The following is a 52,969-nucleotide window of genomic DNA, read 5'->3' on the forward strand; positions in this document are numbered from 1 at the left end:
GCATCTCGAGCGGCGCGCCGATCTGGAGCACCTGCGCCTCCGCGCGCCAGGCGAACCACATCGAGACGTCGCGCCAGGACCCGCTCAGATTGACGTGCAGCTCCGTATCCGAAGCCCGGACGGCATCGAGATCGGAAAGCCGGGCGATCGCCTCGATCGTCTCGATCGGGTTCGCAGGCACGGCGTAGGTATCGTGGAAGGGCAGTTCCATAGAGAGGCGGCTTTCAACGCTTGTGACGCTCGGTGCGTCTCGACACAAGATATAGGGGGCTGATTTGCCGCTGTCGCCAAGCGCGAAGGCGCATTCTGTGAACAAGTCGTATCCAGCCAAAGAATTTTCGCACATCGCGCCGGACTGAGTCCTGCGGGCAACAAAAGCCGCCGATCCGTGAATCCCGCTGCTACGCGATGTGGAAAACTCAGCGCGCCTTGAGCGCCTCGACCTCCTCGCGGAGCCGCTCCACCTCGTCCAGCGCCTTCACCGCCATCTCCTTGACCGCCTCGAACTCTTCGCGCGGAACGAGATCCTGATCGGCGAGGAAGCGTTGCAGAGAGCTGTGCAGGACGGTCTCGGCCTCGCGGCGGACGCCGTCGGCGGCACCGGCGGCCTCGGCGATGGCGCGGGCCAGGCCGTCGAAGAGCGGGTTCTTGGTCTGCATGAAGGGGTCTCCTTTGTCGGTCTTCATCTAGGGATCGTTTCCCTCTTCCGGCAGGACGCGTGACCGCATGACGCCGGCCACGGCAAGTCCCCGGCCCGTTCCCTCGGATTCGAGCCCCGCGGCCACGCCGGCGCGATCGGCCTCGGGGTGATCCTGGCTCATCTTCCAGACGCCCTCTATCGCGGTCACTTCGAGGCGGACACCCATGATCTCGGGCAGCAGGTCCTCGACATGATCGCGCGAGGCCTCCTTCAGGCGCCACGGATCGGGACGGTCCACCTCGTTTGCTTCGACCAGTTCGGTCAGGTGGCGCAGCAGCCAGCCCCGCTCGCCGATCAGACGCGGGAAGCCGCGCGCCTCCACCGCGACATAGTTCCATGTCGGCAGGACGCGGCCATCCTCCCGCGCGGGATACCAGCGCGGATGAACATAGGCGTGCGGGCCGCGGAAGATCGCGAGCGCCTCGGCGCCGTCGGCGAAGGCTCCGCGAATCGGATTGGCGCGGGCGAAGTGCCCCTCGATGACGATGCGGCCGCCATCCTCCTTCGGAATCAGCGGGATATGCGCCGCGAGCGGGCGCCCGTCCCGGCAGGCGACGAGCGTGGCGAAGCGGATCGACCGCGCCGCATCCAATAGGACGTCCCGCTGCGTCTCGACGTAGGGGCTGGGCGCGTGCATGGCCGCTCTTCCACCTTTCTTCCGGCGCGGGTTTGCGCCGCAGGCGACGCTCGGTAAAGCGGGCCTTCGTCCATTCTCCGAACCGGCATGCTCTATCCCGACATCGATCCCGTCCTGATCAGCCTCGGCCCGCTGCCGATCCGCTGGTATGCGCTGGCCTATCTGGCGGGCGTCGTGCTCGGGGCGGTCTATGTCGGGCGGTTGATCGCCCGGCCCGAGCTCTGGGCGCCGCCCGGATCATCCCGTCCCGGCCCGCTCGCGCCGCCGATCGACCGGCGCCAGCTCGACGACCTCGTCTCCTGGATCATTCTCGGCGTCATCCTGGGAGGGCGGATCGGCTTCGTCCTCTTCTACCGGCCGGAGCTTCTGGCCATCCCCTTCGGGGAGTGGTCTCGCCTCTTCGGCATCGTCCCGTTCCCGCCCGCCCTCGCGATCTGGGAAGGCGGCATGTCCTTCCACGGGGGCATGCTGGGCGTCGTTATCGTGCTCCTGCTCTTCGCGCGGCGCATCGGCGGGAACGTGTTCCGGATCGCCGACCTCCTCGCCTGCGCAACGCCGATCGGCCTGTTCTTCGGGAGGCTCGCCAATTTCATCAATGCCGAGCTCTACGGCCGCCCCACCGATGCGCCCTGGGGTATCGTCTTCCCCGAATATTATGACCAGCGGGCAGAACAATGGGTCTATGCCGCGGACGCCGTGCCGCGCCATCCGAGCCAGCTCTACGAGGCATTCCTCGAAGGCCTCGTCCTCTTCGTCGTCCTTCGCGTGCTCGTCACCCGCTATCGCGTCCTGCGGCATCCGGGGGCGGCGACCGGCGTGTTCCTCGCGGGCTACGGCCTGTCGCGCTTCCTCGTCGAATTCTTCCGACAGCCCGATGCCTATGCCGCGACGCTGGGCTTCCTGACGCGCGGCATGCTCCTGTCCCTGCCGATGATCCTGGCCGGCGCCTTCTTCGTCTGGCGCGCCCGCAGAACCCGAGGAGTGCCAGCATGAGCGCGCCCGAACCGGATGACGACGCCCCCACCCCGCTCGAGGAGCGGCTGATCGCCCTGATCCGCGAGCATGGCCCGATCCGCATCGGCGACTTCATGAGCGACGCGCTCAGCCATCCCCAGCACGGCTATTACGCGACGCAGGACCCCTTCGGGCCGCCCAAGAAAGGCCAGCACGGCGGCGACTTCACCACGGCGCCCGAAATCAGCCAGATCTTCGGCGAGCTGGTCGGCGCCTGGCTCATTCACGCCTGGAGCGAGATCGGCGAGCCTTCGGCCTTCAACCTGGTCGAGCTCGGCCCCGGCCGGGGCACGCTGATGGCCGACATCCTGCGCGTCGCGAAGATCCGGCCCAAATTCCTCGAGGCGGCCAGCCTCTTCATGGTCGAGAATTCCGGCCGCATGCGCTACCGCCAGCAGCGCACCCTCCACGATACGGGGATCGAGGCGGTCTGGGCCGATCATCTCAGCGACGTGCCGCCGGGCCCGACGCTCATCATCGGCAACGAGTTCTTCGACTGCCTGCCGATCCGCCAGTTCGTGCGCACCGCCGAGCGCTCCGAAACCCCGTGGCGGGAGCGGCTCGTGGGCGTCAGCGACGAGGGCGAGCGTCCCCGCCTCTGCTTCGTCCTCGGCGAGGAGGCGCTGCCCGGCCCCGACGGCGTCCCCCCCGGCGCGATGCCGGAGGCGGTGTTCGAGACCTGCGAGGCGGGCCTGTCCCTCATGGACGAGGTCGCCGAGCGCCTCTCCGCCTATAAGGGCCGCGCCCTGTTCATCGATTACGGGCATGGGCGCTCTGGCTTCGGCGACACCTTCCAGGCGGTGAAACGGCACAGGAGCTGGCCCGTCCTCGCCGCGCCGGGCCTCGCCGACGTCACGGCGCATGTCGATTTCGGCGCCCTCGCCCGTCGGGGCAGAGCGCAGGGCGCGCGGGTGGACGGCCCGGTCCTGCAGCGCGATTTCCTCCTCCGCCTCGGCCTCGAGCAGCGCCTCGCGGCGATCCTCGACGTCGTGAAGGACGACGACACGAAGGCTCTTCTGCGGTCGGGCGCGGAGCGGCTCGTGGACGCCGATCAGATGGGAGCGCTCTTCAAGGTGATGGCCGTCTCCTCGCCCGGCCTGTCCGAGCCGCCGGGTTTCTCGTGATCCCGCCGCACCGCAAGGCCGGGGCCCTCGCAGGCGTCCAGCACGGCTTTTTCGGACGCGGAGGCGGCGTGTCCCGCGGCCTCCATGAAAGCCTCAATTGCGGCGCGGGATCGGATGACGATCCGGCCGCCGTGGCCGAGAACCGCGACAGGGTGCGCCGCGCGCTCGGCGCGGATGCGCTGGTCACTGCCTATCAGACTCATTCGGCGAGAGCGCTTTTCGTGACCGAACCCTTCGCAGGCTCGCCGCCGCAGGCCGATGCGCTGGTCACTGACAGACCCGGCCTCGCCCTCGGCGCACTGGCCGCGGACTGCATGACCGTCCTTCTCTTCGAGCCCCAGGCACGCCTCGTCGGCGCCGTTCATGCGGGCTGGCGCGGCAGCCTTGCCGGGATTCTCGAGGCGGCGGTCGCCCTGATCGAGGAGAAGGGCGGCGATGCGGGCCGCCTTCTCTGCGCGATCGGCCCCTGCCTGCGCGCGGAGGCCTTCGAGGTCGGCGACGATCTCGTCTCCGAAGTAACCGGCGAATATCCGGGCGCCGTCCGGTTCTTCCGTCCCGCCCCTGCGGCGGGCAAGCACCTCTACGACCACGTCGCCTTCGGCCGCTGGCGGCTCGAGGCGGCGGGCGTCGATCCTGCCGGCATCGCGGATGTCGGCGGCTGCACGCTGACCCGCCCGGATCGCTGGTTCAGCTATCGCGCGAGCCGCAGGCAGGGCGCTTCGGATTACGGACGGAACATCTCAGCGATAGCGCTATCAGCCGCTTGACTCCTCGCGCCCCCGGACCGCAAAGCCTCGCGCGGGTGACGATGACGAGGCTTTCATGAAGCTGCTCTCCGGCAACGCCAACACGCCTCTCGCCGAGGATATCGCGCGGCAGCTCGATACGCCGCTGACCAGCGCCGTCACCCAGCGCTTCGCCGACTCCGAGGTCCATATCGAGGTCAAGGAGAACGTCCGCGGCGAGGACGTCTTCGTCATCCAGTCGACCTCCTGCCCGGCCAACGACAATCTGATGGAGCTCCTGATCATGGTCGACGCGCTCAGCCGCGCCTCGGCCAGCCGGATCACCGCCGTCATTCCCTATTTCGGCTATGCCCGGCAGGATCGCAAAGCCGGGCCCAGGACGCCGATCTCGGCCAAGCTCGTGGCCAATCTCATCACCACGGCCGGCGCCGACCGCGTCCTGACGATCGACCTTCATGCGGGGCAGATCCAGGGCTTCTTCGATATCCCGACCGACAATCTCTACGCCGTGAAGGTGATGGAGCGGCATATCCGCGAGACCTATCCCAAGGATGCCGAACTGTGCGTCGTCAGCCCGGATGTCGGCGGCGTCGTGCGGGCCCGCTCCCTGTCCAAGCGCTTGGGCGACGTGCCGCTCGCCATCGTCGACAAGCGGCGCGAGCGGGCGGGCGTGTCCGAGGTGATGAACATCATCGGCGACGTGCGCGGCAAGCACTGCATCCTGTTCGACGACATCGTCGATTCGGGCGGCACGCTGGTCAATGCGGCGGACGCGCTGATGGCCGAGGGCGCGGCCTCGGCGGCCGCCTATGTCACCCATGGCGTCCTGTCGGGGAAAGCGGTCGAGCGGATCGAGAACTCCGCCTCGCTCCAGCGCCTCGTCATCACCGATTCGATCGCCGATGACGGCCGCCGCACCGGCGCGACCAAGATCGAGGCGGTCAGCGTCGCGACCCTGCTGGCCGAGGCCATTCGCAGGATCGCCAATGAAGAGAGCGTCTCCAGCCTCTTCGACTGACCTTCGCGCTCAACGCGGCGGCATGGCCGCTGCGACGTCGAAGGCCTGAAGCCGCTTCAGCACGGGCCCGCGATAGTTGTCCGGCACGTTCTCGTCGCGGATGATCCAGCCATAGAGCTCCTGATCGGGCACTTCCAAGAGGCGCGCGAACTCTTCGGCTTCCGAATCGCTCATCTCGGCGAGGTTCGCCTGGGCGAACTTGCCGATCACGATGTCGGCTTCCTTGAAGCCGCGATGCATGGCGCGATAGAGGAGGCGTTTGCGGGCGGGGCTCAGGCCGGCGGATAGGGAATCTGTCATCGCCCTTAGCATATACAGTTTGCATCGAAGCGCGACTGTGACCCATCTGCGTGTTGAAGGCGCGGCAGCCCCCTGTCACATAGCGCCCCGAACACGCGGCTCTTCCGCCCTGCCCATCTGGAGTACCCGATGACCTACGTCGTCACCGACGCCTGCATCGCCTGCAAATACACCGACTGCGTCGAAGTGTGCCCGGTCGACTGCTTCTACGAAGGCGAGAACTTCCTCGCGATCAAACCCGAAGAATGCATCGACTGCGGCGTCTGCGAGCCCGAATGCCCGGTCGAGGCGATCAAGCCCGACACGGAGGACCCCGACGGCAAGTGGACCGAGCTCAACGCCAAATACGCCGAGGCCTGGCCGAATATCACGCGCGCCAAGCCCGCCCTGCCCGAGGCGGATGCCATGGCCGAGGTGGAGAACAAGCTGGAGACCCATTTCAGCGAAAAGCCAGGTGAAGGCGACTGAGCGGCTGTCGGACTCCAGCGCTTACCGCAATTCAATACCACGGCGGTCTGGCGTACTGGATTTTTATGACAGTTTGTGCTATCTCTTGTCAGAGGCTGATGGTTCAGCGGGAGGGAGGCCGCCTTCGCGGGCGGTCTTTTTCTTGCGTGCGAAAAGGACCGTTCGCTGCCCCGCCGGAATTGGGCTTCGGCGACACCAGAAAGGAGAGGTCGTGAGCAAGACGACTCCTACCGACAAGATCGAACAAAGCCAATCCTCCGCCAAGGCCAAGCCGGCAGACACCAAGGCTGCCCGCTCGCCGAGCAAGGCGCGAACTCCCGCCAAGAAGACCACCGCCACCCGGACCGCAGCCAAGAAGGCCGAGGCCACGAAATCGGCGACCAAGCCGAAACCGGCGGCCAAGAAGGCGACCTCCAAGACATCCACCGCCAAGAGTGAGAAGAAAGCGTCAGTGAGCACAACGAAAGCCGTCGCGAAGTCCAGCAAAGCCAAACCCGAAGCCGCGGGAGACGAGGAGAAGCCGAAGATCGCGCCGGCGCCGCTCCGCCCCGCGCTGCGCGTCGCGCGCCGGGCCGAGGCCAATCGCGACAAGAACCAGACCTTCAAGGTCAAGACGAAGATCGTCTATCCCGCCCACGGCGTCGGCTACATCACCGAAATCGAGAAGCAGGAGATCGCGGGCATGGCGATCGAGCTCTTCGTCATCGATTTCGAGCATGAGAAGATGAAGCTGCGCGTGCCGGTGAACAAGGCCGCCGCTTCGGGCATGCGCAACCTTTCGAGCCCCGAGCGGATCGACGAGATGATGGAGCTGATCGAGGGCAAGGCCCGCGTGAAGCGCACCATGTGGTCGCGCCGGGCGCAGGAATACGAAGCCAAGATCAATTCGGGCGACCTGCAGGCCGTGTCCGAAGTCGTGCGCGACCTGTTCCGCGCCGACGATCAGCCCGAGCAGTCCTATTCGGAGCGCCAGCTCTTCGAGCAGGCGCGTGAGCGCCTGGGCCGAGAAGTCGCCGCCGTGCGCCGCAAGTCGCTCGACAATGCGATCAAGGAGATCCACTCCCATCTCGACAAGAAGGAGAAGGCGGACGGCTGAGGCCGCTCTTCCTTCCCGGCTGCCCGGCAGCACCAATTTTGAAAAAAGCGGCGGCCTTGCCCGCCGCTTTTTTTCGTTCGGGCCCGCGGTGCACAGAAGCCTTGCAGCCTGTCACCGCCATGCATACTTTCCGTTTATCGATAAACAGCGGAGAGTATCCCTGATGATCAAGACCTCCACCGCCGCCGCCGGCCTCGCGCTTCTCGTCTTCGCCGCGCCGGCAGACGCCCAGCAGGCGGCCGAGGATGCCAATGCGAAGTTCGACCGCATCCTGGACGAGGCGACCACCGAGCTTTTCCAGATCGCGCCCATCTATGCGAGCATGCTGAGCGTCTCCGAAGAGGAGGCCGGCGGGCGCTACAAGGATCGGTTCGGCACGCCCGGCATCGAAGGCTATAACGAGATGGAGGCGCTGACCGACCGCATCGAGGCGCGGCTCGAGACGCTGAACGTGGACGAGCTGACGCCGGAGCGGCGGGAATGGCTGGCCATCCTCATGAGCGATCAGCAGGTCGCCGAGGAACTCGACACGATCGAGGACGAGACGGGATACTACCTCGCCGGGAGCTTTTCGAGCCCCTACGTCGTCACGCAGATCGGCGGCGCCCATGTCGACCTGCCCCAGTTCATGACGCAGCTTCACGGGCTCTCATCGCAGGACGATGCCGATGCCTATATCGCGCGCCTCGAGCAGTTCGACGAGCAGTTCGAGGGCGTGATCGAACTCCTCGAAGCCAATGCCGAAGCCGGCGCCGTGCCTCCCGCCTATGCGGTCGAAGGCGCGATCCGGAACGCCGAGCTGTTCATCGAGCCGTCGGCCGAAGAGAACGTCCTGTCCACCCATCTCGTCTCCAAGCTGGCTGATCTCGGCATCGAGGATGCGGAAGGCTACGAGCAGCGCGTGACGAGCGCGGTCGAGAACTCGGTCTATCCCGCCTATCGCGATCTCATCGCGTCGCTGGAGGCCCTGCGCGAGCAGGCGACGCCGGAAGCCGGCGTCTGGGACATCCCCGAGGGTGAGCAGCTCTACAACGTGCTGATCCGCAGCAATGGCGAGAGCAAGCTGTCGGGCGAGGAGGTGCACGAGCTCGGCCTGCGGGAGGTCGCGCGCATCCAGGGCGAGATGGAGGCGATCTTCGAGGATCTCGGCATGACCGAAGGGACGATCGGCGAACGCCTGATCGCGCTGACCGAGGACCCCGAGCAGATCTTCCCGAACACGCCCGAGGGCAAGGAAGAGCTTCTCGCCTATGTCCGCCGGCTGACGGCCGAGGCGGAAGAGGTGATGGGCGAATATTTCCTCGTCACGCCCGAAAGCAGCGTCGTGGTGCAGCCCGTTCCCGAATACGCCCAGGAAGGCGCGCCGGGCGGCTCCTACATGTCGCCGGCCGAGGACGGCTCGCGTCCCGGCATGTTCATGATCAATCTGCGCGACACGGCGGCGCAGCCGAAATGGTCGCTGCCCACCCTCACCTATCACGAGACGGTGCCCGGGCATCACTTCCAGCTCGCTCTCGCGACGGACGCCAAGGATACGCCGCTCCTCGTCCGGCAGATGGCCTCCTCCACCGGTTTCGCCGAGGGCTGGGGCCTCTACTCCGAAGCCTTCGCCAAGGAGATCGGCCTTTACGAGGATGATCAGCTGGGCGATCTCGGCCGTCTCCGCGACGAGCTCTTCCGCGCCGTCCGCCTGGTCGTCGACAGCGGCATGCACGCCAAGCAGTGGAGCCGCGACGAGGCGATCAAATACATGCGCGAGAATACGGGCATGGAACGGTCGGACGTGAAGACCGAGATCGAGCGCTATTCGGTCTGGCCGGGACAGGCGCTCGCCTACAAGACCGGCATGCTCAAGATCCAGGCGCTGCGGGAGCGGGCCGAGGAAGCGCTCGGGGAGGACTTCGATGTCGCGGTCTTCCACTACGAGGTCCTGCGCGACGGCGGCGCCCCGCTCGACGTGCTCGAAGAGCGTATCGAGCGCTGGATCGAGATGGGCGGACCTGCGCCCGAGCTCGGCTGACATCCCTTCTCCCCTTCCGGCCCGTGCCGGAAGGGGGCCCTCCTTGCGCCGAGGCCCGGACGGCATGAGAGGCCAAGCGGCATCCTGTCGCCCTTTCCCTCTTCGGCGATCGCTCCAGTTCCTCTCCCGAACGGATCCTGCACCTGAAGGGGGCAGGGTCTCCGACCGATCGAGGAGTGGGACATGGATCTTGGAATTTCGGGCCGCCGGGCGGTCATCACGGGCGGCGGCGGCGATATCGGCATGGCGGCGGCGAAAGCGCTTCTGGCCGATGGCGTCGCGGTCGTCCTCACCGATCTCAAGCAGGACGATCTCGACGAGGCGAAGGCGAAGCTCGGCGATGTCGAGACGGTCCAAGCCGACCTGTCGACCCAGGAGGGCGCCGACCGCCTCCGCGATGCGGTGAAGGGCGAGGTCGATATCCTCGTGCACGCGGCGGGCGTCACCGGCGCCAAGGGCGATCCTCTCGAAATGACGGAAGACGACTGGAACGAAGCCTTCCAGATCGACTTTATGGGCGGCGTGCGGGTCGCCAAGGCGTTCATTCCCCAGATGGCCGAGCGGGGCTGGGGGCGCGCGGTCTTCGTCACCTCCGAGAACGCGGCGCAATCCTATCCGGACGAAGCGGTCTACAACATGGCGAAGGTCGGCATCGCGTCCTTCGCCAAGGCCGTGAGCCAGCCCTATGCGAAGAAGGGCGTGCTCGTGAACTGCGTCGCGCCCGCCTTCGTCGAGACCAATATGACGGACGGCATGATGGAGAAGCGGGCCGACAAGCAGGGCGGCAGCTTCGAGGACGCCGTCTCCTCCTTCCTGAAGGAGGAGCGCCCCTATCTCGTTCTCGAGCGCCGCGGCCAGCCAGACGAGGTCGGACCCGTCATCGCCTTCCTCTGCTCGGAACGGGCGAGCTTCGTGACCGGATCGAACTATCGCGTCGACGGCGGCGCGGTGATCGGCCTCGACCTCTGATAGGCGCCCGCAGTGAAAGCTCATCGCGGCCGCTCCGCCACGGGCGGCCGCTCTTTATGGGAAACGCGACATGACGGATCAGCCTTGGTGGCAGGGCGCGGTGCTCTACCAGATCTATCCGCGGTCCTTCCGCGACACGTCCGGCAACGGCGTCGGCGATCTGCCCGGCATCGCCGAACGCCTCGATTACGTCGCGCGCCTCGGCGTGGACGGCATCTGGATGTCGCCCTTCTATCCCTCCCCCGGAAAGGATTTCGGCTACGACATCACCGAGCACTGCAAGATCGACCCTCTGTTCGGCACGATGGAGGACTTCCAGGCGCTGCTCGACAAGGCCCACTCGCTGGGCCTGAAGGTCGTGATCGACGCCGTCCTGAACCATACCTCGGACCAGCATCCGTGGTTTCTCGAGAGCCGGAGCAGCAGGACGAACGGCAAGGCCGACTGGTATCAGTGGGAGGACCCCCGGGACGATGGCGGCCCGCCCAATAACTGGATCTGCCGCTATGGCCAGTCGCAGTGGTCGTGGTGCCCTGAGCGCGAACAATATTACCGCCATCAATATCTGACCAGCCAGCCTGCACTCAACCTCGCCAATCAAGAGGTGGTCGAGGCGCGTCTCGGCTTCATGGAAAAATGGCTGAGCCGCGGCGTCGACGGGCTGCGCTTCGATGCGGTGCCGCAATATTTCGCGGATGCCGATCTCAGGGACAATCCGCCCGCCGACCCCGGTGATCCGCAGCTGACCCCGGTCGGCCCCTTCACCCCCTTCGCCTGGCAGTTGCACGAGAACGACTGCAATGACGAACGGATCGAGAGCTTCGTCGCATCGCTGCAGGATCAGGTGGAATGCGCGGGCTGCACCTTCACCTTCTCCGAAATCGACATCCGCTACGATGCCTATCGCAGCCTCGGCCGCTATACCGGCGGCCCCTATTTCAACGCCGCCTACACGCCCGATTTCATGTCCGCCGCGCTGACGCCGAGCTGTTTCGCCAAGGTCGCGGACAGCACCCGCGAACACAGCGATCTTCGCAATCTCGTCTGGACCGTCACGAACCATGATGCGAGCCGCATTGCGAGCCGCTGGACGCCCGAGGACGCGGACCCCGCGACGCAGGCGGCTGTCAGCCGGCTCGCGGCGGCGATCCTGATGTGCCTGCACGGCCAGATCTCCTTCTTCCAGGGAGAGGAGCTGGGACTGCCAGATGCCGTCTACGACTATGACGAGATCAAGGACCCGCAGGGCCTCCTCTTCTGGCCGAAGGGCCATGGCCGGGACCCGATCCGTCACCCCTTCCCCTGGGATGGCGGCCCGCAGGCGGGGTTCTCCGGCAATGAGAGCCCGTGGCTGCCGATGAAGGACACCCTGTGCTCACGGCACGCCGCCGGCCAGGAGGACGACCCGCAAAGCGTGCTCAACACGTGGCGGCGCCTGATCGGCCTGCGGCGCGGCACGCCGGCCCTGCGCAGCGGAGAGATGGAGATCCTCGAGGCGGACGACGAAAGCGGCATCCTGCACCTGCGCCGCTGGCTGGACGGACAGGAGATCGAGGCGCTGTTCTGCCTCGCCGCAGAGGCGCCCGAGGCGGATCTGCCCGAAGGCCGGATGCTCGATGCGTCTTCGGAGGGACCGCTCGAAGGCTGGGGCTGGCGCATAATCGCGAGCGCGGAGAGCTGAAAGGCGCGATCCTGGCCGCAAGCGGGGAACCGCCTCCCGCCTCGCCCCGTTTCCTTCTTCGACCAAGAATGGAGGATCTCATGACGGAACGCTCCGGTTCCGCCGTCTGGGAAGGCGGCATCAAGGACGGCAAGGGTCAGATCAGCACGCAAAGCGGCGCGCTGTCCGGCCAGCCCTACGGCTTCAACACCCGCTTCGAGGATGAACCCGGCACCAATCCCGAAGAACTCGTCGGCGCGGCCCACGCCGCCTGCTTCTCGATGGCCCTGTCGAAAGAGCTCGGAGAGGCCGGCGTCACCGACCCCAGGATCGAGACCAAGGCGACGGTGACGCTGGAGCAGCAGGGCGGCGGCTTCGCGGTGACGAAGTCGCATCTCGACCTGAAGCTGACCGCCAAGGGCGCCGAACGCTATGCGGTGGAAGCCGCGGCCCAGACGGCCAAGGCCAATTGCCCGATCTCGAAGCTCCTCGACGCCGAGGTGACGATGGAAGCCACCTACGACGTCTGAGCGCTCAGCTCGCGGATGGCGGGGTCAGTCGACCTCGCCATCCGCGGCATCCGGGTCCTCGGTCGGCTCATCGATGATGATGACCTTGCTCTTGAAGTAGCCCTGCCGCTTCAGCTCGAGGATCTTCTCCTCATACTCGTTCGCCATCCGCGCCAATTGGGGCGGCAGGCTGAGAACCTGCGCATTGTCGCGCGGGCTGAGGTCCGAGGTGATGTCGCCGCCGACCATGTCGCCGACCGTGTCCTCATATTGGGCGATCTGGACGCTCTCGCTGTCCTGCAGCAGTTCAGCGACGTCCTGATCGGCATATTCCATGAGGTGCGAGCGGAAATCCGACGGCCATTGCGGGAACAGGGCGGGCCGCGCCTCGGCATAGACCTCGGAGACCTTGATCTTGTTCCGGCCGCGCGCGACGCCGCGCAGGCTGTTGACGAATTCCCGCGCCTGACTTTCCAGCTCGTCGCCGACGCTGTCCGCCGTATAGGCGGCGCTGCGGATGGACGGGCTGCCGAGATCGCCGCGATAGAAGCCGTAAATGACCTTCGGATCGCTCCAGTGCCGGTAGACGATGTTTTCGCGGATATCGCGCAGGCTCAGCGCCATGCCGTCGATCTCGATGATCTTCGCGTCATGCAGCGTCTTCCTGTCCGGACCCAGCTTCATCCGGCTCGGGCGGGTGACGGGATAGGCCTTCGCGATCTCGTCGATGACGACGATGTTGTGCAGATTGAACCAATAGGCGAGCTGCTCGTTGCGCGGCAGGGTCGTCAGGTCGGCGGCGCTGCCGATCCGCTCGAGGCTCGCCCGGTATTCGCCGATCGCCGCGACCGTATCGTCGTCGAATTGCGAGAAGAAGATCTTGTTGCCTTCGAGCCGATAGGGCGAGGTGTGCCCCTTGGTGAAGCGCGAACCGACCCGCGCATCGGGCGTCGTGGCATAGCGGCGCAGGGACGGGCCCGCATTGAAGACCATGAGGTTCAATGCGTCGTCGATCAGCTCGTAATTGATTCTGGCCGTCCGACCCGAGGGCTGAGGCTCGAAATGCGCCGTGATCGCCGCGTCGGCTGTCGATGCGGCGGAAATCTCGGCCTTGGGCATGGTGACCCGCCCGGCCGCCAGGGCGCTTGGCATGGCAAGCCCGGTGGCCGCCGCGCCGATCAGCAGCAATGCACGTGTCTTCATCGAGAACTCTCCCTTTCTCAGCTTCCCGAAGACGGCCCGTAAAGGCCGCCGAAGAAGTCGCCCGGGTTCCATTGCGGCCGCTCGTCGGCATTCGCGATGGCCTTGGCGATCCGGTAGTTCAGCGCGGCGAATTTCGCGCCGGTGTCGTACTGGATCGGCAGGTCCGGCTGATCCGAAGGCTGGTGGTAATAGGTGGTCATGAATTCCTGGAACTTCTCTCCGCCGCCATTGGCGAAGCCGAGGAAGAGGAAGACCGACGGCACCCCCTGCTTGACGAAGCTGTAGTGATCGGAGCGCACGAAGAGCACCATTTCGGGCACGGGATCGGGTGTCAGCGCGACGTTCATGCTCTCGGCGGCGTCCTCGACGAGGTCCTGCATGGTCGAGTGCTGGGCGCCGAAGGCGATCACGTCGGTGAAGTCGTGCAGCAGGATGGGCATGTCGAGATTGACGTTCGCGACCATCTGTTCTGCGGGCACGGTCGGATTGCTGGCGAAGTAGTCAGAGCCCAGAAGCCCCTTCTCCTCGGCGGTCACCGCCACGAAGAGGATCGAACGGCGCGGGCGCGTGCCGTCGGCCTGGAAGCGGCGCGCCGCTTCCAGCATGGTCGCGATGCCCGACGCATTGTCCATGGCGCCGTTGTGGATCGTGTCCTCGCCCTCGCCATGCACGCCGACATGGTCGAGATGCGCGGACAGGACGACATATTCGTTCTTAAGGTCCGGGTCCGACCCCTCGATCATCGCGACGACGTTGGGCGAAGTGTAGTTCTCGAACGTGCCTTCGGCCGTCAGCGCCAGCTCGCCGGGCAAGGCCATGGCCTCGATCGCGCCGCTGGCGGTCGGCGTCGCCGCCGCTTCATAGGTCGTGCCGGCAGCCTCGAAGAGCTCGCGCGCCGCATCGCGGAAGAGATATCCCGTCACGACGCCCTCGCGGGCCGCGTTCCGGCCTGCATAGGTGTCGCTTTCGCTCTCGGCCCAGCGCGCGACGTTTTCGCGCCACTCAAGGGTGGGCTCCTGCGTGCCGAGGAACAGGACGGCGGCCGCGCCCTTGGCGGCGGCGGTCTCGATCTTGGTGCGCGCCGACTGGAAATGCGCGCGCTCTTCGGACGGCAGGCCTTCGGGAACGCCCTGCAACAGGAGCACGACCTTGCCGCGCACGTCGACGCCGTCATAGCTCTCGATATCGAAGGCGGGCGCGTCGATCCCGTAGCCCGCGAAGACGATGTCGCCGCGCGCCATCGCCTCTGCCGTCCGCGCGCTCGCATCGGGGGCCGATGGGGCATCGAGGAGGAAGTCGTCCAGGACCGCGAGCGTCCGCTCCGCCCCGCCGGGCGCGGAATAGACGGCGCTCTGCCCTTCGGTCACCCGCGTCGCCCGGCGCAGCGGCACCTGCTGCAGGAAGCCGTCCGTGCCGGCGGGCTGCAGGCCCATCTCCTCGAACTGCGCGACGACGTAGTCCACCGCCCGCTCATGCCCGGCCGTCCCGGCTTCGCGGCCCTGATAGGCGTCGCTGGCGAGCGTCGTCAGGTCCTGCTCGAAGCGCGCTGCGGCCGCGTCCTGTCCCTCGGGCCAGGGCTGGATGTCTATGGTGGCGCAGGCGCCTGCGACGAGAAGCGCGAGGATCGAAGCCGTGCGAGTGAGTCCGTTCATGAATCTGCCCTGATATCTCGAGGGCGACACTTGAACGATTATCGATAAATAGCAAGACCGGGCCGGATGCCGATCTTGCGAAGTCTCAGATCACAGGATCGACTTCACCGTGTTGTCGTCATTCATCAAAACGACGGTCGGGTGGTAGTTGCGCGCCTCGGATGCGTCGATCTGGCCGAAGCTCGCGATGATGACCTTGTCGCCCGCATGGGCGAGGCGCGCCGCCGCGCCGTTGAGGAGGAACTGCCCCGTCCCGCGCTCGCCCGGAATGGCATAGGTCGCAAGGCGGTTGCCATTGGTGATGTTCCACACATCGACATGCTCGAAGGGCAGGATGCCGGCGGCATCCAGCACGTCCTGGTCGATCGCGATCGAACCCTCATAGTGAAGATCCGTCATGGTGAGCGTCGCACCGTGAATCTTCGCTTTGAGCATGTTGAGCAGCATGGGGCGCCTCCTTGGCCTGCCTCCTACAGATAGGAATGCTGCGTCGCAACGCGAGAAGGGTTGATCGGAACGCCTGTCTGGCCACATACCCGGCTGCGAACGTTTCTCAGGTTATACGATGTCTTCAGCTTTCACGACCGAGACCGTCCTGTCGGTCGACCACTACACCGACCGCCTGTTCAAGTTCCGGATCACGCGTCCGCAGACCTTCCGTTTCCGCTCCGGCGAATTCGTGATGATCGGCATGGCGGGCGAGAAGAAGCCGCTGGTGCGCGCCTATTCGGTCGCCTCGCCGGCTTGGGACGAGGAACTCGAATTCTTCTCGATCAAGGTCGAGGACGGCCCCCTCACCTCGAAGCTCCAGAAGATCGTGCCCGGCGACGAGGTCGTTCTGGGCAAGAAGCCGACCGGCACGCTGGTGCTCGACGCGCTGACGCCCGCCAAGCGGCTCTACATGTTCTCGACCGGAACGGGCTTCGCTCCCTTTGCGAGCCTCGTGCGCGAACCCGAGACCTATGAGAAGTTCGACGAAGTCATCGTCACCCACACCTGCCGGCTCGGCGCGGAACTCGAATACAGCTCAGAGGTCGTCGGCGCCCTGCCCGACGATCCGCTCGTCGGCGAGGACGCGCCCCAGAAGCTGCGCTATGTCAGCTCCTGCACGCGCGAAGACCACCCGGTGCAGGGCCGGATCACGCAGCTGATCGAGAGCGGCGACCTATTCGAGCGGCTGGGCGCCCCCAAGCTCAACCCCGAGACCGACCGCGTCATGATCTGCGGCAGCCAGGCGATGATCGCCGATACCAAGGCGCTGGTCGAACAGCACGGCCTGACCGAGGGCTCGAACGCCAAGCCGGCCGAATTCGTGGTCGAGAAGGCCTTTGTCGGCTGAGGCGCGGCGGCCCCGGCGTCACTGATCCTTCAGGACGCCATTGGCCCGCCCGATCAGGCGGCCGCAGGGCGCATTCTCGCCTTCGCCGCCTTCGACGAAGGGCAGGAGGCCCAGGGGTCCGGCTATGGCCGCAAGGCCCGCTGTCAGGGCGGCCTGACCGATGACCTCCCCCTCCGGGATCTCGATCTCCGGCGCGCGCAGCGTGCCCGAGATCTTCACCGAACCGAATAGCTCGCCGAGGCTCGCATCCTTGGCTTCGGTGTCGACATCGATGGACAGCTCCTCGGTGGCGAGGTCGATGCTGCCGTTCAGGAGCAGCAGGCTGTCCTCCGTTTCCAAGACGCCCGGGCTGATGATCGCCGTTCCCTCCCGGATGTCGAGGCGCGTCACGAAGCAGTCGGCGCGCGTATAGGTGGTCTCCTCCCCATCGAAGAGCAGCATCAGCGCCTCGCCCAGATCGAGGCCCGCCCCCTCGATATAGAGCGCCGCGACCTGCGCCTCGGTCGACCAGAGGGAGAATTCTCCATTCGCGCCGGCGAAGGCCTGCTGGAAATCGTCGCCCGTCAGCTCGAGGTCGAATTCGCCCGAGAGCGGTCCCTTCGCTGCGAGTTTGGGAACGAGTTCCTCGAGCTGCGCAGCCCGGAGATCGCCGACCAGTTCGCTCCTCGCCGGATGGCCGCTTGCATCCACCGTCCCCTCGACGGTCAGCTCGCCCTGCGGCCCGTCGACGTGGAAGACGCCGATTCGCAGCACCCCGTCCTCCAGGGTGGCCTGAAGGCTCATGCGGTCGACGGGATAGGGCGCGTCCTCCACCGGCGAGGCTTCGATGTCGATGCGCGCATCGACCTTCTGGAGCCGGTCGAAATCGACGCGCGCGCGGGGCAGGAGCATGTCGTTCCCGCCATAGGCCCGGTTGGCCCGCCGCTGCGCGGGGCTGAGGGGCGCTGCGCCCTCGTTCCGGCTCGGCAGGCCGAAGACGACGCCGACATCGTCGAAATCGAGAGGCGCGAAGTCGAGGTCTGCGGTGATCTGCGGAACCTCTTCTTGGAGGTTCACGATGAAGAGGCCGGTCGCCGCGCTGTCGCCGATCTTGCCTTCGAGGTTCCGCAGGACCCATTCGTTTCGGCCGATCTCGAGGTCGCCCGCGATCTGTAGCGGAGGCAGGTTCGGCAGCGCGATCGACAGGGCCTGCGCCAGGGCATTGGGATTGCGCGCGCGGATCACGACGTCTCCGCGAATGGTCTGCGGATCCAGGATCGCGCCTGTGCCGTCGAAGATGATCGTGCCGCCGCCGGCCTCACCGGCAAACGCGATCGACCCGCCGGTCAGAGAGCCGCGCCCCCGTTGCAGAAGCACTTCCGCCGTTCCCGCCCTCCGCACGACGTCGAGGCGGACAGTCTCGGCGGCGACTGCCTCGATCCACTCGCCGACGCCGCCGCCTCCGTCTTCGCCGTCCTGGCTGTCCGCCTGCCCCGTCAGGTCGATGCGCACTGCCCCGTTCCGGCCGTCGACGAGCGCGAAGAGCGGAGTGCCGGGGAAGAGCCCGAGCCAGTTGAAGCGGCCGGAGACCGTTTCCAGCTCCGCCACGGGCGGCGCGCTCAGCCCGCGGCCCTCGACGACGGGGCGCGGCGTGTAGCGCATCCACGCCTCCTCCACGCTCGCATCTTCGCCGAACGCCATGCGCAGGAAATATTCGGCGACCGGCGTTCCGACCGAGGGCCGGGTCAGCGCGAACAGGCCTGCCGCGATCAGGACGAGGACTGCGGCGACACCGATGACGATCCATTTGCGCATGATCGGCGACTTAGCGCAGGCCGGCGCGCCATCGACACCTTAACTCAGCGCCTTGGCAATCCAGTAGGTCGCGCCCGCCGCGAGATAGGCCAGGGCGAAGAGATAGGCGACCATGAAGACCGTCCATTTGAGGGAGTTGGTCTCGCGCCGCGCCACCGCGATGGTGCTGACGCATTGGGGCGCGAAAACGAACCAGGCGATGAAGGCCAGCGCGGCCGGCAGGCTCCAGCTCGCCGCGAGCACGTCGGCGAGCTGGCCCGTATTCTCCTCGGCATTGCCCACCGCATAGACGGTGCCGAGGACGCCGACCGCCACTTCGCGCGCGGCGAGCCCCGGCACGAGGGCGATGACCATTTCAAGCGTGAAGCCGATCGGCGCGAAGATCGGCTCGAGCAGCGCGCCGATGCGCCCCGCGAAGCTCTCGCGCAGCGTGTCGCCCGGATAGCTGACCAGGAACCACAGCACGATCGAGACCGCGAAGATGATCGTGCCAGCGCGGCGCAGGAAGATCTTCACCCGTCCCCAGAGGCCCAGGAACAGGTCGCCCGCCTGCGGCAGCTTGTAGGTCGGCAGCTCCATCAGCAGGGTCTGCTGGCCGCCCTTGGTCGCGGTCTTTCGAAGGATGAAGGCGACGATCACGGCCGAGACGATACCGGCGAGATAGAGGCCGAAGAGGACGAGCCCCTGAAGGCCGAACGGCCCCACCTCGGTGGCCGGAATGAAAGCCGCGATCAGCACCGCATAGACCGGCAGGCGCGCCGAGCAGGTCATCAGCGGCGCGATCATGATCGTGGTCAGCCGGTCGCGTTCGGACTCCAGCGTCCGCGCGGCCATCATACCGGGAATCGCGCAGGCGAAGGAGGAGAGAAGCGGAATGAGCGCCCGGCCGTGAAGGCCGGCCCGCCGCATCAGCTCGTCCGACAGGAAGGCGGCCCTCGCCATATAGCCTGTCTGTTCGAGCAGCAGGATGAAGAAGAAGAGGATGACGATCTGCGGCAGGAAGACGACGACTGCGCCGACGCCTGCGATGATGCCGTCCACCACCAGGCTCTCGACCGGGCCGTCCGGCAGGACTGTCGCGGCCTGGCCGAGCGCTGCGACGCCCGCCTCGATGCCGTCCATGAAGGGCGTGGCCCAGGCGAAGACCGCCTGGAAGACGAAGAACAGGATGGCGAGAAGCAGCGCCACGCCGCCCACGGGGTGCAGCACGATCCGGTCGAGGCGGCGCGTGGCCGTGTTCAGCCCCGGCTCCTCGAGGATGACCTCGTCGGCGAGCTTCCGCGCATCCGCGGCAGTCCGTGCGGGGCCCGGCCGCGCCTCGCCCAGCCGCTCCAGCAGCGCCTGCCGCCCGCGGGCGCGGGTCGCCGTCACCGGCACCACCGGCACGCCCAGCGCCTCTTCGAGCGCCCGGTCGTCGAGCTTCACGCCGTCGCGCTCGGCGAGGTCGGCCATGTTCAGCGCGACGATGGCGGGCCGTCCCGTGCTCAGCGCCTCGATGGCGAAAGGCAGATGCCGCCGCAGCTGGCCGGCATCGATCACGATGACCAGCACGTCCGGGGCTTCGATCGCCGTCGAGCGGCCGTGGATCACGTCGGCGGTGACGGCCGCATCGACGCTGCGCGGCGTCAGGCCCGTCACGCCCGGCAGGTCGATCAGCGCGGCCGGCTCTCCGCCCGGCAGGGAAAAGCTGCCGCGCCGGAACTCGACCGTGACGCCGGGATAGTTGCCGATCTTGGCCCTGCCGCCGGTCAGGCCGTTGAACAGGGTCGTCTTGCCCGCATTGGGCGGCCCCAGCAGCGCGAATGACGTCGCCTTGGGGGGCACGGGGGCCGCCTCGGCTTCGGTGTTCATTCCGGCGTCGTTGGGGTCGAGAAGGGTCAAGAGATGCGTACCGCTTCGGCCTCATTCCGGCGCAGGGCGACCACCGCGCGGCCCAGACGGACCGACAGCGGCGTGCCGCCGAACAGGCCGCGCGCCAGCACCTCGACCTCGTCTCCGACGGAAAATCCGGCTTCCGCGAGGCCTTGCGAGAGATCGGCCTGGGCTTCGATGGCCGTGATCCGGCCGCTTTCGCCCGGCCGAAGCGTGCTCAATGTCCTCATGCTTCCTAAGACCACGATTGCGAAGCGTTTGCAATCAACTCTCTCGACGCGTCAGCGTGTAGAGCGTCTGGCCCAGCGCCGGCTCTGGCTCGCCGCGCAGCGCGAAGGCGTCCCCGAACAGCCGCTCGATAAAGGCGCGGGGGTGATAGGCGGTGTAGATCCGGCTGCCCCTCTTCACGCCGCCGCGGGTGACGAGCCGCCCTGCCTCGAAGCGTTCCCGCTCCGAAGGCAGGAGCTGTCCCTCTTCCGGCCTGCCATGCACCGTCGCGAGCAGCACCCCGCCCGGCCGGATGACCCGCGCCAGCTCCTTGGCCCAGGCCTCGTGCTGGGCCGCCGAGAGATGGGTGAAGACCGAGACGGTGTAGAGCGCGTCGAAGGCGCCGTCTTCCGCATCGAGCGGCGGCATGTCGCCGTTCAGGCTGAAGCGCCCGGGCAGGTTCCCGGCGCACCAGGCCACCGCCGCCCGGTTGTAGTCGAAGCCGGTCACGTCCCACTCCGGCGGGAGGTGGCGCAGGATGCGGCCCATGCCACAGCCCCATTCGGCGACCGCGTGCTCTCCTTTTCCCAGGACCGTCTCGATCCTTTCTGTCAGGCTCTGCGCATGGTCCTGGCCGGACCGCCAGTAGAGCGGCCAGGATGTGTGGGCATACATGTCGTGCATCCACCAGAGCGGCGGCAGCGCAAGCCCGTCATGCTTTGCGGCGAAGGCAGCGTTCTCCCCGGCCCGCCTGCGCCGCTCCCGCAGGAACGACATGCGCTCGAGGAGCGGCAGGAGGCCGAGGCGGCGCATGACCGCGAGGCGGCGCTGCCTGCGGGCGCGGCTTCGCACGGCCTGCGCGGGACGGATGGGTTCGGTCATCGGCGAGCGTTTAGGCAGCGCGGGGAAAGCGTTCAACGCGCTTGGCCTCGGCCCTCGCCCGTCTTAGGTGCGGAACAAGCAAATCAGTGAAAGACACGGCCATGAAAATCTTTCTCGACACGGCGGAGACGGGCGAGCTGAAGAGCGCGTTCGCGACGGGGTTGATCGACGGGGTGACGACGAACCCCTCGCTGATCGCCAAGTCGGGCCGCGACTTCAAGGAGGTGGTGGCGGAGATCTGCGAGATGACCGACGGTCCTGTCTCCGCGGAGGTCGCCTCGACCGAGGCGGAAGTGATGGTCAAGGAGGGGCGCATCCTCTCGGACATCGCCTCGAACGTGGTGGTCAAGCTGCCGCTCACCTTCGAGGGGCTCTCGGCCTGCCGCGAGCTGACCGAGGACGGCATCGACACCAATGTCACCCTCTGCTTCACCGCGGCGCAGGCCTGGCTCGCGGCCAAGGCGGGGGCGACCTACATCTCGCCCTTCATCGGCCGGCTCGACGATCTCGGCATGAACGGCATGGAGCTGATCGAGGAGATCCGCATCCTCTACGACCAGCACGGCTACGAGACGCAGGTCCTCGCCGCCTCGATCCGCGGCCCGGTCCACGTCAAGGAAGCCGCGCTCGCCGGCGCCGACGTCGCCACCATCCCGCCCAAGGTGTTCTCACAGCTGATCAAGCACCCCCTCACCGACAAGGGCCTCGACGACTTCGTCAAGGACTGGAAGGGGACGGGACAGAGCATCCTCTGACCCCGAAACGAAAAGCGGCGGGCCCGGCCCGCCGCTTTTCTCAGTTCATCTTCTTCTTGACCTCTTCGGGCGCGGGTTTTGGCTCGGGAATGCGGGCAATGCCCACCCCCTCCTCGTTCAGCGCCTTGGCTTCGGCCGCGCTCGCCACGCCGTAGATCGGGCGGTCCTCGGCCTCGCCGTAATGGATCTTGCGAGCCTCTTCGGGGAACCTGTCACCCACGCCCTCGAAGTTCTTCTCGACGTGGTCGCGGACCTTGCGCGCCGCCTCGTTCATCTGGGCGCGCAGCACGGCCAGCTTCTGCTCGGCTTCGGAGGCGCCGCGCCCGCTCTTGGCGACATAGGGCGCCATCAGCGCCTTGCGCACCTCGGCGGAGCCGCAGACGGGGCAGGACAGGAGTCCTTCCGCTGACTGATGCTCATAATCGGCGCTGCCCGAGAACCAGCCCTCGAACTCGTGCTCGTCCCCGCAGCGTAAAGCGTATTTGATCATAGGCTAATAGGTGCGCAGTTCCGGCCGTTTTTCAAGCTGAAGGCTCGGGATGCGCCCCCGGACATCCTCGACATGTCCAAGATCGAGATCGGCGAAGAGGAGCCCCGGCTCGTCGTCGCTCTTCTTCGCGACCACTTCGCCCCAGGGGTTCACGACCATGGAGCGGCCATAGGTGACGCGGCCATCCTCGTGCGGCCCGCCCTGCGCAGGCGCGAGAACGAAGCTGCCGGTCTCGATCGCCCGCGCGCGCAGGAGAACCTCCCAATGCGCCTCGCCCGTCGGGACGGTGAAGGCGGCAGGCACGCAGAGCACGTTCGCTCCCGCCTGCGCCAGCGTGCGGTAGAGGGCGGGGAAGCGCAGATCGTAGCAGATCGAGAGGCCGAGCACGGCCTCCCCTGCCCGGGCCGCGATGGCCGCGTCGCCGCCCGCATAGACCGAGGACTCCTTCCAGCTCTCCCCGGTGGGAAGATCCACGTCGAACAGGTGGACCTTGTCGTAATGCGCGATCCGCCCCTGCGGGCCGAACAGCCATGAGCGGTTCGCCGCGCGCCTGTGGGCGGGACGGCGGTCGAGCACGACCGGCATGGAGCCGATCAGCAGATGGATGCCGAGCTCCCGCGCCAGCGCCTCGAACCGGCCCGTCTCGACAGGCTCCCCGTCGGGCAGCGCATCGAACATGCGGCGCGGCTTGCGGTCGACCAGCGTCGTCATTTCGGGCGTGGCGACGAGACTGGCCCCTTGGCCGACCGCTTCGCGCACGGCGGCTTCCGCGTCGTCCGCGTTCCGCTGCGGGTCGAGGCCCGAGCGCATCTGGACGAGAGCGACCCTCATGCGGCGAGCATGGTGTCGAGCTTGCCCTCCCGATCGAGCGCGGCGAGCTCGTCCGAGCCGCCCACATGCTCGTCGCCGATGAAGATCTGGGGGAAGGTCCGCGCCCCGTTCGCGCGCTGGATCATCTCCTCCTTCTTCTCCTTGTCGAAGCCGGCTGCGATCTCTGTCACCTCCGCATTCTTCTGCTTGAGAAGCTTCAATGCGCGGGCGCAGTAGGGGCACATGGCCTTGGTATAGATCGTGACGGGCTTCATAGGGTCGGACTCCTTGGGGTTGCGCGGCATGTAGTCGCGATGACGGCGCAGGGCCACAGCCCCGCTTCTCATCCTTACCCGCGAATGACCCTGGCCAGGGTGAGCGCGCTGACCTCAGCCGCGCCGGCGCGGCGCAGGGCCCGCGCGCAGGCGACGAGCGTCGCGCCGCTGGTCAGCACGTCGTCGATCAGGACGAAGCGGCCGCCTTCGGCGCTTTCGCCGCGCCGCAGCGCGAAGGCGCCGGAGACGTTCCGCGCCCGCGCGGCCGGGCTCATGCCCTTCTGCTTCGGCGTCGGCCGCTTGCGGATCAGAAGGCGCGGCGCATGGGGGCTTCGCGTCAACCGCGCGACGCCGCCCGCCAGAACGGCAGCCTGGTTGAAGCGCCGCTCGCGAAGGCGGGTCGGATGAAGCGGGACCGGGACCAGCGTCGCTCCATCGCGCAGAAGCTCGTCGCCCGTCAGCGCCAGAAGGCGGCAGAGCGCGGGCACCGCATCATGGCGGTCGGCATATTTCAGCGACAGGACGACCGGTGCGCTCTCGTCGTCATAGCGAAGCGCCGAGCGCACCCTGTCGAGCCGCCCTCTCCCCGTCAGCGCCCCGGCGAATCTGTCAGGCGCGGCGCAGGCCGCGCAGAGCGGCGCGGCGGGATCGTTCAGAGAGAATGGCAAGCCGCAGGCTTCGCAAAGGGGCGCGGCGATCATCTGCGCCTGCGCCCAGGCGCGGCCCGAGAACGCGCCATGCCGCGTCACCGGGTCGTCCGTCATCGGGCAGCGCGGCGGGAAGACGAGATCGAGGGCCGCCGTTCCGAGGCGGCCGAGCCGCACCCTTTGCCTTGCGGCCGAAGCCGCGACATATCGAAGGGATGTTCCGTTCGAAGCTCTCATGACCCAAGCCAGCCGCCCACCCATCTTCTCTGCCCGCGCCCGCAAGGCGCGGCTAGACCGCGCAGCAGCCACTCTGCGCGCGCACGACTTCCTGCATGCCCGCGCCGCGGAGGAGGCCGTCGACCGGCTCGAAAGCGTGCTGCGCCGGTTCGAGAACGCGCTCTTCTTCGGTCCGGGCGCGCATCACGCCTCCGAGGCGCTGACGGAGCGGGCCGATGTCGGCGCGGTGATGCTGGCGGCCGAGTCCGCCTCCCTCCTCCGCGAACTCGGCGCGGGCGATGCGGTCGAGGCGCGGCCGGACGCGCTTCCCTTCGAAGACGGACGGTTCGACCTCGTCGTCTCCCTGCTCTCCCTTCATGCCGTCGACGACCTGCCCGCCGCTCTGCGCGAGGCGCGGCGCGTGCTGTCGCCCGATGGCCTCTTCCTCGGCATCTTTCCCGGAGAGCGGACCCTGCACGAGCTTCGCGCGGCCCTGCGCGAAGGGGAGGCCTCCGTGACCGGCAGCGTGTCTCCGCGCGTCATGCCCATGGTGGCCGTGCGCGACGGGGGCGGCCTCCTCCAATCCGCGGGCTTCGCCCTGCCGGTCGCCGACGTCGTCCGCGTCCCCGTGCGATATGGCGAACCGCTGCGCCTCCTCTCGGATCTTCGCGGCATGGGAGAGACCAGCGTCCTCGCACGCGGCGCCAAGGGCGCTCTGCGCCGGGACGTGCTCGCCGCCAGCCTCGAAGCCTACAGATCGCAATTCGGCGACGGCGGAAAGGTGCCCGCCACCTTCGATCTCGTCGCCCTGACAGGATGGGCCCCCCATGAGAGCCAGCCAAAGCCTCTCGCTCCCGGCAGCGCCAAGGCGTCGCTCGCGGATGCGGTGAAGACCTTCGGGGGCTGAAGGCATGCTTGCGGGCTAGAGCGCCTCGAGAAGTTCGGCGCCGCGTTCGCCTTCGATCTCGATCAGCCAGAGGTCGCGGTCGAAGTCCCGCTCCCTGTCGACGATTTCGTTCACCGTCTCTTCGCTGACGAAGCCGTCGCTGCGCTCGCGCCACTCGCCGTCATAGGACTGGACGAAGAGACGCGCCTCGCGCCCGCGCAGGACCTTCACATAGAGGACGCCGGCGTCCCCGTGCCCCTTGTGCATCACCGTGGCGAAGAGGCCTTCGGCCTGCGCCCTGCGTATGAGCGCGCTGACCGTGACATGGCTCTTGAGGCGCATCAGGCGCTGCGATGGGCGTCGAGGCTCGTCACCTTGCCGTTCTTCTCCGCCGGCGGCGCCTGGTCCAGCGGCAGGGTCAGCCGCGCCGTCGTGCCCGCCCCGACGGCCGAGGCGAGCTGAAGCTCGCCGCCATGCACCCGCGCGAGGGCCTGGCTCAGCGACAGGCCGATGCCCGTGCCGCGCGCGCCGCGCACGCCTTCGGTCCTCGCCTGCTTGAAGCGCCGCCCGACCAGAGCGAGATCGCCCGGCGACATGCCGACGCCCGTATCCTGCACGGTCAGGACCAGCATGCCGTCCTCGATCCCGACCCGGAGGGTGACGCCGCCCTGTTCGGTGAATTTCAGCGCGTTGGACAGAAGGTTCAGGACGATCTGCCGGATGACCTTCGGATCGAGCATCAGGCGGGGCAGCTCGGTCTCGACCTCGACCTTCACATAGAGGCCGGCCTCCTCCGCCTGCAGACGGACGATATCGGCGCAGACGCGGACAAGGTCCTCGACCCGCACCGCCTCGCGCTCCAGCGCGACTTCGTTCGCCTCGGCCTTGGACAGGTCGAGGAGATCGGTGACGAGGGACAGGAGGTGCTGGCCGCTGTCATGGATCAGGCGGGCATAGTCGCGGTATTTATCGTGCCCGACGGGCCCGAAGCTCTCGCGCTGCAGCGCGTCGGCGAAGCCGATCACGGCGCTCAGCGGCGTGCGGATCTCGTGGCTGACATTGACGAGATGCTCGGTGCGCTTGTTCGCGAACCATGCGGCATCCGCGCTCTCGGCCTGGATCGCGCGCTCGCGCCCGGCCCGCTCCTCGCAGTCGCGGATGACGCTGCGAAGGCCGCGAGCCGTGCGGGCGAGGCTGATCTCGACCCGGCGCGGGCCGGAAGGATGGTCGATGCGGCACTCGAAGCGGGCCCGGTCCTCCTTCGCCGCCCCGGCGAGGCCGGAGAGGACCAGAGCATGGTCCTCGGCCCGCACCACGTCGGTCAGCCGCCCGCCCACGAGACTGGCCGCCGGCCGGCCGAGCACGCCCTCGGCAGAGGCCGAGACGCGCTTGAACCGCCCGTCCGGCCCGTGGAGCGCGATGACGTCGTCGCCACGCCCTGCCCACAGGTCGTCGCGTTTTTCCAGATAGGTTCTCAGCGGGTTCCGCATCACGCGTTAACACTAATGGATGGCGCGTTAACGAGTCCTGAACAGCCCGCTGGCACGACCGCTCGGCCGGGGGGCCGGGTTCGGGAGGATTCGAACATGGTTAAAATTTTGATCATGAAGGCTGGACGGGGTTTTCAACGAGTCCAGCGTGTTAGGGTCGATTCGGGGAAGCGTCCGATGGCGGGATGCATCCAATCGGGAAACTTCGGAGGAATCATGGGTTTGAGAGCCCTTACCGGATTCGGCGCTCTCGCGTCGATCATCGCTGTCGCAGCCTGCGCCACACCGACGGAGGCGCCGATCGAGACGCCCCGGATGGCCAGCCCGACACCGGCCATGACGCTGCTCGAGGAAACCGCCGCGCGCTATGTCGTGCTGCGCAGCGATATCGAGCACATCCAGACCAATCGCGCCGAAAACGCGAGCGGCATGCGCGATGCGCATCTGCGTCTGGCGTCGTTCGATCCCAACCAGATGGCCGGCTCATGGGTCGCCTACGCCGCGCTCGTCGCGGCGGACACGCCCGCTTTCGCCGACGCGATCGCGGCAGCGACGGACACGCAGCAGGAGCGTGAGGCCTTCTTGCGGACCCTGCGCGATAATCCCGCATCGGTGCGGAACCTTCCCGGCGCGAACGACGCCATGCGCTCGATCCGCGAAGTCGCCGCGCGCGATGCGACCCGCATCCACGCCCTCGGCGAACGCTTCATCGACGACGCCTATGCCATGCAGAAGGTCGGCTGGGCGACCCAGAAAATTCCGCAGAACGGCTCCATGCGCGTTCGGAGCGCCGTCGACTATGCCAGCTCGCGCGTGGTCCCGCCCTATCGCATCTCCTCCCACCAGTTCACGACGGGCGGCACGATCCGTCCGAACCTGATGGCGGCGAATGCCTGGACGCCGGCCTGGTCGACCGACACGGTTCCGGCCAAGGCCGCTCCGCGCAGCGGCACGATGATGACGCGGGCCCTCGTCCTGGCCGCCCGCTATGCGACGGGCGACCTCCAGCCGACCCACCTCGCCAATTACGCCAAGTCCAAGACCTCCAAGCGCTGCTTCGTGAACGCCAAGCTGAACCTCGACCAGTGCATCGCGGCGACGCGGACGCCCTATGAAGAGGCGTTCTGCCTCGGCGAACATGGCCTGAACGACGTGTCCTACTGCGTCGGCTGGGTCGCCAGCGCCGGACGCATCAAGGACTGACGACGCGACAATCCCGCGTTCTGCCGGTAGCCGCGCGGACCCCGCGCGGCTATCTGCCGTTCATGGCACCTGGCACACCTTCCTTCGACGACATCTCAGCGGATTTCGCCTTCATCGACGATTGGGACGAAAAGTACCGCTACATCATCGATCTGGGCAAACGGCTCGAACCGCTGCCTGAGACCGCCTATTCCGAAGAGCACAAGGTCCGCGGCTGCGCGAGCCAGGTCTGGCTGGTGCTCGACTGGCAGGACGACCGCCTGATGATCCGCGGCGACAGCGACGCGGCCATCGTGAAGGGGCTCGTGGCCCTGATGATCGCGCTCTTCGGCGGCCATACGGGCGAGGAGATCCGCGGCCTCGACGCCGAAGCCAAGCTCGCCGAACTCGACCTTCAAGAGCATATCACGCCGCAGCGCTCGAACGGCGTCGCCAGCATGATCCGGAGGATCAAGGCCGAAGCGGCCTAGTCTCCTTTTCCGCTGCCGCGAAGGAATTCTCCCACGGCGCCGGCGAATTGCGGTGCGCTCGCGACCGTGCCATGGCCTGCCTCCGCGAACTCCGCGTAGCGCGCATCGATGCCGGCCGCCTTGAGATCGGCAGCGAGGGCGCGCGCGTTCCGGACATCGAGGATTTCGTCGCGGCCGGCCCCGAGAACCAGAACGGGCGCCTCCACGCCCCGCAGGCTCTCGACGACGTCGAAAGCCTCTATTTCGTCCTCCAGCCGGACGAGGGAGAGCCGACGGGCCGGCCCCGGCACCAGATAGGCGAGCGCCGAGCGGGCGTTCCGCGCTGTCGTCTCCAGCACCACGCCCGCCGGCGCGACCTCCATGCGGGCGGCGATCTCGGAACAGGCGAAGCCTCCGAGAGAATGGCCCCACAGGACCACAGGCCGCGCCTCTTCTGACAGCGGCTCCGCCAGGGCCTGCGTAGCGGCCGTCATCGCCGCGAGACTGCGCGGCCCCTCGCTCTTCCCGTAGCCGGGATAGTCGAAGAGCATCATGTCGCCGAAGCGCAGCAGCTTGAGCGCGGCGAGCAGCCCCTGTGTGCGGACCTCGAAGCCGCTCCCGCCGCAATAGACGAAGAGCGGGCGGTCATCGCGCCTTTTCGTTTCGATATGGACGACGCCGATCCCGCCGAATGGCGAGGGAAGCGTGCCGGCCTCTATCCGGAGCGGCGGCTCTCCGCTGTCGCCGTTCTCGCCGGCGCCTTCATAGTCGATGACGACCTTTTGCGGGCTCGCGCTGATCGTGATTTTGCCGCCGCCCTGCTCGAGGAAGTCGCCGAACAGGAAGCCGGCCTCTCCGCCCGTCTCCTCGGCTACGGCGGCCCAGCTCGTCTCCCGGCGCTCCCCGTTGATGACGAAGATCTGCTGCTTGTCGGGATCGAGGACCGGATCGATCAGGATATCGCGCTCGCCGACGGTCACGCAGGCAGCAAGGCAGAGAAGGACCGCGAAGTGTGCCTTCGACAGCAGATCAGTCGCCGGAATGCGCCGCGAGCAGTTCCCGCTCGGCATCCTCGTCCCGGTAGAAGGTGTAGCTGAGCGTGATCTCCCGCACGTCATCGAGCCGATCCTCCAGCGTCAGTTCGGGATCGATGAAATAGGTCACCGGCATGGACATGGTCTCGCCGGGCTGCAGCACCTGCTCGGTGAAGCAGAAGCATTCGACCTTCATGAAGTAGAGACCGGCCTTGGCGGGCTGGACGTTGAAGGTCGCCGTTCCGACGATCGGCCGGTCCGAGGTGTTGGTCGCCTCGTAATAGGCCAGCGCCGTCTCACCGATATGGATGGTCTGGCTGACCTGCTCTGGCTTGAACGACCAGGGCAGATCGGCGGCCACGGTTCCGTCGAAGCGGACCGTCACCTTGCGGTCCAGCACGGTGCCGGGCGCGATCTCGGCCCGCTGCGTGGTCCCGCCCCACCCGGTCACGCGGCAGAAGGTGTTGTAGAGCGAGGGCGCCGCCGCAACGAGGCCGAGCATCCCGGCCAGGACGACGCAGATGATGACGACGATGCGGGTATTGGCGTTCATCCTGCCCCCTGCACGCTGTCGGCGAGGCGGAAGAAGGTCGTCAGGAAGACGAGGATGATGAAGGCCACGACGCCGAGCGCGATTGCGATATTGCGCCGCCCCCTCGCCCGTACTTCCTCTTCGCTCAGCCCGTGGGTTTCGCCGGTCGGCTTCCCCTCCTCCGCGGTGAAGAGGGCGCTCGGACGCCTGTCGGAATCAGCCATGCAAACCTGCCCAGTGTTCGATCAACAGGGCCGCGAACAGCCCAAACAGATATAGGATGGAAAAGCCGAACAGGGACCCCGGCGCACTGTCGCGCCCGCCTTTGCGGACGTGCCAGGCGCGGCGCAGGAATTCGGCGCCGCCGAGAACCGCGGTCGCCGCGTAGAGCCAGCTCGCCGCCTGCGTCAGCGCCGGCAGCACCGCCAGCGGCGCGAGCAGGAGCGAATACCACCAGATCAGCTTGCGCGTATGCTCCGCCCCGCGGACATTCGGCATCATGGGAATGCCGGCGGCCTCGTAATCGGCGGATTTCAGAAGGCTCAGCGCCCAGAAATGCGGCGGCGTCCAGAAGAAGATGACAGCCACCAGGAGCCATGCGGCCAGAGGCGCCTCGCCCGTGACCGCCGCCCAGCCGACGGCGGGCGGCAGGGCCCCGGCAAGGCCGCCGATCACGATGTTCTGCGGCGTCGAGCGCTTCAGGCCCATCGAATAGACGACGACGTAGAAGAAGATGGTGAAGGCGAGAAGCGCCGCTGCGAGATAGCCCACGCCGGATAGGGCGAGAAGCCAGACCGAAAGAAGGGAGAGAAGCCCTCCAAACGCCGCAGCCTCGGCCCGCGGCACCCGACCGGAGGGGATGGGCCGTCCCTTGGTGCGCTCCATCACGGCATCGATATCGGCATCCCACCACATGTTCAGCGCGCCCGACGCGCCCGCGCCCACCGCGATGGCGAGAAGGGAGAGCAGCGCGAGCGGCCAGTTTCCGACCGGTCCCGGCGCCGCCACCATGCCCACGAGGGCCGTGAAGATGACGAGGCTCATCACCCGCGGCTTGAGCAATTGCAGGTAGTCGCCCGGCGTGGCGAGCGACACGACCGGAGCGGCCGGTCCTGCCGGGCTGTAGCTGCGGGGCTCTGACGCGGTCATGGGATGCTCGTCTCCGGCACTTGGGTCGATACAGCAAGGGGCGCCGAAGCGCCCCTCGCCTTTTGCAGATTGTCCGAGCCGTCAGCGGATGCGCGGCAGCTCGTTGAACTGGTGGTAGGGCGGCGGGCTCGAGAGGGTCCACTCCAGCGTGGTCGCCCCTTCGCCCCACGGATTGGCCTGGGCGCCTTTCTTGCGGCGGAAGAGCACCGCTTCGACGATGGTGGCGAACCAGATCAGGACGGCGACGGCCGTGATGTAATAGCCCCAGGTCGAGACCTCGTGCCAGAACTGGTACCCTTCCGGGTAGTCGACATAGCGCCGCGGCATGCCCTGCAGGCCGAGGAAGTGCTGCGGGAAGAAGATCAGGTTCACCCCGACGAACATCACCCAGAAATGCAGCTGGCCCAGCTTCTCGTTGTAGGAGTGGCCGAACATCTTCTCGTACCAGTAATACCAGCCCGCGAAGATGGCGAAGACCGCGCCGAGGCTGAGCACGTAGTGGAAGTGCGCGACCACGTAATAGGTGTCGTGCATGTAGTGGTCGATGCCGGCATTGGCGAGCAGCACGCCCGTCACGCCGCCGACGGTGAACAGGAAGACGAAGCCGATGGCGAAGAGCATCGGCGTCTTGAAGTCGATCGACCCGCCCCACATCGTCGCGATCCAGGAGAAGATCTTGATGCCGGTCGGCACCGCGATGACCATGGTCGCGGCCACGAAATAGGCCTTCATGTCGACCGAGAGGCCCACCGTATACATGTGGTGCGCCCACACGATGAAGCCGATGAAGCCGATCGCCACCATGGCATAGGCCATGCCGAGATAGCCGAAAATGGGCTTCTTCGAGAAGGTCGAGATGATGTGGCTGATGATGCCGAAGGCCGGCAGGATCAGGATGTAGACCTCGGGGTGGCCGAAGAACCAGAACAGGTGCTGGTAGAGGACCGGGTCACCGCCGCGGGCCGCGTCGAAGAAGGCCGTGCCGAACATGCGGTCGGTCAGGAGCATGGTGATCGCGCCCGCCAGGACCGGCAGGGAGAGAACCAGCAGGAAGGCCGTCACCAGCACCGCCCAGGCGAAGAGCGGCATCTTGTGCAGCGTCATGCCCGGCGCGCGCATGTTGAAGATGGTGGTGATGAAGTTGATCGCGCCGAGGATCGAGCTGACGCCGGCGAGGTGCAGCGAGACGATCAGGAGATCCATCGCGGGACCGCGCATGCTGGTCGACAGCGGGGGATAGAGAACCCAGCCGCCGCTGAAGCCGAGCTCGGAGCCATAGCCGGGCGCGAAGAAGGACAGCATCAGGAGCGTGGCCGAGGCACCGTAGAGCCAGAACGAGATGTTGTTCATTCTGGGGAATGCCATGTCGGGCGCGCCGATCATGATGGGCACGAAGAAGTTGCCGAACCCGCCGATCAGCGCCGGCATGACCATGAAGAAGATCATGATCAGGCCGTGATAGGTGATCAGCACGTTGTAGAAGTTCTTGGCCGATTCGATCCGGGCTTCCGGCACCCGCTCGACCCGGCAGCTGTCCTCGAACACCTCCACGGTGTTCCCCGGGCAGGCCCCGTCGATCTTGGCGACCTCTTCATATTGCGAGGTGAACTCCGTCAGGACCGTGATCCCCGGCTCCTTCAGCTCCTCGCGCATCAGGCCGGACATGCCGCCGCCGATGACCCCCGCCAGGATGGCGAAGATCAGGTATAGGATGCCGATGTCCTTGTGGTTCGTGGAGAAGAACCACCGGACGAAGAAGGACGGCTTGTGATCGTGAGCGGCGTCGTGATCGTGCTGGCTGCCGCCGACGGCGACGCGCTCCGCAGAATAGGCAGTATCGGACATCGTGTTCGGTCCTTTAGTTCAGGTCGGTCGCCGCGGCGGGCGCGGCTGCCAGTTGATCCTGGCCGGAGAAGAGAGGCTCGAGGCCGTTGAATTCGCGCTGCTCGTCCACCCACGCCTCGAATTCGGGGCGGGAGACGACGCTGACCTCGATGGGCATGAACGCGTGGTCCTTGCCGCAGAGCTCGGAGCACTGGCCGTAATAGCTGCCCTCTTCCTCGGTGTAGAACCAGGTTTCGTTGAGGCGGCCCGGGATCGAGTCGATCTTCACGCCGAAGGCCGGCATCGCCCAGGAATGGATGACGTCGCGGCCGGTCGTGATCACCCGCACGGTCTCGCCCGCGGGAACGACGACTTCATTGGTCGCAGCGAGGCGGTAGAGCTCCGAAGGCACGGTGTCCGGCGGCGCCATCAGGGCGTCGAATTCGAAATCGCCGAAATCGGGATAGGAATAGGCCCAGCCCCACTGATAGCCGGTCGCCTTGATCGTCATGGTCGGCGCCGGGACGATGCGGGAGCGGTCCTCGCCGAACAGGCCGAGAATGGGCTTGCGCCCGACGCGGCTGCGTCCGCCGATGACCTCGACCTGATAGTCGGCCGGCAGCGCCTCTGCGAGGCGGATCGTCAGCTCGGGCTCGCCGAAGCCCTCGATCTCGTAATCGTCCGATTCGAGCAGGACCCGGTCGCCGGTGCGGGTGTCGATGCGCGTCACCTCGATATGGCGGTTCTCGTCCACCATCCGCGATTCGGGGAAGTCGTTCTCGAACAGGAAGGTGTCGCCGCCGGGCTCGTACAGGACGCGCTGGCCGTCGGGCATGGTGTCCTCGAGATAGAGGAGATCGAAGGACGGGATGGCGATGATGAGCAGGATGAAGACCGGCACCAGGGTCCACACCACCTCGACCAGCGTGTTGTGGGAGAAGCGGCGCGGCACCGGGTTCGCGTATTTGTTGTAGCGCACCACGATCCAGATGATCAGCCCCAGCACGAAGAAGCTGATCAGGAGCTTCATCGGCAGGAGGATGTATTCGTAGAAGTGGTGGATCTCCTCGGCCACCGGGGTCACGGCGCGCCGCAGGCCGGTGCCCGTCGGATCGGGCATGTCCGCCTCGGTGACGACGATTTCCGACTCGGCGGCGGCTTCGGTGACGTCCTGCGCCACTTCGGCGCCGGCCTGCGCCAGAGCGTCTGCGGGCAGGAGAAGGACCACCAGCACGGCGGCGGCCAGACTGAGAAACGGTAGGAGGAATCGAGCGGTCATGGCCCTGCTTATAGGTTCGTGAGGCATGCGTTGTCGCCGCTTATGCGCCGGAAAAATGGTCGCATCAACCGGCCCCGCGCGCTGGAGTGCCCCCTGTCCGGCTCTGAGCGGCGGCAGACCTTGTGCGCGGGGAGCGCCAGGCGCTAGGATACACGCAGAGGGAGAACGGAGGCGCCGATGCTGATCGTTCTCATGACCGGGCTTTTCCTGCTGGCTCAGACATCCACCGAGCCGGGGGTCATCGTCATCGACAACAGCGATGACGGCCGCCGCTGCTATCTCTCGGCCAGGGACGGATCGACCACGGATTTCGCGCTGAAGACATGCAGCGCCGCGATCGCGCAGCCGTCCCAGAGCGCGCGGCGCCGCGCGATCTCCTATGTGAACCGCGGCGTGATTCATTATAACGCAGGCGAGTATCAGCGGGCCTTCGACGATTTCTCGGCGGCGATCGAGAAGGAGGGGTTCGAGCGGTCGAAGGTCTATCTGAACCGGGCCGCGGCGCTGGAGGCCCTGTCGCGGGGCGATCCGACGCTCGATGCCATGGCGCGCCTCGACTATAACCGGGCGCTGGAGCTTCGCCCCACCAGCGAGGTCGCGAAATGGCGGCTCGAGGAACTCTCCAAGCCCTATATCGACCGGACGCCGCTCGATCCGAAGGTGATTTCCTGAGCGGCGGCGCGGCAGCACCTGTTCGCGGCCCGTAGAACCGCCTACCTAGGCGGCATGTCCTCTCTCTTCTTCGATCGCACCGATCTCGACGCGCGCCGCACCCAGTCCCTCGTGGACGATGCCCTGTCCGGGGCCGATGACGGCGAGCTCTATCTCGAGCACAGCCAGTCAGAGGCCTTCGTCTTCGATGACGGGCGCCTCAAGACCGCCAGCTACGATGTCAGCCAGGGCTTCGGCCTGCGCGCGGTGCTCGGCGAGACGACCGCCTATGCCCATGCCTCGGATTTGTCAGAGACGGCGCTCAAGCGCGCCGCGGCTTCGGTCCAGGCGGTGAAGACCGGCCAGGGCGGCACGCTGTCGGACGGCCCCGCCCGCACCAATCGCAGCCTCTATACGGCGGACAACCCGCTCGACGCGGTGGAATTCGGCGCCAAGACCAAGCTCCTCGCCGAAATCGACGCCTATGCGCGCAGCCTCGATCCGCGGGTGCGTCAGGTCTCCGCCTCGCTGTCGGGCGAGCATGTCACCGTCGAGATCCTGCGCCCCGGCGGCCTCATCGTGCGCGATGTCCGCCCGCTCGTCCGGCTGAACGTCTCCGTCACCGCCGGCGAAGGCGACCGCCTCGAATCGGGCAGCTCCGGCGCCGGCGGCCGGGAAAGCTATGCCCGGCTGATCGACCCCGCCTTCTGGCAGGCGCAGGTCGACGAAGCGCTGCGCATGGCGCTCGTTAATCTCGAAGCCGTGCCCGCCCCTGCCGGGGAGATGGAGGTCGTGCTCGGTTCCGGCTGGACCGGTGTCCTCCTGCACGAAGCGGTCGGCCACGGCCTCGAGGGCGATTTCAACCGTAAGAAGACATCTGCCTTCGCCGGGCTTCTTGGCGAGAAGGTCGCCGCCGACGGCGTCACCGTGGTCGATGACGGCACGCTGGAGGGCCGCCGCGGGTCGCTGACGGTGGACGACGAAGGCACTCCGACCTCCCGCACGACGCTGATCGAGGATGGCAGGCTCGTCGGCTTCATGCAGGACAGGCTCAATGCCCGCCTCATGGGTGTCGCCCCCACCGGCAATGGCCGGCGCGAAAGCTATGCCCACGCCCCCCTGCCCCGCATGACCAACACCTTCATGACCGGCGGCGAGCACAGCCGCGACGAGCTGATCGAAAGCGTGAAGGACGGCATTTTCGCGGTCAATTTCTCCGGCGGGCAGGTCGACATCACGTCGGGCAAGTTCGTCTTCAACTGCACCGAGGCCTACCGCGTGCAGAACGGCAAGCTCGGCGCGCCGCTCAAGAACGTGGCGCTCGTCGGCGACGGGCCCACCGTGATGAAGCGGGTGTCGATGATCGGAAACGACTTCTCGCTCGATCCGGGCATCGGCGTCTGCGGCAAGGCGGGACAGGGCGTGCCGGTCGGCGTCGGCCAGCCGAGCCTCAAGATCGACCGCCTGACGGTGGGCGGCGCAGGGGCGTGATCCGCTTTGGCGGTGCGCATCCTCTATGACGGGGCGTGCCCGTTCTGCAGCGCCTATGTCCGCTATTCCCGGCTGAAGGCGCGCATCGGCGAGATCGACCTCGTCGATGCGCGGCAGGCGCCGGACCTCGTCTCGGCCTATGCAGCGGACGGCTACGCTATCGACGACAGCTTCATCGTCGATGACGGGCGGCGCGTTCTGGTTCATGGCGCGGCCATGGCCTTCATCCACGGACAGCTCGCGCCGCGCTGGACGGGGCTGCCCCTTCTCGCCGATCCGCGCCTGCTGGACGCGGTCTATCCGGCGCTTCGCTCGATGCGGAACGGCGCGCTGCGCCTATTCGGCGTGCCGCTCATCACGGCGGCGCAGGAGAGCCTGCAGGCGGGGGCGGAGACGGAGGAACCGGCCATAGAGCCGGTCGAGAAGCGAACGCGTCGGCGCGAAGCGACCTAGGAGAGCCGCCCAGCCGAGGCCCGGAACCTGTCCATAGGCTTCGGTGAAGGCCCGCGCGCCCTGCACCACCTCCCCGTTCGGCAGCCGCGCATGGAAGCGGGCGAGGAGCGTCTGCCGGTCGATGGGGCAGCTGACAGGCGCCCCTGGATCCGCCACGTCCTCGAATGAGAGGCGGCCGCGCCGGTCGAGGCGGCGCATCAGCGCGATCTCCCGCGTGCAGAGCGGGCAGGCTCCATCGTAGAAGATCGTCACGCGGCTCATGCGGGAAGAGTGGCGGACGGGCCGCACCGGTTCAAGGCGATGTCATGCCGCGGGGCCAGCTGTTCACGCCGCAGCGCCGCCGCGCCGGTGCCGCATCACCTCGTCATAGGCGGCATTGATCCGCTGGGCAGTCTTGCGGGCGGCATAGACGACCTCCTCGTCGAGGTTCAGCGCCGCGAGGCGGTCGGGATGGCAGGCCTTGAGCCTGTTCATCCAGGCCCGGCGGATTTCGTCGTCGGGCGCCGTGCGCTCGATCCGCAGAAGCGCGTAGGGATCGCGCGCTTCTGAGGGCGCTTCCTGGATCAGCTGCGCCGATTCGATCGCCGTCTTGGCGACCGACATGACCTCGCCCTCGGCCGTCTCCAGAGGAACGAAGGCGCGTGCGTCATTGAGCAGGTCCACGAGCCGCTCCTCGGGCGCGACGAAGACTTCGCCCTCGACCTCGCGCCCGCCGTTCAGGCATAAGCGCACCATGAGCCGCTTCTTGGAATGCCGGATCGTGGTCTTCTCGAACATGGGCTTTCTCCTCTTGAGGGAAACCGCTGCAAGCTTCCTGCCAAAGGCGTGCAGAGCGTGATCGTTACCCGCTTCGCGCCTTCGCCGACAGGCCGCCTGCATCTCGGCCACGCCTATTCGGCGATCCTGAACCACGACCTCGCCAAGGCCCATCATGGCCGCTTCCTGCTGCGCATCGAGGATATCGATACCGGCCGCTGCCGCCCCGAATACGAGGACGCCATCCTCGAGGACCTCGCCTGGCTGGGGCTGTCATGGGAAGAGCCCGTCCTGCGCCAGTCCGAGCGCCTGCCCGCCTATCGGCAGGCGATCGACGACCTCGTGGCGCGCGGCCTCGTCTATCGCTGCTTCCTGACGCGAAAGGAGGTCGCCGAGAGCCTCTCGGCGCCTCATGGCGCGCCGGAAGGAGTCTTCTCCGGCGCCCCTCTTCCCGCCGCGGAGGAAGCCGCGCGGCTTAAACGCGGAGACGCCTATGCCTGGCGGCTGTCGCAGGACGCGGCCGCCGAGGCGCTGGGGGAAGAATATTCCAGCCTCGCTTTTCCATTGTGGGAGGGCGAGGGAATCGTTTCCATGCCCGCCGACCCGCAGCGGCACGGCGACGTCGTGCTCGCGCGGAAGGACACCGGCACGAGCTATCATCTCTGCGCGACGCTGGACGACGCCGATCAGGGCGTCACCCATATCGTCAGGGGCGAGGACCTGGCCTTCGCGGCAGGTCTCCATCGCCTCCTGCTGGCGCTTTTCGGCCGCCCCTGCCCCGTCTACCGGCACCACCGGCTGGTCACCGACGAGGCCGGGCGGCGCTTCGCCAAGCGGGACCGCAGCGTCACCCTGCGCGCGCTGCGGGAAAGCGGCGTCACGCCGGATCGGATCCGGGCGCGCTTAGGCCTCGAAGAGACGCCGGCACCGCCGCCGGGGGACGGGCCGCCCGCGGGCGGATGACGCCGCCATTGCGCCGCAGGCTGTCGAGCTGCTTCAGCCGCTCCTCCACCCGGTCGAGCCGTTCGTCGAGCACCGCGTCATCGCGCGCATCCTCCACCAGGGCGCAGGCATGGGCGACGGTGGTCCGCTCCCGGCCGAATGCCTCGGCGATGTCCGCATAGCTCAGGGAATAGACGACATGGGCGAGATACATCGCCACCTGACGGGCGAAGGCGACCTCCGCCCGCGCCCGGCTGCGCCCCATCAACTCGCTCTCGGCGATCCTGAATTCAGCACCCACCAGACGGCGCGCCGTGAAGGCGTGCCAGTCCTGCGCATCCGTGATTATTTCGTGCTCTTGCCCCGTACCCAACATTCTTAATCCCTGTTGCCCTAGCGTTAAGCCGGACGCCCTTCCGGCTGTTCCACTGTAATGGACACAACCACGGCGGGGATAGGTTTTCGGGGCTTTTCTTGCTCTGTACTTTACTCAAATACGCGGAGAGGCGTTTACGTTATCGCAATACAGAAATTCACGATCACCGCGCAAAGAACACGGCGAGAAGCGCCACGGCGAGAACGACGGCTGTCGTCAGCGCGGTGTAGCCGACGGGCCAGGTCCGGGCGAGACCGCCCTCAGGGCCGTGCGTCGCATAGAGCGAACGCACCGTGCCGCCGGCCAGCCTTCTGAGGCCGCCCCAGATCCGCCGCCAGCCCGCCGCTGTTCCCCGGACCGCCGCCATCAGGCCGATCCGCCCCGGCACCCGCCAGAACCAGTCCACGTCGAGATTGGTCGAGCGGATTTCCGCGGGATAAAGGCGGAACTTCACGAGGAGCGCGAAAGCCAGGATCGCGAAGAGCAGGAGCTGCATCTGCGTGACCACGTGGTCGAGCGTATAGGCATGGTATTCCGCCTCGAAGGGGAGGAGCGCGAAGAGATATTGCGGCTGGATGCCGATCCCGACGCAGAGGAAGGCGGCGATGCCCATCGCGATCATCATCGGCGCCGGCGCCTCTTTCGGCCGGGCGCGGCCGGTGACCGACGGCGCGAAATTGTCATGCGCGAAGAAGGCGAAATAGGGAATCTTGATCCCCGAATGCTCCAGCACACCGGCGCTGGCGAAGAGGAGGACCAGATAGGCGAAGAGAAGATGCGCCTCGGCCGCCGCCAGCGTGATCATCGACTTGGCGACGAAGCCCGAGAAGAGCGGGAAGGCCGAGATCGACATGGCGCCGACGATGCAGAACACGGTCGTCCACGGCATCGACTTGTGCAGGCCGCCGAGTTCGGTCGCCTTGGTCGTGCCGACGCGGACCATCACCGCGCCCATGCTCATGAACAAAAGCGCCTTGTAGATGATGTGCACGAAGGCGTGGGCGGCCGCGCCGTTGAGGGCGAGCGGCGTGCCGATGCCGATGGCGCAGACCATGAAGCCGAGCTGGTTGTTCAGCGAATAGGCGAGCACGCGGCGCAGGTCGTTCTCGATCAGGGCGAAGAAGACCGGGAAGGCCGTCATCGCCGCGCCGATCGGGATCAGGATGTCGGTTCCGGCGAAGCCGCGCGCCAGCGTGTAGACGGCGAGCTTGGTCGTGAAGGCCGACAGCATGACAGCGCCCACGGCGCTCGCCTTGGGATAGCTGTCCTGAAGCCAGGTGTGCAGGAAGGGAAAGGCCGCCTTGATCCCGAAGCTGACGAGGATCAGCCAGGCCGCGGCATTGGCCGAGCCGTCCGCCTGGGTGAGCGAGAAGGCCTCGAAGGCGATGCCGTTGCCCTGGCCGATATGGACCGCGATCCCCGCGAGCAGCAGGAGGCCGGAGCTGACCTGGATGACGAGATAGCGCATCCCCGCCTTGAACGCCGCATGGCCGCCGCCAGCCCAGACGATGAAGACCGAGCTGAGCGCCGCGAGCTCCCAGTAGACGAAGAGCGTGAGGAGGTCGCCCGCCAGCGCGCCCCCGATGGCCGCGCCCGCATAGATGAGGCCCATCGAGGCCTCGATTCTGGTCGCATGCTGCCAGCCATAGATGACGTTCAGCATCGCGGCGATGTGGAAGATGATCGCGAAGATGACCGAGAGCCGGTCGATCCTGATGCCCGTGAACTCGAAGCCCATGGCCGAGCTCTGCGCGAAATGGAGCGCCTCGCCGACCGGCGCGTTGCCATAGGACAGGAGGTGGATGAAGCCGATGGCGACCCCGGCCACGCCGAGCAGGTTGCGGCCCATGCGCGGCGCGAGGGCGGCGAGAATGCCGGCCACGATGAGGACGAGGCCGGGGCTGAAGGCGGCGGGCAGAAGCTGGGTCACGCCTCGTCCTCCGTGTCCATGTCGGTCACGACCACTTCGTCCTCGGCGACCGGATTGCGCGGCAGCTCCGCCTCGGCGCCGTCGTAATAGCCTTCGGGCCGCATCAGGATGCGCCGCAGATGCTGGCCGGCCAGCACGATGAAGGCGAAGGAGACGAAGCCCACCACGGCATAGAAGGCGGGAAACTTATCGATCTCGAAATGCGGATGCATCATGTGCTCGGCGGCGAGCCAGAACCCCGCCGCGGCGAAGGCGACGCAACCGGCGATCAGCACGATCCAGATGAGCTTGATCGTGCCGGGCCGCTCGAAAACGGACCGTTCGTCGTCGCGGATATGCGGGTGCTCGCTCATGACGCCCCCAGAAGCGGCCGCAGGAATTCCACGAGCGGCCCCATGAAGAAGAAGAGAAGGATCGTGCCGATCGCGGTGATCCAGGCCGGGATGACGCAGAAGAGCGGCGCTTCGCGCACGGCCACGCTGCCCGCCCCCCGGCCCGCGGGCCCCTCGTCCATGAAGGCGCGGACCGCCGGCGCCAGCAGGTAGACGATGTTCATCAGGCTCGACAGGATCAGCACGCCGAGGATCCAGGCGCTCGCGCCTTCGAGCGCGCCGAGCATCAAGAAGAGCTTAGGCCAGGACCCCGCCATGGGCGGCAGGCCGATGATCGAGCAGGCGCCGATGACATAGGCCGTCCAGGTCCAGGGCATCGCCCTGCCCGTCCCGCGCATCTCGGAGATGAGGGAGTGATGGGCGGCGGTGTAGATCGCGCCCGCGCACATGAAGAGCGTCATCTTGCCCAGCGCATGGGCTGCGATCTGGGTCGCGCCGCCAAGAATGCCGAGATCGTTGGCGAGCATGGCGCCCAGCGTGACATAGGAGAGCTGGCTGACCGTCGAATAGGCGAGCCGCGCCTTGAGATTGTCCTGCGTCATCGCGATGGCCGAGGCGATCAGGATCGATGCGGCGGCGATGAAGACGAAGATGTCCGAGGCGCCCGTCTGGGTCAGATAGTCCGTGCCGAAGACGTAGAGCACGACTTTCAGGATCCCGAACACGCCCGCCTTCACGACGGCCACGGCATGCAGGAAGGCCGAGACCGGCGTCGGCGCGACCATGGCGTTGGGCAGCCATGGGTGGAACGGCATGAGCGCCGCCTTGCCGATGCCGAAGGCGAAGAGGCCGAGCAGGATCACCACGAGGCCGCCGCGAAGATCGGGCGCGCCCAACAGGATGCCGCCCAGCGCGAACTCGGTCGTGCCCGTCAGGACATAGGTCCAGATGATCGCGGGCAGCAGGAAGCCGATCGAGGTGCCGATCAGGATGCCCAGATAGATGCGCGACCCCGCCCGCGCCTTGGCATCGCGCTTATGCGCGACCAGCGGGAAGGTCGAGAGCGTCAGCACCTCGTAGAAGACGAAGAAGGTCAGGAGGTTCGCCGCGAAGGCGATGCCCAGCGCCGCCGAGATCGCCACGGCGAAGGCCATGTAGAAGCGGGTCTGCCCCTTCTCGGCGTTCCCGCGCATATAGCCGATCGAATAGAGCGAGTTCACGATCCACAGGCCCGACGCGATCAGGCCGAAGAGCGCGCCCAGCGGCTCGACCTCGAAGGACAGCGTCAGCCCCGGCAGCATGGTCAGGAGCGTGAAGCCCGGCCGCGCCCCGCCCGAAACCGCCGTGAAGACCGTCAGGACGCAGAGGAAGGTGAGGACCGCCGTCGTCAGCGTGACGGCTTCGCGCGCATTGGGCGCCCTGTCCGCCAGCATGATGCCGAACATGCCGAGGATCGGCAGGACGAGGCTGGCGAGAAGCGCGAGTTCGGGAGTGACGGGCAGCATCAGAACGCCCCTCCGCCGAAGCTGAGCGCGAGAAGGGATTCGGCGGCCCGCGTGGCGACGGAGACGACGGCCTCGCCGTCGAGCCCGACATATACATTGGCGGCGGTGACGAGTCCCATCGGGACCAGCATGGTCATGGGCACGCGCAGCGGCGGCACGTCCGGTTCGGGATCGGCGAGGAACATCTCATAGGCGACGCGCCCGATATAGGCGACCGCGAGAAGCGAGGACGCCACGATCAGGAGCACGATCAGGAGCGAGGGAACGACCAGCGTGGCATCGAACGCCGCCCGGATCAGCACGAATTTCGACACGAAGCCCGCCGTCAACGGCACGCCGACGAGGCTGAGCCCGGCGATGAGGAAGCAGGCCGCCGTGAAGGGCATGCGCCTGCCCATCCCGCGGTAATCGGCCAGCCGGTGGCTGCCCACGGCATAGAAGACCGCGCCGACGGCCATGAAGAGCGCCGCCTTCATCAGGGCGTGGTTGAAGACATGGGTGAGCGCGGCGGCGACGCCGGCCTCGGTCGCGAAGCTGATGCCGAGCAGCATGTAGCCGATCTGCGCGACCGAGCTGAAGGCGAGCATCTGCTTCACGTCGTCCCGGAAGACCGCCACGAAGCTCGCGAAGAACATGCCGGCGAGGCCGAGGATCAGGAAGAAGGCGAAGGCCACTTCGGTGAACGGCGTCGAGAAGCCGAACACGGTGAACATGAAGCGCAGCATGGCATAGACCGCCACCTTGGTCGCCGTCGATGCGAGGAACGCCGTCACCGCCGAAGGCGCGAAGGTATAGGCATCGGGCAGCCAGCGATGCAGCGGGAACATTGCGAGCTTCAGCCCGAGGCCCGTCACGATGAAGGCGAAGGCGGCGCGCACCACCTTGTTGTCCTGCCCGGCCAGCCGCTCGTGCAGGTCGAGCATGTTGAGCGTGCCGGTCATCTGGTAGAGGAGGCCGAGCCCGATGACGAAGAATGTCGCGCCGATCGTGCCGAGCACGAGATAGGTGAAGGCCGCGGTCAGCGCCCGCCTGTCCTGCTTCGCGCCCATGGCGACGAGCGCATAGGTGGACAGGGAGCTGATCTCGAGGAAGACGAAGACGTTGAAGGCGTCGCCCGTCGCCACGACGCCCAGAAGGCCGGTCATGCAGATCAGGAAGGCGCCGTAGAAGGCGGAGCTCTGCGCATTGCCGATCTCGTATTCGACCGAGCTGCGCGCATAGGGAAAGACCAGCGCCGCCATGCCCGAGACGAGCGCCATCACGATCGCCCCGGCAAGGTCGATCCGGTAGACGATCCCGAGAGGCGCCGCCCAGCCGCCGAGATAATAGGTCAACGTGCCTTCTTGCAGCACGACGCCCAGAAGCGCGGCCGACAGCGCGAAGCAGATCCAGGTGATCAGGGTCGAGAACAGCCAGGGCGCGCGTCCCTTGGGCAGCAGCACGCAGACCGGAGCGGCGACCAGCGGAACGACGACCGGCAGGACGGGAAGATGATCGAGCAGGCTCACGAGGCTGGCGCGCCTTCGGGTTGCGCGTCGCCGAAGCTCGCCGCGTTGTCCATCGCTTCCAGAGCGTCCTCCTCGACCGTGCCGTAGGCCTCTTTGATTCGCACCGCGATGGCGAGGCCGACAGCCGTCGTCGCGACGCCGACGACGATGGCCGTCAGGATCAGGACATGCGGGAGCGGGTTCGAATAGAGAACGTCGCCCGCGCCGCGCATGATCTCCACGGCCTCGACCCCCGGGGGGTCGCCGACCGGCACGGCCCGGGTGGCCTCGATCAGCAGCTCCGCATGTTCGGGATCGACGCCGACTTCGGCGCCGCCGAGCTGGTCGCCGCCGCCCGGCAGGTCGGCATGTCCGACTTCCGCGCCCGGCAGGATCTCCGCGCCGTGCCCGGCCGCGTCATGGTCCGGGGCGGCGTGGCCGGCCGCTGCGTGCGCGCCCTCGCCATGCGGGGCGCCGTGGCCCTCCTCCTCGGCATGGCCGCCGATCAGGATCGGCGCGGTGCCGCCCGCCACCTTTCCGATGGTGATGTAGAAGATGAAGACGGAGGTCTGGAAGATGTTCAGACCGATCACGGTCTTCACGAGGTTCCCCCGAGAGAACACCGTGTACAGGCCCGTCATCATCAGCACGATGACGATCCAGTAATTGTAGCGGGCGATAACGAAGTCGAGAACGTCTACCATGCGTCGTCCGAAGGCTCGGCCTCCCTGCCTGCGAAGACGTAGAAGATCTGCAGCATGGTGCTCGCCACTGCGAGGCCGACACCGAACTCCACGACCAGGATGCCGATATGCTGGCCCGCATTGTGGTGGCTGTCCGGGTCGATCACGTCGTAATCGAGGAAATTGGCGCCCAGAAGGAGCGTCAGGACGCCGGTGCCTGCATAGATGAGGACGCCGAGCGCCATGCCCGCCGTCAGGATGCGCGGCGGGATCGCCTTCTTCGTCGCCTGAAGTCCGAAGCCGAGCGCGTGCAGGACGAAGGCGACCGCCATGATCACGCCGGCCTGAAAGCCGCCGCCGGGGCCGTAATCGCCGTGGAACTGCACATAGAGCGCGAACAGGACGATCGGCGCGAACAGCACCTTGATCGTGACGCGCAGGATGACGTGCCCCATGCCCATGCTGCCCCTACCCTTCTAGCGCGGTCCGTCGGAGAGGACGGTTTCGTCCCCGTCGCCGCGCTCTTCGCGCTCGATCGCCTCGGGCGGCTGCGGATCGTTCACCTTGCGCCCGCCCCGGATCGAGCCCGCTCCGAGAAGCAGCATGCAGGCGAGGCCGGCGGTGAAGACGACGAGGGTCTCGCCCAGCGTGTCATATCCGCGATAGCTGGCGAGAACGGCGGTGACGATGTTCGGAACGTCGATGTCTTCGGGGCTGCGCTCGATATAGGCCTGGCCGACATATGCATTGGCCGGCGCGTTCGGATCCCCGAAGGCGGGCATGTCGATCGTCGCATAGACGAGCGCGGCGCCGACGATGCCGACGATGAAGAGCGGCAGGAACTTGCGCTGGCGCGTCACGGGCGTCTCCCGCCGCGAGGTGAGCGCCATGCCGGACAGGACGAGCACGGTTGAAACCCCCGCCCCCACGGCCGCCTCGGTGAAGGCGACGTCCACCGCATCGAGGCTGACGAAGAAGGCCGCCGACAGGAGAGAGTAGATGCCGGACAGCATGGCGACGCCGAACAGGCGCCGCATGCGGACCATGGCGAGCCCGCAGATGACGAGAAGCGTCAGCAGCGAGAGGTCCAGAAGGACGGTGGAGCTGAGCTGCTCCTCGAATGGCAGGATGACCGGCTCAGCCACGGCGCGCTCCTTCGGGCAGCGTCACCCGGGGCGGCCGCCCCGCATCATAGGGGTAAGGCTGCGGCCCTTCCCCCTCCTTGGCATAGGTGAGGCTGCGCCCGGTGAGCGGGTTGAGCCCGCCGACAAAGGCGGCATGCGCGGCCGCATGGGTGCTGACCGGCGAGGTCATCAGAAGGAAGAAGAAGATGAAGAGGAGCTTCACGACGGTCGAAAGGTCGTCCGCCTGCAGCGCCATGGCGAGCAGGATGAGGTCCGCACCCATCGTATCGGTGACGCCCGCCGCGTGCAGGCGCGTATAGAAGTCCGGGAAGCGCAGCACGCCGAGCGCGCCCGCGAAGACGAGAATCCCGCCGGCCACGAACAGCGCCCAGGAGAGGATGTCGAGCGAGAGCTCAATCATGCCGCGTGTCCTCCGCTCGCGTCTCCGGCACATCGCCCGTCATCACCGGCGCGAGCGCCTCGTAACGGAAGAATTTCAGGATCGCGATGGTCGCGACGAAATTCAGGAGCGCATAGAGCAGCGCGATGTCGAGGAAATCCGGCCGCCCCGTCAGGAAGCCGGTCAGCCCCAGAAGCAGGACCGTCTTGGTGCCGAAGCTGTTGACCGCGAGCACGCGGTCGTAAAGCGTCGGCCCGAGAATGGCCCGCGCCAGGACGAGAGCCATCGCCACGATGACGGCCACGGTCGCGACAGCGAACATCAAGACGCCTCCGCCCCCCGGTCTGAGGCGGCGTCGAGCCGCCCTCTCAGCCGGTCGAAGCGCCGGACCTTCGCGCCCATGGCGGCGATCCCCTCTTCATCGGCGAGGCTTTCGGTCAATGCGTGGATGACGAGGCGGTCCTTGCCGACATCCACCGTCACCGTGCCGGGGGTCAGCGTGACGGAATTGCCGAAGATCGTCCGTCCAAGGTCGGTGCGCTGCCCCGCCGGAACCGCGATCATCTTGGGCGAGAGCGCGAGGCGCGGCCGCAGCACTTCCTTCGTGACCAGAACATTCGCCTTGCCGATCTCGAGCGTCAGCCAGACGAGATAGCCGAGCACGCCGGGAAAGATCTGGGTGGGCACCCCCTCGCGGTCGAGAAGGCCCATGTGATGCGTCAGCCAGACGGTCAGCGCGACGCTCGCCGCGCCGAAGGCCAGAAGCGTCGCCTCGTCGAAATACCATGACAGCAGCAGCCACAGCCCGGCGAGCCCCAGGATCAGGGCGAGATGGCGACCTGCAAGCGTGGCGAGATAGCGAAGCATCGGTCCTGTATCGTTGGCGGACGGCCTGTCCTCGGCGGTGGGTGCGGCAAAAGCGTCAGCATGCGCCTCGGCGCCCGCAAAATCGCAGCTTTCGCCCGTAAAGCAACCACCGCCCCGCGAGATCGCCCGCGAATGGTTGCAAAATCTATCGAAATCAGCGGCTTGCGCGTTCTACAGCGCCTCAGATCGCGCCCAGATAGCCTTCGCTCTCGCCCTGAGGCGCCTTGCGCACTTCTGCACGGGGCCGCGCCGGCGCGGCCGCCTCCGGCCTCCAGTCCCAATAGCGCAGGATGGTGCGGGAATAGTCGCGGGCGATGCTGTCGAAGACTTCCAAGAGCTCCTCCTGGCGCGCCTCGCCGAAATGCGGCCCTTCGGCCTCCCGGCTCGTCATCAGCGCGGCATCGCGCTGGATGGCGGAGAAGGCGCTGCGGGACACGCCCGCGCTCTTGGACAGGATCGCGAAGGGTTCGCCGCCGGGATCGAGAAGAGCGCGGGTCGCCGTGTCCGTGCCCACGCCCGCAAGGAGGCCGACCGCTTCGCAGAGCTCCCCGGTCGGTCGCGCCCGCGCCGCCGTGAGGGTGCGCTCCACGACCTCGACCGTCACGGTCTCGCCGTTCTTGCCGCGCGGACGGTGCCTGCGGTCGATCAGCTTGAGCATGCTCTTGACCAGGGGGTCGGGGGCGGGATCGGTGAAGACGTTGACGAAGAGCGATTGCAGCGAATCCTGAAGGACCGACCTGTCCAGCGAAAAGCGGGAGAGGACGCGGCGCCTGGTCGACGCGTCGCACCACCAGAACATGGTGAAGCCCTGGGCGGGCTGGAGTTCGGGCCGCTTCAGGAGCGGATCGCGCAAGGCCACGTCATGCTGCGTGCGCTGCACCAGATGGTCGAGGCGCAGAGGCGAGAGCACCAGGTTCTCGCGCTCGAGGATCCTCAGGGCGACCGAGGATTCGTCCCGCTCCAGGAGCACGTCCGCCACGGCGCCGGTGATGTCGTCGCGCTCCGCGATCAGCGCGCGATGCTCCGCGCTGATGCCCGCCGCCTCGGCCAGAAGCATCTCGGGAAGGTTCGGCACCTCCCGCAGGAGAGGGGCCGCGACGGGGGCCTCGTCCAGGAGGAGGCGCCGGAGGAGGCTCGGCGGCACTGTCGGCAGGCCGGCCAGCCGCCGGGCGACGTCGATCCGTGCTGGCACCTCGGTCCCGGCCAGGAGCGCGCCGAGGATGTCGGCCGTGAAGGCACGTTCGTTCAGCGTCTGCCGGCCCGTCGGCAGCGCAAGGACATCGGCCAGCTTGCCGAGAAGCTCCCGGCGCGTGGTCGATCCGGCGCTATCTGTTCCGCGAGGCTCTATCGCCGCGCTCGCCACGGTCTGGCTCATTCTTTCGCTCCTTGCGGCGCCGGGCCATCCTTTCACGCTCCGCTTAACGCCCTGTTTCGCTATGGCCGGATCCCGCATGGCGCGGTAAGGGATGAAGAACGCTCGCCTTATCCGGGATGACCTCCATGAGCCGCCGCTATCTCCTGCTCCCTCTGGGACTGCTGCTCGCCGCCTGCGTGACGAGCGAGGCCGCCTCCGGGCCCTTCTTCGGCGCAGGCATCAGCGATGGGTGCCGCACGGCGGAAGCGCGCAATGCCAGCTTCTCGACCGAAACCTTCCGCGACGAGACCCTCTTCGAGACCGAGGCGAGCTATAGGGCCGGCTGGCGCTCGGGCTATGCGCAATGCCAGCCGGGGCAGGACGCGACCGCCCGGCCCGAGGACCTCGGCGAGCAGGAACTCCAGTTCTAGAAAAGCGCTGAAGCCATTGCAGTGCAGCATGCCATTCCTGCCTGCGGCGACTTGCCTCTCCTCCCTCTTGAGTTAGCCTCTTCCTGAGCAGCAGGTGGAGGCTGCTTTGAGGTGGGAGGCGAATATGACGAGACTGGTCTTCAGCACGCCCTTCGCGTTGATCGCGACGGCCCTGCTCTTCGCGATGATGTACGGCCTGATCAAGCCTGCGGACATCGTGGCGATCGGCAGCAAGACGCCCATTCCCGTCCTGCCCTTCGTTCCGCCGGACACGCCGCCCGCCCCGCCCGAACGCGTCCGGCCCAAAGCCCTGCCGGAGGCGCCGGCGCCCGTCGAGATCACCTTCACCCGCCCTGCGCCCGGAGGAGAAACGCTGACGACCTCTCTTCCGAGGCCCGGCGGTGCCGAAGGCGGCGTCGTCATTGCCGGTTCGACCAGCCTCATGCCGATCGTCACGCTCGCGCCCGCCTATCCGGCGCGCTGCCAGTCCTCGGGCGCCGAAGGCTTCGCGACGGTGCAATACGACGTGACGCTCCAGGGCCTCGTCACCAATGCGCGGGTGACCGGCAGCTCGCATCGCTGCTTCGAACGCGCGGCGCTCGATGCGATCGCGGCGTGGCGCTATCAGCCGAGCATGGCGGGCGGCGCGGGCTACATCGAGCGCGGCGTGACCAAGCGCTTCGCATTCGAGCTGAACTGAGCGCTGCCATTGGCGGTCACACATGCGTGCGCACGGCTTTGTGCCGCCCGGGGCCGGGAATAGCCTGCCCCCGCACGCATGAGGGAGAGAGAAATGCGACACGCCCTGCTCACCACCGCCGGAGCGCTCGCCGCGCTGACAGGACCGGCCTTCGCCCAGTCCTTTTCCGGAGAGGACGTCCAGAACTTCATTGTCGTGATGGAGGAGATGGAGACCCTGTCCGAACGCTATCCGGACGAGGATCTTTCGGAGGGTCTCGGCATCGAGCCGGGCGACATGAACGCCATGATCTCCGAGAGCGGCGAGATGACGATCTTCTCGCGCATCGCGGACAGCCTCGACGGCTCGACCGATGCGCAGCAGGCCGCCAGAAGCGCCATCCTCGAAAACGGCTTCGACAGCCTGCCTGATTGGGGCGAGACCTCGGATGCCATCATGATGGCCTATCTCGCGACCGAGATGGATCCAGATGACATGGCCGGGATGGATCAGGTCACGCCCGAGATGATGGCGATGATGCCGCCTTCGGCCCGCGCCCAGATGGAGGCGGTCATGCGCATGATGGACGCGATAAAGAGCGTTCCGCAGGACGACATCGACACCCTGCGGCCCTATCGCGGCCAGCTCGAGGACGCCCTCGACCAGTAAGGAAGATGGCGGCGGCTATTCCGCCGCCATCGCTTCCGCCATCTCCGGCTGCCAGCGCAGGACGGGCTTGCGCGCAGCCTGCGTCTCGTCGAGCCGGCGCTTGGGCGCATAGACGGGCGCCGCCTCGAAGCGCTCGGTATTCCCGCTCTTCGCCTCCTTGGCGAGCGCCAGGAGCGAGTCGCAGAACTGGTCGAGGCCGAATTTCGACTCCGTCTCGGTCGGCTCGATCAGCATGGCGCCGGAGACGACGAGCGGGAAATACATCGTCATCGGATGGAAGCCCTCGTCGATCATCGCCTTGGCGAAATCGATCGTGCCCACGCCCGTGTCTTTCAGGAAAGCGTCCGAGAAGAGCGCTTCGTGCATGCAGGTGCCGGGGAAGGCCGGGGTCATCTCTGCCGACAGGCGCTTCTGGACGTAATTGGCGTTGAGGACAGCGTCCTCGGCCGCCTGGCGCAGGCCGTCCTTGCCGTGGCTGAGCATATAGGTCAGGGCGCGGACGAACATGCCCATCTGGCCGTGGAAGGCGACCATGCGGCCGAAGGCCTGCTCGCCCTCACCCGCTGCCGTCTCGACGAGGCGGAAGCCATCCTCGTCCGAGACGACGAAGGGCACGGGCGCGAAGGGCGCGAGCGCTTCGGACAGGACCGTGGGCCCCGAGCCGGGCCCCCCGCCGCCATGAGGCGTCGAGAAGGTCTTGTGCAGGTTGATGTGCATGGCGTCGATGCCGAGCTCGCCCGGCCGCGTCTTGCCCATGATGGCGTTGAAGTTCGCGCCGTCGCAATAGAAATAGCCGCCCGCCTCGTGCACAGCGTCGGCCATCTCGCGGATGTCCCGCTCGAACAGGCCGCAAGTGTTGGGGTTCGTCACCATGATCCCGGCGACGTCGGGGCCGAGCTTGGACTTGAAGGCTTGCAGGTCCACCCGGCCGTCATCGGCGGCGGGCAGCTTGTCGACCTTGAAGCCGCATTGCGCGGCCGTGGCGGGGTTCGTTCCGTGCGCGGATTCGGGCACGAGGACGCGGGTGCGCGTTCCCGCCTCGCCGCGCGCGACCAGCGCCGCCTTGATCGCCATCATGCCGCAAAGCTCGCCATGCGCGCCGGCCTTGGGGCTCATCGCGACGGCAGGCATGGCCGTCAGCTCCTTGAGCCAGCCTGCGAGCCGATCCATCAGCTCGAGCGCGCCTTGCACCGTGCTTTCGGGCTGGAGCGGGTGGATGTCGGAGAAACCCGGCATGCGCGCCGTCTTCTCGTTGAGGCGCGGATTGTGCTTCATCGTGCACGAGCCGAGCGGGAAGATGCCCATGTCGATGGCGTAGTTCTTCTGGCTCAGCCGCACATAGTGCCGCATGGCCTCGGGCTCGGACAGGCCGGGCAGCTCTGGCGCGCTCTCCGCCTGCTGACCGCCGAGGCGGGGCATGATGCCTTCGGGCTCTGGCAGGTCGACGCCGCTGCCGCCCTCCGCGCCGCGTTCGAAGATCAGCGGCTCCTCGATCTGAAGCGCCTTGTTGCCGGTATGGGTCGAAACCTCGGCGTTCATTTCGTTCGCCGCGCGCGTCTGGCGGCCCTGGCTGTTCATCGCCATCACAGCACCTCTTCCAGCGCCGATTTCAGCGCCGCGATATCGTCGTCAGTGGTCACTTCGGTCGCCGCCACGATGAGCAGGTTCGCCAGATCGTCCTCGCCCGGCCAGAGCCGACCGCCCGGCACGCCCGCGACGATGCCGCGCTGCGCCAGCGCCTCGGTCACCTCGGCCGCGTCCTTCGGCAGGCGCAGCGTGAACTCGTTGAAGAAGCTCTCGTTCAGGACCTCGACGCCCTCGACCTGCGACAGCGCATCGGCCGCCTTGCAGGCCGCTTCGTGGTTGAGCATGGCGAGGCGCCGCAGGCCGGTGCCGCCCAGAAGGCTCATATGGACGGTGAAGGCGAGCGAGCAGAGCCCGGAATTCGTGCAGATGTTCGAGGTCGCCTTGTCGCGGCGGATATGCTGCTCGCGCGTCGACAGCGTCAGCACGAAGCCGCGCTTGCCCTCGGCATCCACCGTCTCGCCGCAGAGGCGCCCCGGCATGTGCCGCACATGCTTCTGGCGCGCGGCGAAGAGGCCGACATACGGCCCGCCATAGTTCAGGGCGTTGCCGATCGACTGGCCTTCCGCGACCACGATATCCGCGCCCTGGCTGCCCGGCGATTTGAGGAGGCCGAAGCTGACCGCCTCGGTCACGACAGCGATCAGGAGCGCGCCGTGCTCATGCGCCTTCTCGGCGAGGGCGGAGAGGTCGCGGACATGGCCGAAGACGTCCGGGGACTGAACGACGATGCAGGAGGTCTGGTCGTCGATCATCTCCATGATCGAGCCCTGCCCGTCCGGAGAAGACGGCGCCTCGATCACTTCGTCGTCGATCAGTTCTGAATTGGTGTGGATCACCTGAGCGTAATGGGGGTGGAGGCCGCCAGAGCAGAGCACCTTCTTGCGCTTGGTGATCCGCCGCGCCATCAGCGCCGCCTCGGCTGCGGCCGTCGAGCCGTCATACATGGAGGCATTCGCCACCTCCATGCCGGTCAGCTCGGCGACTTGGGTCTGGAACTCGAAGA

60 protein-coding genes and 2 pseudogenes (2 of these 62 only partly in view) are annotated in these 52,969 nt (G+C 67.1%); 22 read left to right on the forward strand and 40 right to left on the reverse strand.

Annotation, left to right across the window (positions count from 1 at the left end):
* From IE88_RS0107155 to IE88_RS0107165, 3 genes are all read right to left on the reverse strand, one after another.
* Nucleotides 1-211, reverse strand: partial view of a type III secretion system chaperone family protein gene (locus tag IE88_RS0107155; protein ID WP_051881629.1) — the 5' end (the start) only. The gene continues 293 nt to the left of window position 1, outside the view; 211 of the gene's 504 nt are visible here — the first part of the coding sequence; its start codon is at nt 209-211; its stop codon lies beyond the left edge, outside the window.
* A 208-nt stretch (nt 212-419) separates the two neighbouring features.
* Nucleotides 420-686: an accessory factor UbiK family protein gene (locus IE88_RS0107160; protein ID WP_238319276.1), complete on the reverse strand. Its 267-nt coding sequence runs from the start codon at nt 684-686 to the stop codon at nt 420-422.
* Entirely contained in the window at nt 687-1,337 is a 651-nt protein-coding gene (locus IE88_RS0107165; RefSeq protein WP_051881630.1) for an FMN-binding negative transcriptional regulator, read from the reverse strand.
* Nucleotides 1,338-1,424: 87 nt separating this feature from the next.
* Between IE88_RS0107165 and lgt the strand changes: the two genes are divergently transcribed.
* Genes lgt through IE88_RS0107185 form a run of 4 tightly spaced genes read left to right on the forward strand, consistent with a single transcriptional unit; the run spans nt 1,425 to nt 5,239 of the window.
* Nucleotides 1,425-2,330, forward strand: coding sequence for a prolipoprotein diacylglyceryl transferase (gene lgt, locus IE88_RS0107170; protein WP_031552231.1), 906 nt, complete (start codon nt 1,425-1,427; stop codon nt 2,328-2,330).
* Entirely contained in the window at nt 2,327-3,475 is a 1,149-nt protein-coding gene (locus IE88_RS0107175; RefSeq protein ID WP_036766789.1) for a class I SAM-dependent methyltransferase, read from the forward strand. Before lgt ends, IE88_RS0107175 begins: the two co-directional genes overlap by 4 nt.
* The gene (locus IE88_RS0107180) at nt 3,472-4,242 is read left to right on the forward strand and encodes a laccase domain-containing protein (protein WP_051881631.1); all 771 of its coding nucleotides are present in this window, start codon (nt 3,472-3,474) and stop codon (nt 4,240-4,242) included. The genes IE88_RS0107175 and IE88_RS0107180 overlap by 4 nt, the downstream gene beginning before the upstream one ends.
* A gap of 55 nt (nt 4,243-4,297) precedes the next feature.
* Nucleotides 4,298-5,239 (forward strand): ribose-phosphate pyrophosphokinase, encoded by a 942-nt coding sequence (locus IE88_RS0107185; RefSeq protein WP_031552237.1) that lies wholly within the window; start codon nt 4,298-4,300, stop codon nt 5,237-5,239.
* A gap of 9 nt (nt 5,240-5,248) precedes the next feature.
* On the opposite strand, the gene IE88_RS0107190 is transcribed toward IE88_RS0107185, so the two are convergent.
* Nucleotides 5,249-5,539 (reverse strand): succinate dehydrogenase assembly factor 2, encoded by a 291-nt coding sequence (locus tag IE88_RS0107190; RefSeq protein WP_031552239.1) that lies wholly within the window; start codon nt 5,537-5,539, stop codon nt 5,249-5,251.
* A gap of 129 nt (nt 5,540-5,668) precedes the next feature.
* Between IE88_RS0107190 and fdxA the strand changes: the two genes are divergently transcribed.
* The 6 genes from fdxA (at nt 5,669) to IE88_RS0107220 (ending at nt 12,282) form a co-directional block, all read left to right on the forward strand.
* Nucleotides 5,669-6,007 carry a ferredoxin FdxA gene (fdxA, locus tag IE88_RS0107195; RefSeq protein ID WP_031552241.1) on the forward strand — a complete coding sequence of 113 codons (339 nt, stop codon included), beginning with the start codon at nt 5,669-5,671 and terminating at the stop codon, nt 6,005-6,007.
* A 211-nt stretch (nt 6,008-6,218) separates the two neighbouring features.
* Nucleotides 6,219-7,103, forward strand: a complete 885-nt coding sequence (locus IE88_RS17810; RefSeq protein WP_081871495.1) for a CarD family transcriptional regulator — start codon at nt 6,219-6,221, stop codon at nt 7,101-7,103.
* Nucleotides 7,104-7,266: 163 nt separating this feature from the next.
* On the forward strand, nt 7,267-9,123 hold the full coding sequence (locus IE88_RS0107205; RefSeq protein WP_051881632.1) for a DUF885 domain-containing protein: 1,857 nt from the start codon (nt 7,267-7,269) through the stop codon (nt 9,121-9,123).
* A gap of 183 nt (nt 9,124-9,306) precedes the next feature.
* The gene (locus IE88_RS0107210) at nt 9,307-10,092 is read left to right on the forward strand and encodes an SDR family NAD(P)-dependent oxidoreductase (protein WP_031552249.1); all 786 of its coding nucleotides are present in this window, start codon (nt 9,307-9,309) and stop codon (nt 10,090-10,092) included.
* A 70-nt stretch (nt 10,093-10,162) separates the two neighbouring features.
* On the forward strand, nt 10,163-11,773 hold the full coding sequence (locus tag IE88_RS0107215; protein WP_051881633.1) for an alpha-amylase family glycosyl hydrolase: 1,611 nt from the start codon (nt 10,163-10,165) through the stop codon (nt 11,771-11,773).
* An 80-nt stretch (nt 11,774-11,853) separates the two neighbouring features.
* The gene (locus IE88_RS0107220) at nt 11,854-12,282 is read left to right on the forward strand and encodes an OsmC family protein (RefSeq protein WP_031552255.1); all 429 of its coding nucleotides are present in this window, start codon (nt 11,854-11,856) and stop codon (nt 12,280-12,282) included.
* 24 nt (nt 12,283-12,306) lie between these two features.
* On the opposite strand, the gene IE88_RS0107225 is transcribed toward IE88_RS0107220, so the two are convergent.
* The 3 genes from IE88_RS0107225 to panD form a co-directional block, all read right to left on the reverse strand.
* Nucleotides 12,307-13,464 (reverse strand): DUF547 domain-containing protein, encoded by a 1,158-nt coding sequence (locus tag IE88_RS0107225; RefSeq protein ID WP_162178311.1) that lies wholly within the window; start codon nt 13,462-13,464, stop codon nt 12,307-12,309.
* 17 nt (nt 13,465-13,481) lie between these two features.
* Nucleotides 13,482-15,116 carry a M20/M25/M40 family metallo-hydrolase gene (locus tag IE88_RS0107230; RefSeq protein WP_031552262.1) on the reverse strand — a complete coding sequence of 545 codons (1,635 nt, stop codon included), beginning with the start codon at nt 15,114-15,116 and terminating at the stop codon, nt 13,482-13,484.
* Between the two features lie 90 nt (nt 15,117-15,206).
* Entirely contained in the window at nt 15,207-15,563 is a 357-nt protein-coding gene (gene panD, locus IE88_RS0107235) for an aspartate 1-decarboxylase (protein WP_031552265.1), read from the reverse strand.
* Between the two features lie 118 nt (nt 15,564-15,681).
* Between panD and IE88_RS0107240 the strand changes: the two genes are divergently transcribed.
* A complete protein-coding gene (locus tag IE88_RS0107240; RefSeq protein WP_031552268.1) occupies nt 15,682-16,455 on the forward strand; it encodes a ferredoxin--NADP reductase in 774 nt (257 codons plus the stop codon).
* Nucleotides 16,456-16,473: 18 nt separating this feature from the next.
* On the opposite strand, the gene IE88_RS0107245 is transcribed toward IE88_RS0107240, so the two are convergent.
* The 4 genes from IE88_RS0107245 to IE88_RS17230 are packed head-to-tail and all read right to left on the reverse strand — an operon-like array spanning nt 16,474 to nt 21,210.
* A complete protein-coding gene (locus IE88_RS0107245) occupies nt 16,474-18,249 on the reverse strand; it encodes an AsmA family protein (protein ID WP_031552271.1) in 1,776 nt (591 codons plus the stop codon).
* Nucleotides 18,250-18,288: 39 nt separating this feature from the next.
* Entirely contained in the window at nt 18,289-20,100 is a 1,812-nt protein-coding gene (gene feoB, locus IE88_RS0107250) for a ferrous iron transport protein B (RefSeq protein WP_051881634.1), read from the reverse strand.
* Between the two features lie 26 nt (nt 20,101-20,126).
* On the reverse strand, nt 20,127-20,342 hold the full coding sequence (locus IE88_RS0107255) for a FeoA family protein (RefSeq protein WP_051881635.1): 216 nt from the start codon (nt 20,340-20,342) through the stop codon (nt 20,127-20,129).
* 43 nt (nt 20,343-20,385) lie between these two features.
* Nucleotides 20,386-21,210, reverse strand: a complete 825-nt coding sequence (locus tag IE88_RS17230) for a class I SAM-dependent methyltransferase (protein WP_051881636.1) — start codon at nt 21,208-21,210, stop codon at nt 20,386-20,388.
* A gap of 101 nt (nt 21,211-21,311) precedes the next feature.
* Here IE88_RS17230 and fsa point away from each other — a divergent pair, with 101 nt between their 5' ends.
* Complete coding sequence (gene fsa / locus IE88_RS0107265) at nt 21,312-21,965, forward strand: fructose-6-phosphate aldolase (protein WP_031552282.1); 654 nt, start codon at nt 21,312-21,314, stop codon at nt 21,963-21,965.
* Between the two features lie 40 nt (nt 21,966-22,005).
* Here the strand turns inward: fsa and IE88_RS0107270 are convergent, their stop codons facing one another.
* From IE88_RS0107270 to IE88_RS0107285, 4 genes are all read right to left on the reverse strand, one after another.
* A complete protein-coding gene (locus IE88_RS0107270) occupies nt 22,006-22,455 on the reverse strand; it encodes a DUF1178 family protein (protein WP_031552284.1) in 450 nt (149 codons plus the stop codon).
* 3 nt (nt 22,456-22,458) lie between these two features.
* Complete coding sequence (locus IE88_RS0107275; RefSeq protein ID WP_031552286.1) at nt 22,459-23,286, reverse strand: carbon-nitrogen hydrolase family protein; 828 nt, start codon at nt 23,284-23,286, stop codon at nt 22,459-22,461.
* Nucleotides 23,283-23,540 carry a glutaredoxin 3 gene (gene grxC / locus IE88_RS0107280; protein ID WP_031552290.1) on the reverse strand — a complete coding sequence of 86 codons (258 nt, stop codon included), beginning with the start codon at nt 23,538-23,540 and terminating at the stop codon, nt 23,283-23,285. Before grxC ends, IE88_RS0107275 begins: the two co-directional genes overlap by 4 nt.
* 74 nt (nt 23,541-23,614) lie before the next feature.
* Nucleotides 23,615-24,364 (reverse strand): ComF family protein, encoded by a 750-nt coding sequence (locus IE88_RS0107285; protein WP_036766792.1) that lies wholly within the window; start codon nt 24,362-24,364, stop codon nt 23,615-23,617.
* Between the two features lie 58 nt (nt 24,365-24,422).
* Between IE88_RS0107285 and IE88_RS0107290 the strand changes: the two genes are divergently transcribed.
* Entirely contained in the window at nt 24,423-25,310 is an 888-nt protein-coding gene (locus tag IE88_RS0107290) for a class I SAM-dependent methyltransferase (RefSeq protein WP_031552296.1), read from the forward strand.
* A 15-nt stretch (nt 25,311-25,325) separates the two neighbouring features.
* Here the strand turns inward: IE88_RS0107290 and IE88_RS0107295 are convergent, their stop codons facing one another.
* Nucleotides 25,326-25,631 (reverse strand): DUF1491 family protein, encoded by a 306-nt coding sequence (locus IE88_RS0107295; protein WP_031552299.1) that lies wholly within the window; start codon nt 25,629-25,631, stop codon nt 25,326-25,328.
* Nucleotides 25,631-26,779 carry a sensor histidine kinase gene (locus IE88_RS0107300; protein ID WP_238319282.1) on the reverse strand — a complete coding sequence of 383 codons (1,149 nt, stop codon included), beginning with the start codon at nt 26,777-26,779 and terminating at the stop codon, nt 25,631-25,633. Before IE88_RS0107300 ends, IE88_RS0107295 begins: the two co-directional genes overlap by 1 nt.
* Before the next feature lie 216 nt (nt 26,780-26,995).
* Here IE88_RS0107300 and IE88_RS0107305 point away from each other — a divergent pair, with 216 nt between their 5' ends.
* Together IE88_RS0107305 and IE88_RS0107310 are read left to right on the forward strand one after the other, a co-directional pair.
* Entirely contained in the window at nt 26,996-27,982 is a 987-nt protein-coding gene (locus tag IE88_RS0107305; RefSeq protein ID WP_156032477.1) for a hypothetical protein, read from the forward strand.
* 62 nt (nt 27,983-28,044) lie between these two features.
* Complete coding sequence (locus IE88_RS0107310) at nt 28,045-28,452, forward strand: SufE family protein (RefSeq protein ID WP_031552309.1); 408 nt, start codon at nt 28,045-28,047, stop codon at nt 28,450-28,452.
* Here the strand turns inward: IE88_RS0107310 and IE88_RS17235 are convergent.
* From IE88_RS17235 to IE88_RS18930, 7 genes and pseudogenes are all read right to left on the reverse strand, one after another.
* Nucleotides 28,449-29,411: an alpha/beta fold hydrolase gene (locus IE88_RS17235; RefSeq protein WP_162178312.1), complete on the reverse strand. Its 963-nt coding sequence runs from the start codon at nt 29,409-29,411 to the stop codon at nt 28,449-28,451. The two genes, IE88_RS0107310 and IE88_RS17235, sit on opposite strands and share 4 nt — an antisense overlap.
* Before the next feature lie 49 nt (nt 29,412-29,460).
* Nucleotides 29,461-30,018 carry a cytochrome c oxidase assembly protein gene (locus tag IE88_RS0107320; RefSeq protein WP_031552322.1) on the reverse strand — a complete coding sequence of 186 codons (558 nt, stop codon included), beginning with the start codon at nt 30,016-30,018 and terminating at the stop codon, nt 29,461-29,463.
* Nucleotides 30,015-30,221 (reverse strand): hypothetical protein, encoded by a 207-nt coding sequence (locus IE88_RS0107325; protein ID WP_031552325.1) that lies wholly within the window; start codon nt 30,219-30,221, stop codon nt 30,015-30,017. Before IE88_RS0107325 ends, IE88_RS0107320 begins: the two co-directional genes overlap by 4 nt.
* Nucleotides 30,214-31,146 carry a heme o synthase gene (locus IE88_RS0107330; RefSeq protein ID WP_031552328.1) on the reverse strand — a complete coding sequence of 311 codons (933 nt, stop codon included), beginning with the start codon at nt 31,144-31,146 and terminating at the stop codon, nt 30,214-30,216. Before IE88_RS0107330 ends, IE88_RS0107325 begins: the two co-directional genes overlap by 8 nt.
* 81 nt (nt 31,147-31,227) lie before the next feature.
* Nucleotides 31,228-32,991: a cytochrome c oxidase subunit I gene (gene ctaD, locus IE88_RS0107335; RefSeq protein ID WP_031552331.1), complete on the reverse strand. Its 1,764-nt coding sequence runs from the start codon at nt 32,989-32,991 to the stop codon at nt 31,228-31,230.
* 13 nt (nt 32,992-33,004) lie between these two features.
* Nucleotides 33,005-33,496: pseudogene (locus tag IE88_RS18925) on the reverse strand (cytochrome c oxidase subunit II); the annotation flags it as partial.
* Nucleotides 33,497-33,883: 387 nt separating this feature from the next.
* Nucleotides 33,884-34,276, reverse strand: a pseudogene (locus IE88_RS18930) (cytochrome c oxidase subunit II transmembrane domain-containing protein); the annotation flags it as partial.
* A gap of 150 nt (nt 34,277-34,426) precedes the next feature.
* Here IE88_RS18930 and IE88_RS18125 point away from each other — a divergent pair.
* Genes IE88_RS18125 through IE88_RS16430 form a run of 3 tightly spaced genes read left to right on the forward strand, consistent with a single transcriptional unit; the run spans nt 34,427 to nt 36,844 of the window.
* Complete coding sequence (locus IE88_RS18125) at nt 34,427-34,921, forward strand: tetratricopeptide repeat protein (RefSeq protein WP_031552334.1); 495 nt, start codon at nt 34,427-34,429, stop codon at nt 34,919-34,921.
* 54 nt (nt 34,922-34,975) lie between these two features.
* Nucleotides 34,976-36,391 carry a metalloprotease TldD gene (tldD, locus tag IE88_RS0107355; protein ID WP_031552337.1) on the forward strand — a complete coding sequence of 472 codons (1,416 nt, stop codon included), beginning with the start codon at nt 34,976-34,978 and terminating at the stop codon, nt 36,389-36,391.
* A 12-nt stretch (nt 36,392-36,403) separates the two neighbouring features.
* A complete protein-coding gene (locus IE88_RS16430) occupies nt 36,404-36,844 on the forward strand; it encodes a DCC1-like thiol-disulfide oxidoreductase family protein (RefSeq protein ID WP_238319283.1) in 441 nt (146 codons plus the stop codon).
* Here the strand turns inward: IE88_RS16430 and IE88_RS18935 are convergent.
* Together IE88_RS18935 and IE88_RS0107365 are read right to left on the reverse strand one after the other, a co-directional pair.
* Entirely contained in the window at nt 36,728-37,105 is a 378-nt protein-coding gene (locus IE88_RS18935) for a thiol-disulfide oxidoreductase DCC family protein (RefSeq protein WP_081871501.1), read from the reverse strand. The two genes, IE88_RS16430 and IE88_RS18935, sit on opposite strands and share 117 nt — an antisense overlap.
* 63 nt (nt 37,106-37,168) lie before the next feature.
* Entirely contained in the window at nt 37,169-37,621 is a 453-nt protein-coding gene (locus IE88_RS0107365; protein WP_031552340.1) for a J domain-containing protein, read from the reverse strand.
* Nucleotides 37,622-37,678: 57 nt separating this feature from the next.
* Here IE88_RS0107365 and gluQRS point away from each other — a divergent pair, with 57 nt between their 5' ends.
* A complete protein-coding gene (gluQRS, locus tag IE88_RS0107370; RefSeq protein ID WP_036766855.1) occupies nt 37,679-38,563 on the forward strand; it encodes a tRNA glutamyl-Q(34) synthetase GluQRS in 885 nt (294 codons plus the stop codon).
* Here gluQRS and IE88_RS0107375 read toward each other — a convergent pair.
* The 12 genes from IE88_RS0107375 to IE88_RS16445 all read right to left on the reverse strand — a co-directional run bounded on the left by IE88_RS0107375 (nt 38,478) and on the right by IE88_RS16445 (nt 48,621).
* Complete coding sequence (locus tag IE88_RS0107375) at nt 38,478-38,918, reverse strand: helix-turn-helix domain-containing protein (RefSeq protein WP_081871504.1); 441 nt, start codon at nt 38,916-38,918, stop codon at nt 38,478-38,480. The two genes, gluQRS and IE88_RS0107375, sit on opposite strands and share 86 nt — an antisense overlap.
* Nucleotides 38,919-39,081: 163 nt before the next feature.
* Nucleotides 39,082-40,848: a Na(+)/H(+) antiporter subunit D gene (locus IE88_RS0107380; protein ID WP_202900454.1), complete on the reverse strand. Its 1,767-nt coding sequence runs from the start codon at nt 40,846-40,848 to the stop codon at nt 39,082-39,084.
* Nucleotides 40,845-41,201: a hypothetical protein gene (locus IE88_RS16435; RefSeq protein ID WP_051881639.1), complete on the reverse strand. Its 357-nt coding sequence runs from the start codon at nt 41,199-41,201 to the stop codon at nt 40,845-40,847. Before IE88_RS16435 ends, IE88_RS0107380 begins: the two co-directional genes overlap by 4 nt.
* Nucleotides 41,198-42,685, reverse strand: a complete 1,488-nt coding sequence (locus tag IE88_RS0107390; RefSeq protein WP_031552348.1) for a proton-conducting transporter transmembrane domain-containing protein — start codon at nt 42,683-42,685, stop codon at nt 41,198-41,200. Before IE88_RS0107390 ends, IE88_RS16435 begins: the two co-directional genes overlap by 4 nt.
* Nucleotides 42,685-44,193, reverse strand: a complete 1,509-nt coding sequence (locus IE88_RS0107395) for a monovalent cation/H+ antiporter subunit D family protein (RefSeq protein ID WP_051881640.1) — start codon at nt 44,191-44,193, stop codon at nt 42,685-42,687. The genes IE88_RS0107390 and IE88_RS0107395 overlap by 1 nt, the downstream gene beginning before the upstream one ends.
* The gene (locus tag IE88_RS17820) at nt 44,190-44,876 is read right to left on the reverse strand and encodes a sodium:proton antiporter (RefSeq protein ID WP_036766799.1); all 687 of its coding nucleotides are present in this window, start codon (nt 44,874-44,876) and stop codon (nt 44,190-44,192) included. The genes IE88_RS0107395 and IE88_RS17820 overlap by 4 nt, the downstream gene beginning before the upstream one ends.
* Nucleotides 44,870-45,310: a Na(+)/H(+) antiporter subunit B gene (locus tag IE88_RS0107405; protein ID WP_156032495.1), complete on the reverse strand. Its 441-nt coding sequence runs from the start codon at nt 45,308-45,310 to the stop codon at nt 44,870-44,872. Before IE88_RS0107405 ends, IE88_RS17820 begins: the two co-directional genes overlap by 7 nt.
* 21 nt (nt 45,311-45,331) lie before the next feature.
* Nucleotides 45,332-46,000 (reverse strand): DUF4040 domain-containing protein, encoded by a 669-nt coding sequence (locus tag IE88_RS0107410; protein WP_238319277.1) that lies wholly within the window; start codon nt 45,998-46,000, stop codon nt 45,332-45,334.
* Nucleotides 45,993-46,400 (reverse strand): monovalent cation/H(+) antiporter subunit G, encoded by a 408-nt coding sequence (gene mnhG, locus IE88_RS0107415; protein ID WP_081871505.1) that lies wholly within the window; start codon nt 46,398-46,400, stop codon nt 45,993-45,995. Before mnhG ends, IE88_RS0107410 begins: the two co-directional genes overlap by 8 nt.
* Nucleotides 46,393-46,701 carry an MrpF/PhaF family protein gene (locus IE88_RS0107420; RefSeq protein ID WP_031552361.1) on the reverse strand — a complete coding sequence of 103 codons (309 nt, stop codon included), beginning with the start codon at nt 46,699-46,701 and terminating at the stop codon, nt 46,393-46,395. The genes mnhG and IE88_RS0107420 overlap by 8 nt, the downstream gene beginning before the upstream one ends.
* Nucleotides 46,701-47,246 (reverse strand): Na+/H+ antiporter subunit E, encoded by a 546-nt coding sequence (locus tag IE88_RS0107425; RefSeq protein WP_051881641.1) that lies wholly within the window; start codon nt 47,244-47,246, stop codon nt 46,701-46,703. The genes IE88_RS0107420 and IE88_RS0107425 overlap by 1 nt, the downstream gene beginning before the upstream one ends.
* Nucleotides 47,247-47,427: 181 nt before the next feature.
* On the reverse strand, nt 47,428-48,621 hold the full coding sequence (locus IE88_RS16445; protein ID WP_031552368.1) for a DUF2336 domain-containing protein: 1,194 nt from the start codon (nt 48,619-48,621) through the stop codon (nt 47,428-47,430).
* A gap of 125 nt (nt 48,622-48,746) precedes the next feature.
* Here IE88_RS16445 and IE88_RS0107435 point away from each other — a divergent pair, with 125 nt between their 5' ends.
* The 3 genes from IE88_RS0107435 to IE88_RS0107445 all read left to right on the forward strand — a co-directional run bounded on the left by IE88_RS0107435 (nt 48,747) and on the right by IE88_RS0107445 (nt 50,379).
* Nucleotides 48,747-49,031, forward strand: coding sequence for a hypothetical protein (locus IE88_RS0107435; RefSeq protein WP_156032479.1), 285 nt, complete (start codon nt 48,747-48,749; stop codon nt 49,029-49,031).
* 124 nt (nt 49,032-49,155) lie between these two features.
* The gene (locus IE88_RS17250) at nt 49,156-49,731 is read left to right on the forward strand and encodes an energy transducer TonB (RefSeq protein WP_031552374.1); all 576 of its coding nucleotides are present in this window, start codon (nt 49,156-49,158) and stop codon (nt 49,729-49,731) included.
* Nucleotides 49,732-49,824: 93 nt separating this feature from the next.
* Nucleotides 49,825-50,379, forward strand: coding sequence for a hypothetical protein (locus IE88_RS0107445; RefSeq protein ID WP_031552377.1), 555 nt, complete (start codon nt 49,825-49,827; stop codon nt 50,377-50,379).
* A 15-nt stretch (nt 50,380-50,394) separates the two neighbouring features.
* On the opposite strand, the gene gcvPB is transcribed toward IE88_RS0107445, so the two are convergent.
* Entirely contained in the window at nt 50,395-51,963 is a 1,569-nt protein-coding gene (gene gcvPB / locus IE88_RS0107450; protein WP_031552380.1) for an aminomethyl-transferring glycine dehydrogenase subunit GcvPB, read from the reverse strand.
* Nucleotides 51,963-52,969: the 3' portion of an aminomethyl-transferring glycine dehydrogenase subunit GcvPA gene (gene gcvPA / locus IE88_RS0107455; RefSeq protein ID WP_031552383.1), read on the reverse strand. 334 nt of this gene lie beyond the right edge of the window; 1,007 of the gene's 1,341 nt are visible here — the last part of the coding sequence; its start codon lies off the right edge, out of view; it ends in the stop codon at nt 51,963-51,965. The genes gcvPB and gcvPA overlap by 1 nt, the downstream gene beginning before the upstream one ends.

The sequence above is a fragment of the Parvularcula oceani genome, assembly GCF_000733125.1.
In the GTDB taxonomy this organism is placed as follows: Bacteria; Pseudomonadota; Alphaproteobacteria; order Caulobacterales; family Parvularculaceae; genus Parvularcula; species Parvularcula oceani.

What these genes read in the sequence shown, in the direction of transcription:
- IE88_RS0107445 (WP_031552377.1), top strand. Translation starts at nt 49,825, where the DNA reads ATGCGACACGCCCTGCTCACCACCGCCGGAGCGCTCGCCGCGCTGACA.
- IE88_RS0107205 (WP_051881632.1), top strand. Translation starts at nt 7,267, where the DNA reads ATGATCAAGACCTCCACCGCCGCCGCCGGCCTCGCGCTTCTCGTCTTC.
- IE88_RS0107425 (WP_051881641.1), bottom strand. Translation starts at nt 47,246, where the DNA reads ATGCTTCGCTATCTCGCCACGCTTGCAGGTCGCCATCTCGCCCTGATC.
- IE88_RS0107435 (WP_156032479.1), top strand. Translation starts at nt 48,747, where the DNA reads ATGAGCCGCCGCTATCTCCTGCTCCCTCTGGGACTGCTGCTCGCCGCC.
- feoB (WP_051881634.1), bottom strand. Translation starts at nt 20,100, where the DNA reads ATGAACACCGAAGCCGAGGCGGCCCCCGTGCCCCCCAAGGCGACGTCA.
- IE88_RS0107305 (WP_156032477.1), top strand. Translation starts at nt 26,996, where the DNA reads ATGGGTTTGAGAGCCCTTACCGGATTCGGCGCTCTCGCGTCGATCATC.
- fsa (WP_031552282.1), top strand. Translation starts at nt 21,312, where the DNA reads ATGAAAATCTTTCTCGACACGGCGGAGACGGGCGAGCTGAAGAGCGCG.
- IE88_RS0107165 (WP_051881630.1), bottom strand. Translation starts at nt 1,337, where the DNA reads ATGCACGCGCCCAGCCCCTACGTCGAGACGCAGCGGGACGTCCTATTG.
- IE88_RS0107220 (WP_031552255.1), top strand. Translation starts at nt 11,854, where the DNA reads ATGACGGAACGCTCCGGTTCCGCCGTCTGGGAAGGCGGCATCAAGGAC.
- IE88_RS0107290 (WP_031552296.1), top strand. Translation starts at nt 24,423, where the DNA reads ATGACCCAAGCCAGCCGCCCACCCATCTTCTCTGCCCGCGCCCGCAAG.
- IE88_RS0107175 (WP_036766789.1), top strand. Translation starts at nt 2,327, where the DNA reads ATGAGCGCGCCCGAACCGGATGACGACGCCCCCACCCCGCTCGAGGAG.
- IE88_RS17820 (WP_036766799.1), bottom strand. Translation starts at nt 44,876, where the DNA reads ATGGTAGACGTTCTCGACTTCGTTATCGCCCGCTACAATTACTGGATC.
- IE88_RS0107240 (WP_031552268.1), top strand. Translation starts at nt 15,682, where the DNA reads ATGTCTTCAGCTTTCACGACCGAGACCGTCCTGTCGGTCGACCACTAC.
- lgt (WP_031552231.1), top strand. Translation starts at nt 1,425, where the DNA reads ATGCTCTATCCCGACATCGATCCCGTCCTGATCAGCCTCGGCCCGCTG.
- IE88_RS0107390 (WP_031552348.1), bottom strand. Translation starts at nt 42,685, where the DNA reads ATGCTGCCCGTCACTCCCGAACTCGCGCTTCTCGCCAGCCTCGTCCTG.
- IE88_RS0107160 (WP_238319276.1), bottom strand. Translation starts at nt 686, where the DNA reads ATGAAGACCGACAAAGGAGACCCCTTCATGCAGACCAAGAACCCGCTC.
- gcvPB (WP_031552380.1), bottom strand. Translation starts at nt 51,963, where the DNA reads ATGGCGATGAACAGCCAGGGCCGCCAGACGCGCGCGGCGAACGAAATG.
- IE88_RS0107405 (WP_156032495.1), bottom strand. Translation starts at nt 45,310, where the DNA reads ATGGGGCACGTCATCCTGCGCGTCACGATCAAGGTGCTGTTCGCGCCG.
- IE88_RS16435 (WP_051881639.1), bottom strand. Translation starts at nt 41,201, where the DNA reads ATGAGCGAGCACCCGCATATCCGCGACGACGAACGGTCCGTTTTCGAG.
- IE88_RS0107190 (WP_031552239.1), bottom strand. Translation starts at nt 5,539, where the DNA reads ATGACAGATTCCCTATCCGCCGGCCTGAGCCCCGCCCGCAAACGCCTC.
- IE88_RS0107210 (WP_031552249.1), top strand. Translation starts at nt 9,307, where the DNA reads ATGGATCTTGGAATTTCGGGCCGCCGGGCGGTCATCACGGGCGGCGGC.
- IE88_RS0107225 (WP_162178311.1), bottom strand. Translation starts at nt 13,464, where the DNA reads ATGAAGACACGTGCATTGCTGCTGATCGGCGCGGCGGCCACCGGGCTT.
- tldD (WP_031552337.1), top strand. Translation starts at nt 34,976, where the DNA reads ATGTCCTCTCTCTTCTTCGATCGCACCGATCTCGACGCGCGCCGCACC.
- IE88_RS0107300 (WP_238319282.1), bottom strand. Translation starts at nt 26,779, where the DNA reads ATGCGGAACCCGCTGAGAACCTATCTGGAAAAACGCGACGACCTGTGG.
- IE88_RS0107375 (WP_081871504.1), bottom strand. Translation starts at nt 38,918, where the DNA reads ATGTTGGGTACGGGGCAAGAGCACGAAATAATCACGGATGCGCAGGAC.
- IE88_RS18935 (WP_081871501.1), bottom strand. Translation starts at nt 37,105, where the DNA reads ATGAGCCGCGTGACGATCTTCTACGATGGAGCCTGCCCGCTCTGCACG.
- IE88_RS18125 (WP_031552334.1), top strand. Translation starts at nt 34,427, where the DNA reads ATGCTGATCGTTCTCATGACCGGGCTTTTCCTGCTGGCTCAGACATCC.
- IE88_RS0107320 (WP_031552322.1), bottom strand. Translation starts at nt 30,018, where the DNA reads ATGAACGCCAATACCCGCATCGTCGTCATCATCTGCGTCGTCCTGGCC.
- IE88_RS0107275 (WP_031552286.1), bottom strand. Translation starts at nt 23,286, where the DNA reads ATGAGGGTCGCTCTCGTCCAGATGCGCTCGGGCCTCGACCCGCAGCGG.
- IE88_RS0107325 (WP_031552325.1), bottom strand. Translation starts at nt 30,221, where the DNA reads ATGGCTGATTCCGACAGGCGTCCGAGCGCCCTCTTCACCGCGGAGGAG.
- IE88_RS0107420 (WP_031552361.1), bottom strand. Translation starts at nt 46,701, where the DNA reads ATGTTCGCTGTCGCGACCGTGGCCGTCATCGTGGCGATGGCTCTCGTC.
- IE88_RS16445 (WP_031552368.1), bottom strand. Translation starts at nt 48,621, where the DNA reads ATGAGCCAGACCGTGGCGAGCGCGGCGATAGAGCCTCGCGGAACAGAT.
- fdxA (WP_031552241.1), top strand. Translation starts at nt 5,669, where the DNA reads ATGACCTACGTCGTCACCGACGCCTGCATCGCCTGCAAATACACCGAC.
- IE88_RS0107310 (WP_031552309.1), top strand. Translation starts at nt 28,045, where the DNA reads ATGGCACCTGGCACACCTTCCTTCGACGACATCTCAGCGGATTTCGCC.
- IE88_RS0107270 (WP_031552284.1), bottom strand. Translation starts at nt 22,455, where the DNA reads ATGATCAAATACGCTTTACGCTGCGGGGACGAGCACGAGTTCGAGGGC.
- grxC (WP_031552290.1), bottom strand. Translation starts at nt 23,540, where the DNA reads ATGAAGCCCGTCACGATCTATACCAAGGCCATGTGCCCCTACTGCGCC.
- IE88_RS0107245 (WP_031552271.1), bottom strand. Translation starts at nt 18,249, where the DNA reads ATGCGCAAATGGATCGTCATCGGTGTCGCCGCAGTCCTCGTCCTGATC.
- mnhG (WP_081871505.1), bottom strand. Translation starts at nt 46,400, where the DNA reads ATGATTGAGCTCTCGCTCGACATCCTCTCCTGGGCGCTGTTCGTGGCC.
- IE88_RS0107330 (WP_031552328.1), bottom strand. Translation starts at nt 31,146, where the DNA reads ATGACCGCGTCAGAGCCCCGCAGCTACAGCCCGGCAGGACCGGCCGCT.
- IE88_RS0107185 (WP_031552237.1), top strand. Translation starts at nt 4,298, where the DNA reads ATGAAGCTGCTCTCCGGCAACGCCAACACGCCTCTCGCCGAGGATATC.
- IE88_RS17250 (WP_031552374.1), top strand. Translation starts at nt 49,156, where the DNA reads ATGACGAGACTGGTCTTCAGCACGCCCTTCGCGTTGATCGCGACGGCC.
- IE88_RS0107230 (WP_031552262.1), bottom strand. Translation starts at nt 15,116, where the DNA reads ATGAACGGACTCACTCGCACGGCTTCGATCCTCGCGCTTCTCGTCGCA.
- IE88_RS0107295 (WP_031552299.1), bottom strand. Translation starts at nt 25,631, where the DNA reads ATGCGCCTCAAGAGCCATGTCACGGTCAGCGCGCTCATACGCAGGGCG.
- panD (WP_031552265.1), bottom strand. Translation starts at nt 15,563, where the DNA reads ATGCTGCTCAACATGCTCAAAGCGAAGATTCACGGTGCGACGCTCACC.
- IE88_RS17230 (WP_051881636.1), bottom strand. Translation starts at nt 21,210, where the DNA reads ATGACCGAACCCATCCGTCCCGCGCAGGCCGTGCGAAGCCGCGCCCGC.
- ctaD (WP_031552331.1), bottom strand. Translation starts at nt 32,991, where the DNA reads ATGTCCGATACTGCCTATTCTGCGGAGCGCGTCGCCGTCGGCGGCAGC.
- IE88_RS0107215 (WP_051881633.1), top strand. Translation starts at nt 10,163, where the DNA reads ATGACGGATCAGCCTTGGTGGCAGGGCGCGGTGCTCTACCAGATCTAT.
- IE88_RS0107365 (WP_031552340.1), bottom strand. Translation starts at nt 37,621, where the DNA reads ATGTTCGAGAAGACCACGATCCGGCATTCCAAGAAGCGGCTCATGGTG.